Here is a 56,720-nt window from a genome sequence, read left to right on the forward strand (position 1 = left end):
GTCACCTGCCACCCCTCCTCGGCAGGCGTTGCAACGATCACGAGATCTGACCGTGAAAGTCCCCTACCTTGCCCGGCAGATCTGCCGTGGTGAGTACCGGACTTTCACGTAAACGTGAAAGTCCTGAGGCGCAGGTGCCTGCGGACGGGCGGGCTCAGCCCTCGGAACCGCTGCGGCGCAGGACGTCGCTGAGGCGCTCGGCGGCGGCGATGACGGCGGGGGCGTGCAGGCGGCCGGGCTGGCGGGACAGGCGCTCGATCGGGCCGGAGACGCTGACCGCGGCGATGACCTTGCCGGAGGGGGAGCGGACGGGGGCGGAGACCGAGGCCACGCCGGCCTCGCGCTCGCCGACCGAGTGGGCCCAGCCGCGACGGCGTACGGCGGCGAGGGCGACCGCCGAGTAGCGGCTGCCGCGCAGGCCGCGCTGCATGCGGTCCGGCTCCTCCCAGGCGAGCAGCACCTGGGCGGCGGAACCGGCCTGCATGGTCAGCTGGGTGCCGACCGGGACGCTGTCGCGCAGGCCGGACATGCGCTCGGCCGTGGCGACGCAGACGCGGAAGTCGCCCTGGCGACGGAACATCTGCGCCGACTCGCCCGTGATGTCGCGGAGCCGGGCCAGCACGGGGCCGGCGGTGGCGAGCAGGCGGTCCTCGCCGGCGGCTGAGGCGAGCTCGCCGAGGCGCGGGCCGAGCACGAAGCGTCCCTGGAGGTCGCGGCTGACGAGCCGGTGGTGCTCGAGGGCCACGGCGAGGCGGTGCGCGGTCGGGCGGGCGAGACCGGTCGCCGAGACCAGGCCCGCCAGGGTCGTCGGGCCGGTCTCCAGCGCGCCGAGCACCATGGCGGCTTTGTCCAGCACGCCGACACCGCTAGAGTTGTCCATGCCTTGATACTGCCGTCTCGGATGCTGGAACGCAAACGCGGCGCGCAGCAGCAGGACGAGAGTCCGGAGACAACCGGGGACCACCCGGAACCGCAGCCAAGAGGAGCCTGGTCCATGGGTAGGACGTTGAGCGAGAAGGTCTGGGACGACCACGTCGTCCGCTCGGTCGAGGGTGAGCCGGACCTCCTGTACATCGACCTGCACCTCGTGCACGAGGTCACCAGCCCGCAGGCCTTCGACGGCCTCCGCCAGGCCGGTCGCCCGGTCCGCCGCCCCGAGCTCACGCTCGCCACGGAGGACCACAACACCCCGACGCTGAACATCGACCAGCCGATCGCCGACCCGGTGTCGCGCACGCAGGTCGACACGCTGCGGAACAACGCCGCCGAGTTCGGCGTCCGGATCCACAGCCTCGGCGACCTCGACCAGGGCATCGTGCACATCATCGGCCCGCAGCTGGGGCTCACCCAGCCCGGCCTCACGATCGTGTGCGGCGACTCCCACACCTCCACGCACGGCGCCTTCGGCTCGATCGCCTTCGGCATCGGCACCTCCGAGGTCGAGCACGTGCTCGCCACCCAGACGCTGATGCAGGCCAAGCCCAAGACGATGGCGGTGAACGTCGAGGGCGAGCTGCCCCCCGGCGTCACGGCCAAGGACATCGTGCTGGCGCTGATCGCCAAGGTCGGCACCGGCGGCGGCCAGGGCTACATCGTCGAGTACCGCGGGTCGGCCATCGAGGCGCTCTCCATGGAGGGCCGGATGACGATCTGCAACATGAGCATCGAGTGGGGGGCGAAGGCGGGCCTGATGGCCCCCGACGAGAAGACCTTCGCCTACCTGCAGGGCCGCCCGCACGCGCCGACCGGCGAGGACTGGGACGCGGCCGTCGCGTACTGGTCGACGCTGAAGAGCGACCCGGACGCGGTCTTCGACGTCGAGGTCGACCTCGACGCCTCCCAGCTGACGCCGTTCGTTACGTGGGGCACCAACCCCGGCCAGGGCGTGCCGCTCGGCGCGGACGTGCCGGACCCCGAGACGTTCGTCGAGGCGAGCGACCGGGTCGCCGCGACCAAGGCGCTCGAGTACATGGCGCTGCTGCCCGGCACGCCGATGCGCGAGGTCGCGGTGGACACCGTGTTCCTCGGCTCGTGCACCAACGGCCGGATCGAGGACCTGCGCGCCGCGGCCGCGGTCATCGACGGCTACCACGTCGCCGACTCCGTCCGGATGCTCGTCGTCCCGGGCTCGGCGCGAGTCCGCCTGCAGGCCGAGTCCGAGGGTCTCGACGTCGTGTTCAAGGAGGCCGGCGCCGAGTGGCGGGCCGCCGGGTGCTCGATGTGCCTCGGCATGAACCCCGACCAGCTGGCCCCCGGCGAGCGTTCCGCCTCGACCTCGAACCGCAACTTCGAGGGCCGGCAGGGCAAGGGCGGGCGTACGCACCTGGTCAGCCCGCTGGTCGCCGCCGCCACCGCCGTCCGCGGCACCCTGAGCTCGCCGGCCGACCTCGGCCCCCGCGGGCAGGACCACGTCGACCAGCTGGTCGGCGCACCCGAGAGCCGTTGAGGCAGGAGCAGAGCATGGACGCCTTCACCACGCACACCGGGACCGCGCTGCCGCTGCGGCGCAGCAACGTCGACACCGACCAGATCATCCCGGCCGTCTACCTCAAGCGGGTGACGAAGACCGGCTTCGAGGACGGGCTCTTCGCCGCCTGGCGCAAGGACCCGGACTTCGTCCTCAACCAGCCGCAGCACGCCGGCGCGACGATCATCGTCCCGGGCCCGGACTTCGGCACGGGCTCGTCGCGCGAGCACGCCGTGTGGGCCCTGCAGAACTACGGCTTCCGCGTCGTCGTGGGCTCGCGCTTCGGCGACATCTTCCGCAGCAACGCGGGCAAGGCGGGCCTGCTCGTCGCGCGCATCGACCAGAAGGTCGTCGAGGAGCTGTGGGACTACGTCGAGGAGCACCCGCAGGCGCCGCTGACCGTCGACCTGCAGTCCCGCACGATCACGGCGCCGGGCTTCGAGACCGACTTCGAGATCGACGACTACACGCGCTGGCGCCTGCTCGAGGGCCTCGACGACATCGGCCTGACCCTGCGCCAGGGCGACGCCATCGACGCGTACGAGGCGGGTCGGCCGTCCTACAAGCCAGCGACCCTGCCGGCCCGGATCGCCTCCGCCTCCTGACCGGGATCCCCGCCTGGCGGGAGATCCGAGCCTTACAGCATTTGTCTTGAGGGCATTGGATTGTCTAGCGTTCCTCTCGCGCGCGCCGCAGTGGGGCTGCGGGAACGAGGAGGGCTCGTCCTCGCGCGCAGGTGAGAGGACCAGGACCAGTGAACAAGGCTGAGCTGATCAAGGAGCTGTCGTCGCACTTCGACGGCAGCAAGGCCGACGCGGCCCGAGCGCTGAACGCGGTGGTGCAGACCATCACCTCGACGGTGTCGACGGGGGAGAAGGTGTCGGTCACCGGCTTCGGGGTGTTCGAGAAGATCGACCGTCCCGCGCGCACCGTGCGCAACCCGCGTACGGGGGAGCGCAAGGAGGCGGCGGCGACGTCCGTCGTGCGGTTCCGTCCGGGCACGGACCTCAAGTCGTCGGTGGCCGGCGAGCAGCAGGCGGGCTAGGCCGGTTCCGGGAGCCTCGGGGGAGGCTCAGAGCCAGGCCGACAGCACCGTCGTGCCCACGAGCACGGCGTGCAGCCGCTGACCCGGTCGCAGCGGGCGGAGCCCGTCTGCCAGCGCGTCCTCGGGCAGCGTCACGCGGACGCCGTCCGCCGTCACGGCCTGCCCGTCCGGGCCGGTCGACCCGGTCGTCGTGACCACCGCGTACGCGCCGAGCCGGCCCGACCCGGGGTCGAGCAGCGTCTGCGTGGCGCTGCCGAGGCCGAGACCGGCCGCGTCGCCGAGGTCCACCTCGGTGTCGACGTCGCGGCGGGCGTCGGGCACCGCGGTGCCGAGCCGCTCGTCGGTCAGGGGCGTGGCCCCCGAGCTGTGGTGCGCCGCCGCGGAACGTCCCTGGAAGTGCGGGGCCAGCGGCTCGCTCCCGCCCGAGACGAGCATCGTCGTGCCGATCCCCGTCGCGTCCGGCAGGTAGGCCCGCCCCGGACCGGCGGCGGCCAGGACCACGGCGACGGACGCGGGACGCAGCGCCGGCAGGTCGCCCACGCACGCGAGCACCCGGGTCAGCCCGTCGGCGCGGAGCCGGGCCTCGCCCTGGCGCAGCGCCTCGTTGAGGCCCGCCGGCCGCGTCTCCGGCACGACCACGACGTCGCCGAGCCCGGCGCGCGCGAGACGGGCGGCGAGCCCGGGCTGGTCGCTGACCACCCGGACCGCCTCCACCGCCGGCACGAGGGCGTGCAGCGTGTCGACCGCCATCGTCCACGCGAGCCGCCGGCGCAGCGCCTGGGGCAGCGGGGCCAGCCGGGACTTCACGTGCTCGCCCGCCTTGAGCGCGACCACGGCGCCCGTCCCGGCACCGGTCCGTGCCCGTTCCTCGGCGACGGGGGCGCTGCCGTCGGGGGCGGTCGGGTCGGCGGGGGGCATGACGGCGACCGATGCTGCCACAGCCGCCAAGCGCGGCCCGGGCGTCGCCCCGGGGAGCGGCGCGGCACGAGGGCGTGCCGCCTCGCGCGGGGAGGCACGCCCTAGGGTGGGCGCGACCTCGGGGCGGAGCGCCGCGGGCGGACCCGGAGGGTGGCGGACAGCATGGCCAGGGGTCACGAGGGTTCACCCGCCCGGGTGCCGGCCCTGGCCGCGGTCAACCACGAGCCCGGAGCCCAGACGGTCCGCACGGTCGTCCGTCTGCTCAACGTCGTCCTCGCGCCGCTCAGCCGGCGGGACTGGCGGGGCCAGGAGCACCTGCCCGCCACCGGCGGCGTGATCGTCGTCGCGAACCACATCTCCAACGCCGACCCGCTCGCGCTCGGGCAGTTCCTGGCCTACTCGGGCCGCTGGCCCCGCTTCCTGGCCAAGAGCTCGCTGTTCCGGGTGCCGGTCGTCGGTCCCGTCCTGCGCGGCGCCGGGCAGATCCCGGTCGAGCGGGGCGGCAGCCACGCCGGGGACGCGCTCGTGGAGGCGCGGCGGGCGGTCGAGGCGGGCCGCGCCGTCGTCGTCTACCCGGAGGGCACCATCACCTACGACCCGGACCTGTGGCCGATGCGGGGGCGAACGGGGGCGGCCCGCCTGGCCCTGTCCACCGGCTGCCCGGTCGTGCCCGTGGGGCAGTGGGGTGCCGAGGAGTTCCTGCGGGGCCGGAAGGTCGGGCTGCCGCGCCTCTGGGCGCGGCCGACGCTGCGGATGCTCGTCGGCCCGCCCGTCCCGCTCGACGACCTGCGCGGGCGCGAGGTCGACGCGGACGTCCTGCACGAGGCGACGGCGCGGATCGTCGCCGCGATCACCGCCCTGGTCGCGCAGCTGCGGGACGGGTCGGCACCGGAGCAGCCCTTCGACCCCCGGGCGGGTGCGGCGTGAAGGTCGCCGTGATGGGCGCGGGGACGTGGGGCACGACGTTCGGCCTCGTCGTCTGCGACTCCGGTCACGAGGTCACCCTGTGGTCGCGGCGCCCCGAGCTGGCCGCCGCGATCAACGCGACCGGCCGCAACCCCGACTACCTGCCCGACGTCGAGCTGCCCGCGACCCTCCGGGCCGTCAGCGACCCCGCGGAGGCGATGGCCGGCGCGTACGCGGTCGTGCTCGCGGTGCCCTCGCAGCTGCTCCGGACGACGCTCGGCGGCTGGGACGTCCCGCGCGACGCCCGGGTCGTCAGCCTGGCCAAGGGCATCGAGCTCGGCACCGGCCGCCGGATGAGCGAGGTGGTCGCCGAGGCCGCCGGGGTCGGGGCGGACCGCCTGGCCGTGGTGACCGGACCCAACCTCGCCCGCGAGATCGCCGCGCGGCAGCCGTCGGCGAGCGTCGCCGCGAGCGCGTCGCACGAGACGGCGCTCGACGTGCAGCGCCTCTGCCACACGCCGTCCTTCCGGGTCTACACGAACGCCGACGTCGTCGGCTGCGAGCTGGCCGGGGCGACCAAGAACGTCATCGCCCTCGCGGTGGGCATGGCCGTCGGGCTGGGGTTCGGCGCGAACGCGACCGCCTCGCTGATCACCCGTGGACTGGCCGAGACGAGCCGGCTGGGCGTCGCGCTCGGGGCCGACCCCTACACGTTCGCGGGGCTGGCCGGCCTGGGCGACCTGGTCGCCACCTGCGCGTCGCCCCTCTCACGGAACCGGACGTTCGGCGAGGAGCTGGGTCGCGGGCGATCCGTGGCCGACATCAGCCGCTCCACCCGGCAGGTCGCCGAGGGCGTCCTGTCCTGCGCGTCCGTGCAGGCCCTGGCGGCCGAGCACGGCGTCGAGATGCCGATCGTCGAGCACGTCGCCGCGGTCATCGCCGGCGACCTCACCCCGATTCAGGGCGTCAAGGACCTGATGGGCCGCGCCCCCGGGCGTGAACGGGACTGACGCGAGGCTGCGACAGGACCGGGGACGATCCGGCACCCCTGCGGTGCCGGATCGTCCCCGATCCCGGGTGCGTCGCCCTCAGAGGGCGTCGAGCGACTGCTCGAGGTCGCGCCAGAGGTCCTCGACGTGCTCGACGCCGACCGAGAGGCGGACGAGGCCCTCGGGGACCACGTCCAGCTCGGCGGACCAGCGGCGGCGGCGCTCGAAGGTCGACTCGACGCTGCCCAGGCTCGTCGCGTGCGTCCACAGCGTGCAGCCGTCGATGAAGCGCTCGGCGGCGCTCGCGTCGGCAAGGTCGACCGAGAGCAGCGAGCCGGCGCCGTCCATCGTCGCGGCGGCGCGTGTGTGGCCCGGGTCGTCGGGCAGCCCGGGGTAGCGGACCCGGGCGACGGCCGGGTGGGCGGCCAGGCGCTCGGCGAGGACCCCGGCGTTCGCCTGGGCGGCGCGGACGCGCAGCGGCATGGTCCGCACGCCGCGCAGGGCGAGCCAGGCCTCCATCGGACCGGGGATAGCGCCGTGGTCGTGGCGCACGTCGGCGATCGAGCGGAACAGGTCGTCGGCGTCCGGCCGGACGGTCACGGCGCCGAGCAGGAGGTCGGAGTGCCCACCCACGAACTTGGTGCCCGACTCGACCACGGCGTCGAAGCCGTGCTCGAGCGGCCGCTGGAGCAGCGCGGTGGCGAAGGTGTTGTCGACGACGGTCAGCGTCCGCCCGCGCAGCGCCGCGCCGATCGCCGGCAGGTCGGCGACCTCCATCAGCGGGTTCGTCGGCGACTCGAGCCAGACGAGGTCGGCCCCGTCCGCGGCGGCCAGGACCGCCTCGGTGTCGGCGACGTCGACCGTGCGCAGCGTCCACCCGAACCGTTCCGCCCGCGACCGGACCAGGGCCGCGACCCCGAGGTAGCAGCTCGTGGGCAGGACGACCGTGCTGCCCGGGTCCAGCAGGTCGAGGACCGCGCTCGCCGCCGCCATGCCGCTGGCGAAGGTGAGCGCGCGCCCGCCCTCCAGGGCGCCGAGGACGTCCTCGAGCGCGGTCCAGGTGGCGTTGCCGTCGCGGCCGTAGCCGAGCCCGGGCCCGGAGGTGTCGTGGGCGCCGACGTACGTCGAGGCCATGACGGGGGAGACGTTGAGCGCGGCGCCCGGCGTGTGCGGGGGCCGGCCGAGGCTGACGGCCAGCGTCTCGGGGCGGAGGTCGGAGTGGCTGCTCACGGGTCCATCCTCCCGCCCCGCGCGCGCCGGACCGGCCACGAGGGGTCGCGCCGGTAAGGTCTGCGCGGCAGACGGGCGAGCTTCAGCGGAGGTGCAGTGACGACGGAGCCGGAGCTGGCGGCACGCCCCGAGGCGGCCGGCCGGGTGCGGGTGGCCCTCGTGTTCGGCGGCGTGAGCAGCGAGCACGGGGTGTCCTGCCTGACCGCGGGCGGCGTCTTCGCCGCGCTCGACCCCGACCGCTACGAGGTCCTCGGCGTCGGCATCACGCAGACGGGGCGCTGGGTGCTGGTCGACGAGGACACGCTGCGGGGCCTCGAGGTCGTCGACGGCCGCCTCCCTGAGCTCAGCGAGGACGCCCCCGACGCGGTGCTCATGACCCACGGTCCCGGCAGCCGCCTCGCGGTCCGCGACGACGTCTCGTACGGCAACGTCGACCGCCACTCCGCGCTGTCCTGGCTCGGGCCCGTCGACGTCGCGCTGAGCCTGCTGCACGGCCCGTTCGGCGAGGACGGGACGATCCAGGGCCTGTTCGAGATGATGGGCACCCGCTACGTCGGCGCCGGCGTGCTCGCCAGCGCGGTCGGCATGGACAAGCACTACATGAAGCTCGTGCTCAGCGCCTCCGGCCTCCCCGTCGGCCCGTTCGTCACGGTCACCGCCGCCGAGTGGGCCCGCGACCGCGCCGCCTGCCTGGACGCGGTCGCGACGCTGCGCAGCCCGTTGTTCGTGAAGCCCGCCCGTGGCGGCTCGAGCCTCGGCATCACCAAGGTCGAGGCGGGCGACGGCGACGACGCGCTCGTGGCCGCCGTCGAGCACGCCCAGCGCTACGACCCCAAGGTCGTGGTGGAGGAGGGCTTCGTCGACGCCCGCGAGCTCGAGTGCGGCGTGCTGTCCGACGTCGACGGCGGCCGCCCGCTGGCCAGCCAGATCGCCGAGATCCGCGTGCACAGCCCCTCGGGCTTCTACGACTTCGAGGCCAAGTACCTCCCCGAGGAGCAGGTCGACCTCGACGTCCCCGCGCTCGTCGACCCGGCCGTCGCCGACGAGGTGCGCGAGCTCGCGGTCCGCACCTTCGAGGCCATCGGCTGCGAGGGCCTCGCCCGCGTCGACGTGTTCCTGACCCACGACCACCGCGTCGTCGTCAACGAGATCAACACGATGCCCGGCTTCACCGCGCACTCGATGTTCCCGCGGATGTGGGAGGCCAGCGGCCTCGCCTACCCCGACCTGATCGACAGCCTGATCACCCTCGCCCTGCAGCGCCCGGTCGGCCTCCGCTAGCCGAGGACCCCGTCAGCCGGCGCAGGGCTTGACGACCGGGTCGTGCGCCGACACGGCGGCACCGACGTCGACCAGGGCACCGGAACCGAGCTGGTAGGCCGTGGGCACTGCGACCTCGACGTACGCGGCCCGCCCGATCGTCGTGAAGATCATCCCGCCGGTGGCCTCCTCGGAGAACCAGCCGACCCCGTTGACGTCGAAGCACTCGCTGAACGGGGTGAGCGTCGGCGGCGCCGGCCCGCCGCACCGCAGCACGATCGCGGGCTTGCCCCACGCCGCGGAGAACGTCCCCGGCTCCACCGTCCGCCGGTCCTGGTCGAGCACCTGCTCCGGCAGGTCCGCCATGAGCGCGGTGCAGACCGCCGCCTCGGCCGGCCCCGGCGTCGGATCCACCACCGCCACCCGCGAACAGCCCGCGAGGAGCGTGGACAAGGTCACCAGCACGGCGACCAGCCCACCCGCGCCCGCCCGACCCGAGCGACGAGAGCCGGAGAGAGGGTGGGACGGGTTCGACGCCGCGGAGCGTGGATGGGCCTGGCGGGAGCCCGGGCGTCGGAGATCGACAGCCGGACGACGAACCGCACGGCGCCCGGGCGGATGGTTGCGAGGCGGCGTCGAACCCGTCCCGCCCTCTCTCCGGACCACAGGAGCTCGGGTCAGACGTGCACGACCGGGCAGGTCACCGTCCTGGTGATGCCGGGAACGCTCTGGACGCGCTTGATCACCAGCGTCCCGAGCTCGTCCATGTCGGGTGCTTCGGCGCGGACGACGACGTCGTACGGGCCGGTGACGTCCTCGGCGAGGGTGACGCCCGTGATCCGCCGGATCTGCGTCGTCACCTCGGTCGCCTTGCCGACGGCGGTCTGCACCAGGATGTAGGCCTGCACGACCATGGTGTGTCCTCCGGTGCTGCGGCCAGAACCTTCCGGGGGAGGAGAGCCACGCTGCCCGGCCCGGCGGCCGACCACGTACGCTCACCGGTGTGCAGCAACCTACAGGTTGCCCCGTTCCGTCGACGCACGTCCGTCGTCCATGAGCCCGGGCGGGACCGGCCCCACCACGCTCGCGCAGCTCGGGGAGTTCGCCCTCATCGCGGAGATGGTCCGCGACCTCCCGGCGTCCGACGAGGTCCTCCTCGGGCCCGGCGACGACGGTGCGGTCCTGGCGGTCGGCGGCTCGGTCGTCGTGTCCACCGACGTCCTCGTCGAGGGCGTCCACTTCCGTCGCGACTGGAGCGGCCCGACCGACATCGGCCGCAAGGCGATCGCGGTCAACGTCGCCGACGTCGAGGCCATGGGCGCGCGTCCGCAGGGCGTCGTCGTCGGCTTCTCCGCGCCGGGGGAGACCGAGGTCCGCTGGACGCTCGACCTCGCGACGGGCCTCCGCGCCGAGTGCGCCACCGCCGGCGTGAGCCTGCTGGGCGGCGACACCACCCGCGGTCGCGACGTGACGCTCTCCGTCACCGCGCTCGGAACGCTGGACGGCCGCGCCCCGGTCCGCCGCGACGGCGCGCAGCCGGGCGACGTGCTCGCGTTCGCCGGCCGGCTCGGCTGGGCCGCGGCCGGGCTGCTGGTGCTGACCCGCGGCTTCCGCTCCCCGCGGGCGGTCGTCGAGGTCCAGCGCGTGCCGCACGTGCCGTACGGGCAGGGTGCCGTCGCCGCGCTGGCCGGCGCGACCGCGATGGTCGACGTCTCCGACGGCCTGCTGGCCGACCTCGGGCACGTCGCGCGAGCCTCCGGCGTGACGATCGACGTGGACACGACGACGCTCGAGATCCCCGAACCGCTGGAGACCGTCGGTTCCGCCACCCGCGTCGACCCGCTGCTGCTGGTCCTCACCGGGGGCGAGGACCACGCGCTCGTGGCGACCTTCCCGCCCGGCCGGGTGCCGGCCGGCTGGACGACCATCGGCGCCGTCGGGCCGGCCGAGGGCGACGGCGGCGTCGTGCTCGTGGACGGGGCGCCCTTCGCCGGGGTGCCCGGCTTCGACCACTTCCGCCCGGGCGCGCGCCGGTGAGCGCAGGGCGAGGGTCGGCCCGCGCGCTGCCGACCGCCCGCGTGCTGACGATCGCCGGCTCGGACTCCGGCGGCGGGGCCGGCATCCAGGCCGACCTCAAGACGATGCTCGCCCACGGCGTGCACGGGATGAGCGTGGTCACGGCGGTCACCGCGCAGAACTCGGTCGGCGTCCAGGGCGTGTGGGGCCTGCCCGCAGCGGCCGTGGCGGCGCAGTTCCGCAGCGTCGTCGACGACATCGGGGTGGACGCGGTGAAGATCGGCATGCTCGGGACGGCGGAGACGTGCGTGCTCGTCGCCGACCTGCTGACCACGCTGCCGGCCGGGGTCCCGGTGGTGCTCGACCCCGTCGCGGTGAGCAAGCACGGCGACCCGCTCATCGACGCCGACGCGGTGGGGGCGATGCGCGAGCGGCTGTTCCCGCTCGCGACGATCGCCACGCCCAACCTCGACGAGGCCCGCACGCTCGTCGGTCCCGAGGCGGCGGACGAGGCCGACCAGGCCCGGCTGGGGCACGTCCTCCTCGGCCTCGGGGCGCGCTGGGTGCTGGTCAAGGGCGGCCACGCCGAGGGCGACCCGACCGACGTCCTCGTCGGCGGCGGCGTGCCCGACCAGGCGTTCACCGCGGCGCGGGACGACAACACCCACACCCACGGCACCGGCTGCACGCTCGCCTCGGCGATCGCGTCGCGGCTCGCGCTCGGCGACGACGTCCCCGCCGCCGTGCGCGCGGCGAAGGCGTACGTGACCGGGGCGATCGCCGGCGGGTTCGCCCTGGGGGCCGGGATCGGCCCGACCGACCACCTCTGGGAGCTCCGACCCGCGCTGCCTATGTGACCCCTGTGACGGCTGTGACCGCCTAGAGTGCGGGCATGGCGACCCGCGCGTCTTCCCCCGCGCGGACCGGCAGTCGTACTGGCTCGTCCAGCACCACTCCCCGTCCGCGTGCGTCCGGAAGCAAGAGCACGTCCTCGCGTCCCCGTACGACTCCAGGACGCTCGACCTCGACCGCAACCCGGCCGGCCAACCGGCGGCCGGCCCCGCGGGGACGCGCGCCGCAGCGGCGCTCGGTGCTCGGGTCGCTCGTCCGCGGCCTCGCCGTCCTGTGGAGCGGTCTCGCCCACGGCGCCGGCACGGCCGCGCGGGCGATCGGGCACGGCGCCCGTGACCTCGACCCGGGGCTGCGCCGCGACGGGGCCGGGCTGTTCGTCCTCGCCCTCGCGGTCGTCATCGCGGCCGAGTTCTGGTTCGGGCTGCCCGGCCGGTTCGGTCAGATCGTCCACGTCGGCGTCTCGACGATCATCGGCTGGCTGGCCACGTCGGCCCCGATCCTGCTCGGCGTGATGGCGTGGCGAACGCTGCGCCACCCCGACCACAACGGACCGGCCGGGCGCCAGGTCGTCGGCTGGGGCGCGATCCTCTTCGGCCTGCTCGGCCTCGTGAACATCGCCAAGGGCCTGCCGCTCACCGACCAGCCCGAGCGGCTGCGCGAGGCCGGCGGCATCCTCGGCTACCTGTCGAGCTCGATCCTGGCCGACCTCGTCACCGTCTACGCCGCGGTCCCGCTGCTCGTCCTGCTCCTGCTCTTCGGGGTCCTGGTCGTCGTGGGGATCCCGCTGCACGAGCTGGTCGACCGCGCCCGCGTCGCGACGGCGCGGCTCACCGCCGAGCCCGAGGCGCTCGAGGGCACCGTGCTGGACGACGACCTCGAGTACGGCGTCGACGAGGCGTACGAGACCCCGGTGATCGAGGAGCGCGCGCCCCGCCGCAAGGGCCGCGCGGCCAAGGTCATCGGGCCGCCGGAGCCGCTCGCCCCGCTGGTCGACCTCGGCACCGACGAGCGCGACGCCGACCTGACCGGGGCGGACGCGGAGCCGACCGAGGTCCTCAAGAAGCCCGTCACGGCCGGACGCCCGGCGGGCAGCCCGGCCCCGGTCGCGACCCCCGCGCCGCTGCCCGAGGCGTTCGTGGTGCACGAGACCCCCGAGCTCGAGGCCCCGGCGCACACCCCGATGCCGCAGCGCGCCGAGCAGCTGCAGCTGTCCGGGGACGTCAGCTACCTGCTGCCCGACTCCGAGACGCTCAAGCCCGGCAGCGTGCACAAGTCCCGCACCGAGGCCTCCGACGCGGTCGTCGGCCGGCTGACCGAGGTGCTGCGCCAGTTCGAGATCGACGCGCACGTCACCGGCTACAGCCGTGGCCCGACGGTGACGCGCTACGAGGTCGAGCTCGGCCCGGCGGTCAAGGTCGAGAAGGTCACGGCCCTGTCCAAGAACATCGCCTACGCCGTGGCGAGCGCCGACGTCCGGATCCTGTCCCCGATCCCGGGGAAGTCGGCCATCGGCATCGAGATCCCGAACACCGACAAGGAGGTCGTCTCCCTCGGTGACGTCATCCGGTCGGGCAAGGCCCGCAACGACCACCACCCGATGACGGTCGGGCTGGGCAAGGACGTCGAGGGCGGCTTCGTCGTGGCCAACCTCGCGAAGATGCCCCACCTGCTGGTCGCCGGCGCCACCGGCTCGGGCAAGTCCAGCTTCGTGAACTCGATGATCACCTCGATCCTCATGCGGTCGACCCCGGACGAGGTCCGGATGCTCATGGTCGACCCGAAGCGCGTCGAGCTGACGATCTACGAGGGCGTCCCGCACCTGGTCACGCCGATCATCACGAACGCCAAGAAGGCCGCCGAGGCGCTGCAGTGGGTCGTGCGCGAGATGGACCTGCGCTACGACGACCTCGCCGCGTTCGGGTTCCGGCACATCGACGACTTCAACAAGGCGGTGCGGGGCGGCGGCGTGAAGCCGCTGCCGGGCTCCGAGCGCGTGCTCGAGCCCTACCCGTACCTGCTGGTGATCGTCGACGAGCTGGCCGACCTGATGATGGTCGCCCCGCGCGACGTCGAGGACTCGATCGTCCGGATCACGCAGCTCGCCCGCGCGGCCGGCATCCACCTCGTGCTGGCCACCCAGCGGCCGTCCACCGACGTCGTGACCGGTCTGATCAAGGCCAACGTCCCGAGCCGGCTCGCCTTCGCGACCTCGTCGATGACCGACTCGCGCGTCATCCTCGACCAGCCCGGGGCCGAGAAGCTCGTGGGCCAGGGCGACGGGCTGTTCCTGCCGATGGGCCAGTCCAAGGCGATCCGCATCCAGGGCGCCTGGGTCACCGAGCAGGAGGTGCGCGCCGTCGTCGCGCACGTCACCGAGCAGCTCAAGCCGACCTACCGCGAGGACGTCACCGCCGCGCCGGAGGCGTCGACGAAGGTGGCCGAGGACATCGGCGACGACATGGACCTGGTCCTGCAGGCCGTCGAGCTCGTCGTCACGCTCCAGCTCGGGTCGACCTCGATGCTGCAGCGCAAGCTGCGCGTCGGCTTCGCCAAGGCCGGGCGCCTGATGGACATCCTCGAGACCCGCGGCGTGGTCGGTCCCTCCGAGGGCTCCAAGCCGCGCGAGGTGCTGGTCAAGCCCGACGAGCTCGACGAGGTCGTGGAGAACCTCCGCCTGGGCTGAGCCCTGACGACGCCCCCGGTCGCCTGGACGGCCCGGGGGTCGTGGAGGGGCTCTCGACGGGGCCTGGCGACGAACCGGTGACCGGCCCCGCCGATCAGCCGACGGGGCCGACCTGGAGCAGCGGGACGTCGGCGCTCCTGCAGCCGGTGGTCGGGAACGCCACGAAGGCCGACTCGGTCGACCCGGGCGGGAAGACCCGGAAGCCGTCGACCTTGGTCTGCCCGCAGTCGTCCCCGTAGTTCCCGGGCTGCGTGCGCCGCAGGGCAGCCTTGACGGCCTTGCCGGGCTCGAGCGTCCGCTCCTTCACCGCGCCGTCCGTCCGCGTGGCCGCCTGGCCGACCTGGGTCCCGTTGCCGCCGCCGACGAAGGAGACGCCCGGGAAGCCGCTCAGCGTGCAGGCGGTCGAGCCCGTGTTCCGGAACGTCAGGGCGCCCGCGACGCTGCCGGCCCCACCCCCGCCGGTGTCGTTGGCGTACGTGATCTTCAGGCTGCCGACGCCGCAGCCGGAGCCGCTGCCCGACCCGCCTGGCGAACCGCTCGGCGTGCTGCTCGAACCGCTCGTCGGGCTCGCGGCCGCCGAGGTCGCGGGCGCCGTCGAGGTCGTCGGTGCCACGACGCTGCTGGTGGCGACGGCCGGGCTCGTCGCGGTGGGGGCCTGGGCGGTGCTTCCGCCGCACGCGGCGACCGTGACGACCATCGTGCCGGCGACGAGCGCCAGCGGGAGCGCGGCGGGGGAGGACGGGACGGGCACGGGGGCTCCTGGGGCTGCTGGGACGAACGCAGTTCAGTGAACGCCACCGCCGGCGGCGTGCCCGCCACCTGACCCGCGTGTCGTGCCCCGCGTCCGGGCGGGTCGCCCCTGCCGCAGGACCGGTCATACTGGAGCGTCATGCCTGCGCCCCTCACCAGCCCGTCCCGACCGCTCACGGCGGTCCACCTCGTCACCCTCGGGTGCGCCCGGAACGAGGTCGACTCCGAGGAGCTGGCCGCCCGTCTGGAGGACGGCGGCTTCCAGCTCGTCGACGACCCGGAGGACGCCGACGCGGTCATGGTGAACACCTGCGGCTTCGTCGAGGCCGCCAAGAAGGACTCGGTCGACACCCTCCTGCAGGCCGCCGACCTCAAGGCGTCCGGTCGTCCGCAGGCCGTGGTGGCCGTCGGCTGCCTCGCCGAGCGGTACGGCTCCGAGCTCGCCGAGTCGCTGCCCGAGGCCGACGCCGTGCTCGGGTTCGACGACTACGCCGACGTCGCGGGCCGGCTCCAGCACATCCTGGCCGGCGGTCGGCACGAGACCCACGTGCCGCGCGACCGGCGCACGCTGCTGCCTCTCGCGCCCGCCCAGCGGCGCGCGGCGGCCCGCGGCACCGCGATCCCCGGCGTGCCGACCCAGACGAGCCCGGTCACCCCGCTGCCCGACGGTCTGGCGCCCGCCAGCGGGCCTCGCGCCTACCGTCGCCGCCTGAACGGCAGCCCGTACGCCCCGCTCAAGATCGCCTCGGGCTGCGACCGGCGCTGCGCCTTCTGCGCCATCCCCGCCTTCCGCGGCGCGTACGTCTCGCGGACGCCGGCCGAGGTCGTCGACGAGGCGCGCTGGCTGGTCGAGCAGGGCGTGCGCGAGGTGATGCTCGTCAGCGAGAACACCTCCTCGTACGGCAAGGACCTCGGCGACATCCGCCTGCTCGAGTCGCTGCTCGCCGACCTCGGTGCGGTCGACGGCCTGGAGCGCGTCCGCGTGTCCTACCTGCAGCCCGCCGAGATGCGGCCCGGGCTGGTCGAGGTCATGACGTCGCTGCCGCACGTCGCCCCGTACTTCGACCTGTCCTTCCAGCACGCCTCGCCCGGCGTGCTGCGTCGGATGCGGCGGTTCGGTGACCCGGACTCCTTCCTCGGCCTGATCGAGAGCATCCGCAAGGCGGCCCCGCACGCCGGCATCCGCAGCAACGTCATCGCCGGCTTCCCCGGCGAGACCGAGGCGGACGTCGACATCCTCAGCCAGTTCCTCGTGGACGCCCGTCTCGACGCCGTCGGCGTCTTCGGCTACTCCGACGAGGACGGCACCGAGGCCGCCGGGCTCGACCGGCAGACCGACGAGGACGAGATCGAGGCGCGGCGGGCCGCGCTGGCCGACCTCGCCGACGAGCTGGTCAGCCAGCGCGCCGAGGACCGCATCGGCGAGCGCGTCCGCGTGCTGGTCGAGGAGGTCGCCGGGCAGGGCGAGGCGACCGAGACCGTGGGCCGCGCCGCGCACCAGGGACCGGAGGTCGACGGTTCGGTCACGCTCGACCTCGGTCATGCTGGGGTGGTGGGCACCTTCGTGGACGCCGTGGTGACGGAGACGGACGGCGCGGACCTCAGGGCGGTGGCGTGAGCGGGGAGACCAGCACGGGCACCCCGCCGCGCGAGGTCAGCGCCTGGAACGTCCCCAACGCGCTGACGGTCCTCCGGCTCGTCATGGTGCCCGTCTTCGCCTGGGCCCTGCTCGCGCACCCCGACTCGATCGGCTGGCGCGTCGGGTCGACCGCCATCTTCGTCGTCGCCATCTTCACCGACTTCGTCGACGGCAAGGTCGCGCGCAAGTACGACCTCGTCACGAGCTTCGGCAAGCTCGCCGACCCGATCGCCGACAAGGCGCTCACCGGCATGGCCTTCATCGGGCTGTCGGTCCTCGGCGAGCTGCCCTGGTGGATCACCATCGTGATCCTCGTGCGGGAGTGGGGCATCACGGTGCTCCGCTTCGTGGTCATCCGCTACGGCGTCATCGCCGCGGACCGCGGGGGCAAGGCCAAGACCGTGCTGCAGGCCGTCGCGCTGACGCTGTTCCTGCTGCCGTTCCGGATGCTCGACGGCCTGCACTGGGTGCACACCGTCGGCTGGGTGGTGATGGTGGCGGCGCTCGTCCTGACCGTCCTCACCGGGGCCAACTACGTGCGTTCCGCGCTGCGGCTGCGCCGCGGCTCCACCACGGCGTGAGCGCTGCCGGGTCGGCCGCGGCCGACGTGCTCGCCGCGCTCCGCGGGCGGGGCCTCACGCTGGCGACCGCGGAGTCGCTGACCGGCGGCCTCGTCGGTGCCGCGCTGACCGCGGTGGCCGGTTCGTCGGACGTGTACCGCGGCGGTGTCGTCTGCTACGCCACCGACCTCAAGGCGAGGCTCGTCGGGGTGCCGGAGGACGTGCTCGCGGCCCACGGGCCCGTGGCGCCCGAGACCGCCGCCGCGCTGGCGACGGGTGCGGCCCGCGTGTGCGGCGCCGACGTGGGCGCCGCGACCACGGGCGTCGCCGGGCCCAGCCCCCAGGACGGGCACCCGGTCGGGGAGGTCTACGTGGCCGTCAGCCTGCCGGGCGAGGAGCCCCGCGTACGCCCGCTGCGGCTGACCGGCGACCGTCGCGCGATCCGGGAGCAGACCCTCGACGCGGTGCTCGCGCTGCTCGACGAGGCCCTCGCCACGGAGGCGATCCCGCTCTCCTGAGCCGGTCTGCCGTGATCCCGGACAGGGTTGAGCGTGGTGCGCTCCGGGGCACCCACGGGGGTGGGTACAGTTTCTCTATGTCGTCTCTGACTCCGGTCAAGCAGGTGCTGGTCCGTGAGCTCATCGGGGAGTCCCTGCGCGAGGCGCGCACCGACCAGGGCCGGACCCTGCGCGAGGTGTCCAAGGCGGCGCGGGTCAGCCTGGGCTACCTGTCCGAGGTCGAGCGCGGTCAGAAAGAGGCGTCGAGCGAGCTGCTCGCGTCCATCTGCAGCGCCCTGGACCTGCCGCTCTCCGTGGTGCTCAACGTGACGAGCGAGAAGATGGCCGCCGTCGAGCGCCTCGACGCCCGCGTCACCCCGCTGCCGCACGTACGGGCGATGGCCCAGGCCGCCTGACTGCGTCCGCGTCGTCGGCGGCACCCACCGCCTGACCTCGTCACCTACGGAACCTCTCCCCGCGGGAGCCTCCCGGGTCGTCGGGGTTGGCGCCCCTACCCGGACCTGCGGCGTACTCGCGCCCGGCGGGCGGCTCAGACCGACGGTCGGAGGCGCAGGCCCTGGGGGGTCATCCGGAACCCGGCCTCCTGCAGCGCCGTGCTCACCCCCGCCGACCCGAACACGTGACCTCCGTCGGCGCGCTCCACCGTCAGCTTGCCCAGGTGCCCCTGGTGCACCGCCGAGGCGAGCGCTCCCGCGGCCGGCCGCAGCCGCCGCTCGTCCTCGGTGAAGGACAGCAGCGTCTTCCCGCCGCGCTCGACGTAGAAGACGAGCGCCCCGTCGACCAGGACGACGAGCGCTCCGGCCTTGCGCCCCGGCCGGTGGCCCTCACGCTCGGGCCACGGCAGGGCGGCGCCGTACGCGTTGGCGGGGTCGCAGGCGGCCAGCACCGTCGCCACGGGCTCGTCGGGCTCCCGCTGCTGGGCCCGTAGCCGGTCCACCGCGCCGCTGAGCGCGAACTGCGCCGCTCCCAGGCCGTCGATGAAGTACCCGCGCCGGCACTGCCCGGTCTCCTCCATGGTCGACATCGCCCGGTAGGCGGCCCCGAAGCCGCCGTCCGTGTTCTCGGTCATGACCGTGCCGCGCGTCACCACGCCGTAGCGGTCGAGGAGCCCGAAGATGTGCCCGGCCAGCTGCTCGGCGGGCGTGGAGGGCGTCCGCTCGACGAGCGACCACCGTCCCGCGGTGGTGGGCGAGGAGAGGCGGGGCGCGCGGCCCGGTCGCCGCAGCCCCTGGCCGTTCAGCCGGGCGCGGGGCGCTCGGGCCGCGGGGCGGGTGGGCTTGCGGTGCGCACCGCCGCCGGCGACCAACGCGCGCACCGGGTTGAAGGTGTCGGAGCTGACGAGCCCCGCCCACGCCAGGTCCCACAGCGCCGCGACGTACTCGGCCCGGTCCGTCACCCCGACCGGCAGCACGGAGTCGAAGAAGCGGGCCCCGCCGGCCCCCAGCGCGGCCAGCAGCTCCTGCCCGCGGTAGTGGGAGGGCTCGGCCCCGGCCGCGGGCGGCTCCATCCCGGAGATGACGAAGCGGACCCAGCCGTCGGAGTCGCCGACCGCGCCGTCGCCGACCCACCCGACCTCGCCCGCCGTCATCAGCTCGTCGAGCATCGCGGGCCGGTAGTCGGCGACGCGGGCCGGGAGCACCAGGCTCTCGACCGCGCTCGCGGGGAGGGCGCAGCCGTCGAGCTGCTCGAGCACGGCCAGCACGGCGTCGGCGCCGCGGGTGCCCGAGCCGATGCCCTGCCACTCGGCGAGGAACCGGCTGAACGCCACCTGCTCGACCGGCTCGACCTCGCGCCGCAGCGCGGCGAGCGTCCGGCGCTTGACCAGCGCGAGGACCTGGCCGTGGCAGTACTGCCGGCGGTCGGCCTCGGCCTCGCCCATCTCGATGAACGACCCGGCCACGACGGTCCCGGCCGCGATGAGCGCGTCGCACGCCCCCTCGACCACGGCCCGGCCCAGGCCGTAGCGGGTGGCCACCGTGGACGCGAGGAACGGCCCGTGCGTGCGCGCCCAGCGCAGCACGAGGTCCTCGATCGGCCGGAGCGACGGCTCGGTGAAGCTGGCCGCTACGCCGGGCGGCACGGGTACGCCGAGCCCGTCGCGCAGCCGGGGGACGTCCTCGGCCACGGCCACCATCGGCCGGCCGGCGATCCGGACCTCGACGAGCCGGCGATCGAGGACGAGCTTCTCGACGGCCGCGGCGGTGTCGAGGCCCTCGGCGGAGCGCAGCCGCAGCTCGTCGAGGGTGAAGGGACCGGCGGTGCGCACGGTGTCGTAGAGACGCTCAGCGTCGGTCGCCTGGCGCTCCGCGCTGAGGCCCTGCAGGTCCGCCTCGGTGCGGGCGATGACGTCGGCGTCGAGCAGCTGCTTGAGCCCGTCCTTGCCCAGGAGCTCGGCGAGCAGCGTGGCGTCGAGCGAGAGGGCCGCCGCCTTCTTCTCGGCGAGCGGGACGTCGCCCTCGTAGACGAAGGCGCCGACGTAGCCGAACAGCAGCGACCGCGCGAAGGGCGACGCCTCGCTCGTCTCGACCTCGACGATGCGGATGGAGCGGGACGCGACCTGCCGCTGCACCTCGAGCAGCCCGTCGAGGTCGAAGACGTCGGTCAGGCACTCCCGCATCGTCTCCAGGACGATGGGGAACTCCGGGTACTGTGCGGCCACGGTCAGCAGCTGCGCCGAGCGCATCCGCTGCTGCCACAGGGGCGAGCGCGACTTCGGGTCGCGGCGGGGGAGCAGCAGCGCCCGGGCCGCGCACTCGCGGAAGCGCGAGGCGAAGAGCGCCGACCCGCCGACCTCGTCGGTAACGACGCCCTCGATCGAGTCGGGGTCGAGGATGATCAGGTCGGCCCCGGGCGGCGCCGACTCGGTGTCGGGCACGCGGAGGACCATGCCGTCGTTGGTGGCGGTAGCCTGCACCTCGAGCCCGTAGCGCTCGCGGGCCGCGCGCTCGACGGCCAGCGCCCACGGGGTGAGGACGCCCGTGCCGAGGGAGCTGTGCACGCACACGCGCCAGTCGCCGAGCTCGTCACGGAAGCGCTCGAAGACGATCGTCTGGTCCGTGGGCAGCGAGCCCGTCGCCGCCTCCTGCTCGCGCAGGTAGGTCAGCAGGTTGTTCGAGGCGTAGTCGTCCAGCCCGGCCCCGGACAGCCGGTTCTCGGCCTCGACGGGCGGCAGGGACCCGAGCTCGCGCACGAACCTGCCGAACGCCCGCCCCAGCTCGAGCGGCCGGCCGGGAGCGTCGCCCTTCCAGAAGGGCAGCCGACCGGGGACGCCCGGGGCGGGGGAGACCAGCACCTGGTCGTGGGTGATGCCCTCGACCCGCCAGCTGGTCGTGCCCAGGGTGAAGACGTCGCTGACGCGGGTCTCGTAGACCATCTCCTCGTCGAGCTCGCCGACGCGCCGGCCCGCCTCGTGACGGCCGGACGCGTTCCCCTCGCCGACCAGGAAGACGCCGAACATGCCGCGATCCGGGATCGTCCCGCCCGACGTGACCGCGAGCCGCTGGGCCCCGGGCCGGGCCGTGAGCACGCCCGTGTCCCGCTGCCAGACCACGCGCGGCCGCAGCTCGGCGAAGTCCTCCGACGGGTAGCGCCCGCTGAGCATGTCGAGCACCGACTCGTACGCGCTCCAGGGCAGGTCGCGGAAGGTGCCCGCCCGCCGCACCAGCGCGTACAGCTCGTCGACCTTGGTCTCCTCCATGGCGACGACGGCGACGATCTGCTGGGCGAGCACGTCGAGCGGGTTGCGCAGCTCGGCGACCTCCTCGATCGCGCCCTCGCGCATGCGCTCCACGACGACCGCCGACTCGATGAGGTCGCCGCGGTGGTTGGGGAAGAACACGCCCCGCGAGACCGCCCCGACCTGGTGGCCCGCGCGGCCGACCCGCTGCAGCCCGCTGGCCACCGACGGCGGCGACTCGACCTGCACCACGACGTCGACCGCGCCCATGTCGATGCCGAGCTCGAGGGAGGAGGTCGCGACGACGCACGGCAGCTGCCCGGACTTCAGCGCGGCCTCGATGTCCGCCCGCTGCTCCTTGCTCACCGACCCGTGGTGGGCCCGCGCCACGACCGGCGTGAACGTCCCGTCGTGCCCGGCGGACGACCCGGACTGGGCCATGACCTGGGCCGGCGGCCTGCTCGGCGGCGGCGGCCCCTCGAGGTCACCGTCCTCGCCCTCGTCCGGGGCGCTCTCGACGCGCGCGGCCTCGAGCCGCTCCGCGTTCAGCTCGTTGAGGTGGGCGGTCAGCCGCTCGGCCAGCCGGCGGGAGTTGGCGAAGACGATGGTCGACCGGTGGGAGGAGATGACGTCGAGGATGCGGTTCTCGACGTGCGGCCAGATCGAGGGCGCCCGGGCCGGCTTGTCGTCCTCGAGCGACACCTGACCGGGGGCGGAGGACGCGCCGAGGTCGGTCATGTCCTCGACCGGGACGACGATGTCGAGGTCCCAGCGCTTGACCGACGGCGGCGCCACGACGTCGACGTCGTACGGCCCGCCGAGGTAGGCCGCCACGCGGGAGGCCGGGCGCACCGTCGCGGACAGGCCGATCCGCTGCAGCGGCCGCTCGGCCCCCGACTCCTGCGTCAGCGCCTCGAGGCGCTCGATCGAGACGGCCAGGTGGGCGCCGCGCTTGCTCCCCGCGAGCACGTGGACCTCGTCGAGGATCACGGTGCGGACGGAGCGCAGCACGTCGCGCGCCGACGAGGTGAGCATGAGGAAGAGGGACTCGGGCGTGGTGATGAGGATGTCCGGGGGCCGGCTCACGATGCTGCGTCGCTCGGCGGGTGTCGTGTCACCGGACCGCACGCCCACCGTGACGCTGGGCGGGGTCTGGCCGACGCGGAGCGCCGTCTGGGTGATCCCGGTCAGCGGGGCCCGCAGGTTGCGCTCGACGTCGACGGCCAGCGCCTTGAGGGGCGAGATGTAGAGGACCCGGCAGCGCTCCTTGGGCGCCGGGACGGGCTCCCGGGCCAGCTCGTCCAGCGCCCAGAGGAAGGCGGCGAGCGTCTTGCCGGAACCCGTGGGCGCGACCACCAGCGCGTTCCGCCCGGCCGCGATGCTGCTCCAGGCACCGCGCTGCGCCTCGGTGGGCTCGGCGAACACCTCGCGGAACCACGTCGACGTGGCCGTGGTGAAGCCGTCGAGCGGGTCGGCGGGCGCCAGGGTCGCGGTCACGTCCTCCATCTTGCCCGCGGCCTCCGACAGTTTCCCTCGTGGACGCGGGGCGGGGTCGCCGCGGGGTCGGTGGGGGCCGGACGCCGGGCGGCCCCGCGGCTACGGTGGGCGTCCGCCGGCGACCGCGCCGCCGGCGCCGGAGGGGGACGATGAAGGAGACCGAGCTGTGGGCGCGCCTGCAGCGCCATCTCGGCGCGGGCTACTACCGCGTCTGGGCGATGGAGCAGAACCTCGGCGACCTCGGCGGGCGCACGGTCGTGCAGGCGCTCGAGGCCGGCGTGCCGAGCAAGGAGATCTGGCGGGCCGCGTGGGCCGCGCTCGAGCTGCCCCCGAGCGAGCGCTGAGGACGGTTCCTCAGGCCGACCACCGGGGGTCGCGACCGGCCTTGCCGAGGGCCCGCGCCAAACCGTCCGCGTCGTGGGGCACCGCGACCTCCGGGCCGTAGGCCCCCATCTGCCGGCCGAGCTCGGCGGTGCGCGACACCGCCTCGTCGACCGCCTCGGCGACCTCCGGGTCGAGCTCCAGCGTGCGTCCGAGGGCCCGGGCCACGTCCCACCCGTGCACCGCCACCTCGACCAGCGCCATCTCGCCGAGCATCGGACGCGGCAGCGCCGCGCCCCCGACCCGGGCCTCTCCCGTCCAGGCCTCCGGCCGGTCCCAGCCGTGCGCGACGGCGCCGAGGTTGTCGCGGAGGCGGCCGGCCCAGTCACTGTCCGCCGAGCCCTGGCCGCCGCCCCACGGGTCGTCGGCGTCGAGCGGCTCGTCCCGCCCGAGCCGGGCCATGGCGCCGCTGGTCCCGACGAAGTGCTCCACGAGACCCCGGAGGTCGAGCTCCGTGCACGGCGTCGGGGCGGACAGGTCGACGGTGCCGGCGGGGAGGTCGGCCAGGTCGGGCAGGACGGCCGCGACGGCCGCGCAGGTGGGGGCCACGGCGGCCCGCAGGCTGATGCTCATGCCGCCATGGTGGACGACCCGGGGGCCCAGACGGAAGGGGCCGGAGGAAGGTCGGGCGACCTCGCCGCGCTCGTGGCGTGTCGCCTAGCCCCTCGAACACCTGTTCGGTAAGTTGTCCACCGCAACGGTTCGCCGAGCCGGGTTCTCCACAGGTCCGGCGCCGAGAGCGGCTGATTGTCAGGACCCGTCCTTACAGTCTCGCCAAGGACCACAGCAGTCACGCCGACGAGGCGAACGACACGAAGCCCGCAGGGCGAGGAAAGAGGATCACGATGGCCGCAGGCGACCGCGACAAGGCGCTCGAGTCAGCCCTCGCGCAGATCGACAAGCAGTACGGCAAGGGCTCGGTGATGCGCCTCGGGGACGAGGTCCGGGTCCCGATCGAGACGATCCCCACCGGGTCGATCGCGCTCGACGTCGCCCTGGGCATCGGGGGTCTGCCCCGCGGGCGGGTCATCGAGATCTACGGCCCCGAGTCGAGCGGAAAGACGACGGTGGCGCTGCACGCGGTCGCCAACGCCCAGGCGGCCGGCGGGATCTGCGCGTTCATCGACGCGGAGCACGCGCTCGACCCGGACTACGCCGCCCGGCTGGGGGTCGACACCGACTCGCTGCTGGTCAGCCAGCCCGACAACGGCGAGCAGGCGCTCGAGATCGCCGACATGCTGGTGCGCTCCGGTGCCCTGGCCCTGATCGTCATCGACTCCGTCGCCGCGCTGACCCCGCGCGCCGAGATCGAGGGCGAGATGGGCGACAGCCACGTCGGCCTGCAGGCCCGGCTGATGAGCCAGGCGCTGCGCAAGATGACCGGCGCCCTGAGCGGCGCGGGCACGACCGCGATCTTCATCAACCAGCTCCGCGAGAAGATCGGCGTCATGTTCGGCTCGCCCGAGACGACGACCGGTGGCAAGGCGCTCAAGTTCTACTCGTCGATCCGCCTCGACATCCGTCGGATCGAGACCCTCAAGGACGGCTCGGACGCGGTGGGCAACCGCACCCGGGTCAAGGTCGTGAAGAACAAGATGGCGCCGCCCTTCAAGCAGGCCGAGTTCGACATCCTGTACGGGGTCGGCATCAGCCGCCAGGGCAGCCTGATCGACCTCGGCGTCGAGTGCGGGATCATCCGCAAGGCCGGTGCGTGGTTCACCTACGACGCCGACCAGCTCGGTCAGGGCAAGGAGAACGCCCGCAACTACCTGAAGACCAACCCCGACATCGCCGACGAGATCGAGAAGAAGATCAAGGAGAAGATGGGCCTCGGGCCGCGTCTCGACGCCCCGGCCGGGGTCGACCCGGTCACCGGCGAGGTGGAGTTCTAACCGGTGCCCGGCGACGCGGACGTCTCGACGGAGGAGGTGGCGGGATCCACCGAGGTGGACCAGGTCGCCGCCGCTCTGAGGCGGGTGGCGAACCGGCCGCTCGGGGTGGCCGGGGAGCTACTGGCAGGGGTGGTTCGTCGTCCGACCCCGAGGGACGTGAAGGCGACCGGCGTCGGGGCGGACGTGGGCGGCGCCAGAAGTCTGAAGTTGAGGTCGAGGGTCAGGGCGCAAGGTCCCGGCCGGGCCCGCGGCTCTGGTCGGACGACCCGGACGCCGACCCGGTGGAGGCCGCCCGCGGGATCGTGCTGCGCAAGCTCGCGGTGCAGGCCCGGACCCGGGGCGAGCTGGAACGCGCGCTGAAGGCCAAGGACGTCCCCGAGGACGCCGCGGCCAGCGTGCTCGACCGGATGGACGAGGTCGGGCTGGTGGACGATGCGACGTTCGCGCGGGACTGGGTCGCCTCGCGCCAGCAGCGCCGGCACCTCAGCAAGATGGCGCTGCGGCGGGAGCTGCAGACCAAGGGGGTTGACCGGGACCTCATCGACGACGCGCTGGCCGACGTCGAGGGTGACGACGAGCACCGGGCCGCGCTCGACCTGGCTCGGCGGCGGGCGGGCGCGATGAGCGCCCTCCCGCGTGAGGTGGCCTACCGCCGGCTGGGCGGCATGCTCGCCCGGCGTGGGTTCTCCTCCTCGATCACGTCCCGCGTGCTGTCCGAGGTGCTCGACGGCACGGACGAGGACTGAGCCGCGACCTCCTCAGGTCGGGACGGTGTCCGGGCTCTGTCGTCACCCGACGTGCGTCTGCTCACGGCAAGCGGTCGGGAGCGGGCGGTCGAGGGTGCGGGACGGCCTCGGACTGCGGCGCCGGCTCGGTCGGACCGTCGGTGCTTGACCCTGCCGGGGGCCGGTCCTAACCTGCGAGAACGAGGTTTTCTGAACGCTGGCTCGACCTATTCGTTGTGTGACCGCCGATTCTGGGAAGGAACCGGCGGAGTGACTTTTCCCGCTCAGGCGGACTGACATATCTGACGGCACCGCGGTGCCTGCTCGGGAGAGACGCTCTCGGCCAGGGGTCGCGGTGGGCGCTGACGAATCCCTCGGTGGTGCGCGCACGCGCACGTGAGGAGGGAGTCACCATGACGGGTGGAGCATTCCAAGCCCTCGTCCTCGTCCTGCTGCTGATCGTGGTGGTGGTCGTCGCGATCGTCGCCGTCGTCCTGCTGCGGCGGCCGAAGACGGCCACGGCCCCCGAGAGGGGTGCCCGGCTTGAGGACGGACGCGTCGAGCGTGATCTCGACCCCGCGGCGTCGACGGAGGCGGGACCGGCGACCTTCGTGGCTCCAGCGGGCGCACCCTCCGAAGCGGATGCCGAAGCGGCCGCGGAGCGCCGGGCCACCGAGAGGCAGGCCGCCGAACGGCAGGCCGCGGAGCGTGAGGCCGAGCTCCAGGCCGCCGAGCGGCAGGCCGCTGAACGTCAGGTCGAGCGTGAGGCCGCGGACCGCCAGGCGGCGGAACGTGCCGCCGAGCTGATGGCGTCGGTGGCCCAGGCACGGGCCGCGTTCGAGGAGCAGATGCAGGCCCGGCGCGACGAGCTGCGGTCGCAGCGCTCCGACGTCGAGCGTCGCGAGCAGCGGCTCACCGAGCGCGAGGAGCGGCTCGACGGCGAGCTGCGGGCCCTCGACGACCAGCACGGTGCAGTCGAGCTGACCCGGGCGGAGCTCGAGGACCGCCGCCGCCAGCTCGAGGACGCCGAGGCCGAACGGCTGCTGGCGCTCGAGCGCGTCGCGGGGCTGACGGCGGAGCAGGCCAAGGCCGAGCTGGTGGCGGGCGTGGAGCACGACGCCAAGCGGCAGTCCGTGCTCGTCGCGCGGGAGATCGAGCGGAAGGCGCTGCGCGAGGCCGACGAGCGCGCCCGGAACATCGTCGTCGGCGCCATCCAGCGCGTGGCCTCCGACCAGACGTCCGAGTCCGTCGTATCGGCTGTACACCTGCCGGGCGACGAGATGAAGGGCCGCATCATCGGCCGCGAGGGGCGCAACATCCGCGCCTTCGAGCAGGTGACGGGGGTCAACGTGATGATCGACGACACCCCCGAGTCGGTCCTGCTGTCCTGCTTCGACCCCGTGCGTCGGGAGACGGCCCGCCTCACGCTCACCGAGCTGGTCAAGGACGGGCGCATCCACCCCGCCCGGATCGAGGAGGTGCACGAGCGCAGCCGCAACCAGATCGAGGCCCTGTGTCTGCAGGCCGCCGAGGACGCCATGGCCGAGGTCGGCATCACCGACCTGCACCCGGCGCTGGTGCCCATCCTCGGAACCCTGCGCTACCGGACCTCGTACGGGCAGAACGTGCTCAAGCACATGGTCGAGAGCGCGCACATCGCGGGCCTGATGGCCGGCGAGCTCGGCCTCGACATCGCGCAGTGCAAGCGTTCGGCGTTCCTCCACGACATCGGCAAGGCGCTGACGCACGAGGTCGAGGGTTCGCACGCGCTCGTGGGGGCGGACCTCGCCCGCCGCTACGGTGAGAACCCGGACGTCGTCCACGCCATCGAGGCGCACCACAACGAGGTCGAGGTGCGCACGGTCGAGGCGGTCCTCACCCAGGCGGCCGACGCCATCAGCGGCGGTCGTCCAGGCGCACGTCGCGAGACCCTCGAGGCGTACGTGCAGCGGCTGGAGAAGCTGGAGCAGATCGCGGGGGAGCGCGACGGCGTGGAGAAGGTGTTCGCCATGCAGGCGGGCCGGGAGATCCGCGTGATGGTGGCGCCCGAGGAGATCGACGACATCGCGGCCCAGGTGCTGGCCCGCGACATCGCCAAGCAGATCGAGGAGGACCTGACCTACCCCGGTCAGATCAAGGTCGTCGTCGTGCGCGAGTCGAGGGCCACCGAGACCGCTCGCTGAACCCCCGCCCTCCGGCAAGGACGAACCCCGCGGGCGACGGCGTCCGCGGACGACGCGTACGCGGACGACGACCTCAGCGCGTCGGTGTGCCGTCCACGCCCACCGGTTCCGCGGCCGCGAGGCCGACGGCGCCCGCCTCCCCGGTCCCTGCTGCCCCGGCCACCGGCCCGGACGTGCGGCCGCCCCGCTGCAGCCGGCGCTCGACGACCCGGGCGACGAGGCTCAGCGTGTAGTTGATGGCGATGAACATCGCCGCCACGACGATGAGGGTCGGGATGAGGTTGCCGTACGCCGTGGAGAGCGTCGTCCCGGACCGCAGCAGCTCGGTGAAGCTGATGATGTAGCCGAGCGCGGTGTCCTTGAGGATCACGACGAGCTGGCTGATCAGGGACGGCAGCATCGCCGTGACCGCTTGCGGGAGCAGCACGGTGAGCAGGGTCTGGCGCGGCGTCAGGCCGATGGCGAGCCCGGCCTCGCGCTGGCCGCGGGGCAGGGCGAAGACGCCCGAGCGGATGAGCTCGGCGATGACGGCCGAGTTGTAGAGCGTGAGCCCGCCGACGACGCCGACGAAGGTCGAGGTGTCGCCCAGCACACCCAGCACGAAGATGCAGAAGTAGTAGACGAACAGCATCATCACGAGCACCGGCACCGAGCGCAGGAACTCCACGAGCGCGCCGCAGACGATCCGCACGGCCTTCGCCTCGGACAGCCGGCCCAGCCCGAGCAGGACCCCGAGGACGCCGGAGAGGACCACGGCCGCCCCCGCCGCCTTCAGCGTGGCGAGCAGGCCGGGCAGGAGGTAGGAGGTCCAGGTCTCCGGGTCGACGAAGGGGGCCCACTTCTGGGCCGTGAACTGGTTGTTGTCGGGCGATGCCAGGCCCCGGACGAGCAGGGCCAGCAGCCCGACCAGCACGAGACCGCCGACGACGCCGAGGACCCGGTGCCGCGCCCGGGCCCTGGGGCCGGGCGCGTCGAAGAGGACGGCCTGGGCGCTCACCGCTGCACCACCAGCCGCCGGGAGAGGCTCGTGAACAGCAGCCCGGTCGGCAGGGTGAGCAGCACGAAGCAGGCGGCCACCAGCAGGAAGATCGCGTAGAGCAGCGACGGGTTGAACTCGACCATCCCGCGCATCAGGTAGGACAGCTCCGCGACGCCGATCGTCGCCACGACGGTCGTGTTCTTGGTGAGCGCGATGAGCGTGTTGCCCAGCGGGGCGATCGCGCCCCGGAAGGCCTGCGGCAGGATCACCTCGCGCAGCGACGCACCGAACCCGAGCCCGATCGCCCGCGCGGCCTCCGCCTGACCCTGCGGCACGGTGTTGATGCCGCTCCGCAGGGCCTCGGCGACGAACGAGGCGTGGTAGACCGACAGCGCGATGACGCCGAAGCGGAAGTTGTTGTCCACGATCTCGGTCGGCGAACCGGCCGAGGCGAGGCTCAGCCCGAGGGTGTTCAGCAGGCCGAAGGCGCAGAAGAACACGATGAGGGTGAGCGGGGTGTTGCGGACGAGCGTCACGTACGCCGTCCCGAAGGCCTGCAGCACGCCCACCGGGGAGACCCGGCAGACGGCCACGACCGTCCCGATGACGAGCGCCCCCACGGCCGAGACGAGCGTGAGCTTGACCGTCATCCAGAAGGCCGCGAACACGTCGTAGTTCTCGAGCAGGGTCGTGAGGGCGCCCATCAGACCGCGCCCGCCGTCCGGAGGGACAGGGTCACGAGCAGGGCTCCGGCTTCGGCGGGTTGGCGCTCGCGTCGGGCTTGAAGTCGGCACCCACGGTGTCCGCGAGGGCCTTCTCCCAGGAGCCGTCGCCCACCATCTTGGTGATGGCGGCGTTGACCTTCTCGCAGGTCGCCGTGTCGCCCTTGGTGAGCCCCACGCCGTACTTCTCGGTCGAGAAGGTCTGGCCGACCACCTTGAGCTTGCCCTCGTACTGCGGCTGGGCCGCGAAGCCCGCGAGGATGACGTTGTCGGTGGTGACCGCGTCGATGCGGCCGCTGTTCAGGGCCTCGACGCACTTGGAGTAGGTGTCGTACTCCTGCAGCTGGACCTGGTCCGCGAACTGGTCCTGCACCTTCTTGGCCGAGGTCGACCCCGTGACGGAGCAGAGCTTCTTGCCGTTCAGGGCGTCGGGCCCGGTGATGTCGGAGTCGGCCTTGACGAGCAGGTCCTGGCCGGCGACGAAGTACGGGCCGCCGAAGGAGACCTTCTGCTTGCGGTCGTCGGTGATCGAGTAGGTCGCGAAGATCATCTTGACCTGGCCGCTCTGCAGCAGCGTCTCGCGCTGCGCGGAGGGGGCCTCCTTGAAGGTCACGTCGGTGTAGCCGAGCTCCTTGGCGACGTACTTCGCGACCTCGACGTCGAAGCCCTTGAAGTCGCTGCCGACCTGCTGGCCCAGCCCGGGCTGGTCGAACTTGATGCCGACCGTGACGGGCCCGCCGGCGCCGGCGGAACCGCCGCTGCCGCTCTCCGGCACCGCGTTCTCCGCGCTGGCGCAGGACGCCATCGTGAGCGCGAAGCCCGCTGCGGCGGCCGCGCCGAGGATCTGCTGGGTGGTTCTCATCGTTCGCCTCCGAGTTCCGCGTGGCCGGCGTGGGGCGCCGGTCGCGCGCTGTCGTACGGGGTCCGTGCGCCGGGCGGCGCACGGCGGGGAGTCAGTGGGTGAGGATCTTGCTCAGGAAGTCCTGGGCCCGGGTGCTCTGCGGGGCGGTGAAGAAGGACTCGGGCACGCCCTCCTCCACGATCCGGCCGTCCGCCATGAACACGACGCGGTCGGCCGCCTTGCGGGCGAAGCCCATCTCGTGGGTGACGACGATCATGGTCATGCCGCCGCCGGCCAGCCCGACCATGACGTCGAGGACCTCGTTGACCATCTCGGGGTCGAGGGCGGAGGTCGGCTCGTCGAAGAGGATGACCTTGGGGTCCATGGCCAGGGCCCGCGCGATGGCGACCCGCTGCTGCTGACCGCCGGAGAGCTGTGCCGGGTACTTGTCGGCCTGCGACTCGACGCCGACGCGGGTGAGCAGCTCGCGGCCGCGCTCCCGGGCCTGCGCCGCCGGGACCTTGCGGACCTTGATCGGACCGAGGGTCACGTTCTCCAGCACGGTCTTGTGCGCGAAGAGGTTGAAGGACTGGAAGACCATCCCCACGTCGGCGCGCAGGTGGGCGAGGGCGCTGCCCTCCTCGGGGAGCCGCTCGCCGTCGATCGTGATCGATCCGGAGCCGATCGTCTCCAGCCGGTTGATCACCCGGCACAGCGTCGACTTGCCCGAGCCCGACGGGCCGAGCACCACGACGACCTCGCCCTTGGCGACGCTGAGGTTGATGTCCTGCAGGACGTGCAGGTCGCCGAAGTGCTTGTCGACGTCCTTCAGCACGACCAGCGGCTGGCCGGCGCCTGGGGCTTCCATCGTCCGAAAGTAGCGGGGGACCGGCCGCGGAGCCCATCCCCGACGCGGGTGCGAGGGGCTTTGAACCGCAATTGTTACCGTGCGCTTGGCATATAGTCCGTCTAACTACCCCGGATGCCCCACCGGCACGAGAAGGTTTCGCCCGGGGCCAGGACGCGCATCCCGGCGTGCGTCGGACCCTCGTTGAAGGCGTCCGGACCGCAGGTCATGGGCTCGACAGCGAGCCCGACGTCGCGGCGCTTCTCGCCGGTGAAGACCTGGGCCCAGCCGAAGGAGGCGTCGGCCCAGAGGGCGGCGTAGCGGTCCCCGCGCTCGAGCACCGCCGTCCAGCCGCCGTCGGCGTCGCGGGCCAGGTCCGTGTACGCGGTGTCGAGCACGCGGTCGCCGACCGGGGCCCCGTCGCGGAGGTCCAGCCCGCTGCCCTCGACCGGCGACAGCGCGACGGGCAGCATCCGGTCGTCCACCTCGAGCCGGGTCGCGGCCGGCAGGGTCAGGCGGACCTCGTCCACGCTCGTCTCCCCGACGGTCAGGTAGGGGTGGGCGCCGTAGCCGAACGGGACCTCCGTCGCCCCGGCGTTCGTGGCCTCGAGGGTGACGTGCAGCCCGTCCTCGGTCAGCCGATAGGTCAGCCGGGCCTCCAGGACGCCGGGCCAGCCGGGCTGGGTGAGGACCGTGAACGTGCAGACGACGTGCGAGTCGCCGTGCTCGACCACGGTCCAGGGGGCGTAGCGGGCCAGGCCGTGGCTCGCGTTGTGCCGCGGCGGCTCGCTCAGCACCAGCTGCTGGGTCTTGCCGGCCCACGGGTAGCGCCCGTCGCGGATCCGGTTCGGCCACGGGACGAGCTGCTGGCCCTTGCCGCCGGAGACCGGTTCGTCGGCCGCGTAGCCCTTGACCACGTCCCGCCCGCCGACGGCGTAGCGGCGCAGGCCGGCGCCGAGCTCCGTGACCGTCGCCTCCTGCCCGCCGAGCGCGATGTCGAGCTGCTTCCCGGTGGGGTTCGTCACGGATCGCAGCCTAGGGCTGGCGCGATTACGCTGGCTGGGCCATGACCCTCACCGCGACCCCGACGACCTCCGCCGCACCCGACCTCGCGTCGGAGGGTGCCCGGCGCACGTACGCGATCCGCACCCACGGCTGCCAGATGAACGTGCACGACTCCGAGCGCCTGGCCGGGCTGCTCGAGGAGGCGGGCTACGCGAAGGCCGAGGGTGAGACCGGCACGGCCGACGTCGTCGTGTTCAACACCTGCGCGGTGCGCGAGAACGCGGACAACAAGCTCTACGGCACGCTCGGGCTGCTGCGCCGCGACAAGGTGGCCAACCCCGACATGCAGATCGCGGTCGGCGGCTGCCTCGCGCAGAAGGACCGCGGCGAGATCACCCGGCGCGCGCCCTGGGTGGACGTCGTCTTCGGCACCCACAACATCGGCTCCCTGCCGACGCTGCTCGAGCGGGCCCGGGTCGAGGAGGCCGCCCAGGTCGAGATCGCCGAGTCCCTCGAACGGTTCCCCTCGACGCTGCCGACCCGGCGCGACAGCCCGTACGCCGCGTGGGTCTCGGTCAGCGTCGGGTGCAACAACACGTGCACGTTCTGCATCGTGCCGTCGCTGCGCGGCCGCGAAGAGGACCGCCGGCCCGGCGACATCCTCGCCGAGATCGAGATGCTCGTCGCCGAGGGCGTGCAGGAGGTGACGCTGCTCGGGCAGAACGTGAACGCGTACGGCGTCGAGTTCGGGGACCGGGGCGCGTTCGCCAAGCTGCTGCGCGCCTGCGGCGAGGTCGAGGGCCTCGAGCGGGTGCGCTTCACGTCGCCGCACCCGCGCGACTTCACGCCCGACGTCATCGCGGCGATGGCCGAGACGCCCAACGTCATGCCCCAGCTGCACATGCCGCTGCAGTCGGGCTCCGACCGCGTGCTCCGCGCGATGCGCCGCTCCTACCGCAGCGACCGGTACCTGCGCATCATCGACGACGTGCGGGCCGCGCTGCCGCACGCGGCGATCACCACCGACATCATCGTGGGCTTCCCGGGCGAGACCGAGGAGGACTTCCAGGCGACGCTGGACGTCGCCGCGGCCTCCCGCTTCTCCGCGGCCTTCACCTTCCAGTACTCGATCCGTCCGGGCACGCCGGCCGCGACGATGCCGGACCAGGTGCCGCGCGCGGTCGTGCAGGAGCGCTACGAGCGGCTCGTCGCGGTCGTCGAGGACGTCGCCTGGCAGGAGAACCGCGCGCAGGTCGGACGCACGGTCGAGGTCATGTTCGCCGACGGCGAGGGGCGCAAGGACGCCGCGACCTCGCGGATGTCCGGGCGGGCGCAGGACAACCGGCTTGTCCACGTCCGCGTGCCCGAGGACCCGGCGGACCAGCCGCGGCCCGGCGACGTCGCCGACGTGGTCGTCACCTACGCCGCGCCGCACCACCTCACCGCCGACGAGGGGCTGCTGGACCTGCGGCGCACCCGCGGCGGCGACGCCTGGGCCGCACGGCAGGCCGGTGCCACCCCGGCACGGCCCGTGGTGAGCCTCGGGCTGCCAAGCCTGGGCGTCCCGGCTCCGCTGGCTCCCGCTCCCGCCTGCGGCTGAGCCTCCGGGCTGGCACCCTGCTGCCATGCCTGACGACTGGAGCTGGTTCTGGGCCGGCGAGAACGGCCGCGACAACCTCCTGCGCGACGAGCTCGAGGGGCTGCAGCGCTCCGCCTCGGCCTCCGCGTCGCAGTCCGCCCGGCTGAGCAGCCAGCTCCGGACCCTGCAGGGCTCGATCGAGTCGCGCCTGCAGGCCCTCTCGACCGCCTTCGACGCCTACGTCGAGCTGGGCGACGTGCGCGAGCAGCTGGCCGCGTACGCGGGTACGGCCGCCGTCCGGCGCGAGGTGGTGGCCGCGCTTGAGGCGCTCCAGCAGGGCCGGACGCCGGACGTGGTCGACGCGGGGGACACCGGCTACTGGCTGGCCGACGCGGCGAACGAGGTGGTGGGCCTCGCTGGCGGCGGTGCCTCCACGTCCGGTCCGCCCACGGCCGGGCCCGAGCACGAGACGTTCGTGGTCGCGGCGCTCGGGTGGCTGGGCCGGGGTGAGCGTGTCGCGGCCCGCGTCCCGCCGCTGCTCGTGTCCGACGGCGCGCTCGCGGCGCCCCAGGTGGTGCTGTGGGACGCGGTGGTGCACGGCGTCTACGGCGACGTGCTCGGGGACGCCCGGCCGCCGGACCTGGACGGGTCCGCCGAGGGCTGGGAGGCGTTCGCCGCCGGTTCGGTCGACGTCGCCGGCCCGGTGGCGACCCTGCGGCGGGTCCAGCAGCTCCTCGACCCGGGGTGGGTACCGCCCTCGGCGTCCGACGCGTCCGCCCCGGACGACCGTCCGGCGCTGCGCACCCTGGTCGACGCGCTCGTCGGCGCGGGCCTGGGCGACGAGCGGGCCCTGCTCGAGCGCGCCCGGGTGCTGCGCGCCCGGATCGAGGACCCGGGGGCGGCCGAGCCCGACCCGCGGGCCGAGCCGCCCCGCACGGGGACGTCGGACCTGGTCCGGCGGGCCCTGCTCGACCCGGGCACGAGCCCCGCGGCGCGTCGCGTCCTCACGGACTGGGCGCGTCCCGGTCTCGAGGCCGCGGCGGCCGGTGTCGCGGCGCGGGTGGCGGCCGAGCGCCCGGGCCCGACGGTCGCGCGCACGCCCCTCGGCGACGTGGAGGTCGGGACGGACGGCGCCGACCGCGCCCGGCTCGCGCAGCTCGACGCCCTCGCCGTGCAGCAGCGCACCACCCCGCGGGCCCGGCTCCTGGTCCCCGGCGTCGGGGCGGGGCTGGCGCTGGTGCTCGGCCTGGTCCTGCTGGCCACCGACGTCGCGGCGTTGGGCGTGCTCCTGCTCGTGCTGGCGGTCGTGGCGGCCGGTCTGCTGGTGCGCGAACTGCTGCGGGCCCGGAACCGGCGGACCGAGCTGGCCGAGGTGCGCCGCCTGACCCGTGAGCGGGTCGAGCAGGCCCGGGCCGCGGCGGTCACCGCGGAGGCGGAGAGGACCAGCACCGCGGCGCAGGTGGCGGAGCTGGCGCGTGCCGTCCAGGGGACGGGATCGTTACACGGGACGGCATCGGCGGGCGGGACGGCCGTGGTCGACCGGGCGGGGAGCAGCCTGCGCTGACCCTCGCGGACGTCAGCGGGGCTGGCCGGGCTCCGACGCGTCGCCACCGCGGGCGAGGTCGCCCAGCTTGTCCTTGGCGAGGTCCGCGCCGCGCTCGATGTGCGAGCCGTGCTTGCCGCCGGTGCGCTTGTCGGCCTCGCCGGCGAGGCGGTCGACCACGGGGTCGATCTTGTCCGCGTGCTGCTGCAGCGCCTCACGTGCCTTGTCGAAGATGCCCATGCGTGAAGGGTAGGTGGTGCGGCGCACGGGCAGACTGGCCGCGTGACGATCGTGCTCGTGGGCCCCACGGCGTCCGGCAAGTCCGGGCTCGCCGTCGCGCTGGCGCAGGCGTACGGCGCGCGGGGGCAGCGGGCCGAGGTGGTCAACGCCGACTCGATGCTCGTCTACCGGGGGATGGACGTCGGGACGGCCAAGCCCACGGAACGCGAGCGCGCGGGCGTCGTGCACCACCTCGTCGACGTGCTCGACGTGACGCAGACGGCGACCGTCGCCCAGTTCCAGGGCATGGCCCGCGCGGCGGTCGCCGACTGCCTGGCCCGCGGCGTCGTGCCGATCCTCGTCGGCGGCTCGGCCCTCTACGTCCGCGCGGTGTTGGACGCCTTCGAGTTCCCCGGGACCGACCCGGAGCTGCGGGCCCGGCTCGAGGCCGAGCTCGAGGCTCTGGGGCCGGAGGCCCTGCACGCCCGGCTGGCGGCCCGCGACCCCGCGGCCGCCGCCCGGATCGAGCCCGGGAACGGCCGCCGGGTCGTCCGCGCGCTGGAGGTCGGCGAGCTGACCGGTCAGCCGTACGCGGCCGAGCTCCCGGAACGGCGCTACGCCCTGCCGGACGTCGTGCAGGTGGGGCTGGACGTCCCCCGCGACGTCCTGGACGTGCGGATCCGGCGGCGCGTCGACGCGATGTGGGAGGCCGGCCTCGTCGCGGAGGTCCGGCTGCTCGAGCAGGCCGGGCTGCGTGACGGCCTGACCGCCTCGCGGGCGCTCGGCTACCGGCAGGTGCTGCAGCACCTCGACGGCGAGCTCGACGAGGCGGCGGCCCGGGAGGCGACGGTGGTCGGGACGCGCAAGTTCGCGCGGCGGCAGGACTCGTGGTTCCGCAAGGACGAGCGGATCACCTGGCTGGACCACGACCGGCCGGACCTCGTCGAGGCGACGCTCGTCGTCACCGGCCCGGAGGGTCGCGGCCGCGTGGGGTCGAGCCCGGCGGACTGAGGTCGGGCACCCCGTACGCGGGGTGGGATCATCGACGCGTGCGGCGGTGGCGGTTCAGCAAGGGGCACGGGACGCAGAACGACTTCGTCGTGCTGCTCGACCGGGAGAACGTCCTCGCGCCGTCCGACGACGACGTGCGCTGGCTGTGCGACCGCCGGGCCGGCATCGGGGGCGACGGGCTGCTGCGGGTGGTGCTGGCGCGTCACGTCCCCGAGTGGGACGGCGACCCCGGGCTGTGGTTCATGGACTACCGCAACGCCGACGGGTCGATCGCGCAGATGTGCGGCAACGGCGTCCGGGTCTTCGTGCGCTACCTGCTCGACGAGGGCCTGGCCACCGGGCCGGACGTGGACGTGGCCACCCGGGCCGGGCTCAAGCCGGCGTCGGTGCTGCCGGACGGACGGATCCGCGTGGGCATGGGTGCGGTCACGGTCGGCACGGGCACCGTGCGCGTCACGACGGCCGACGGTTCCGCGTACGACGCGACGCCCGTCGACGTGGGCAACCCGCACGCCGTGGCCTTCGGGACCGGCGTCGGTGCACTGGACCTGACCCGCGCCCCCGTGTGGGAGCCGGCCGAGGCGTTCCCGGAGGGCGTGAACCTCGAGTTCGTCGAGCAGGTCGGCGAGCGCCACGTGGCGATGCGCGTGTTCGAGCGCGGCGTGGGGGAGACCCGTTCCTGCGGGACGGGCACGGTGGCCGTGGCCGCCGCCAGCCAGGCCCGCGCGGGGAACGGGGACGGGACCTGGACGGTCGACGTCCCGGGCGGCCGCGTCGAGGTCGAGCTCGCCGACGGGAACGCCCACCTGACCGGCCCCGCCGTGCTGGTCGCGCACGGCGAGGTCAGCCTCCCGAACGCCTGAGGCTCGCGCCCCGAGGCGCCCTCCGGCGGGCTCGGGTCAGCGGGCGTCGCGGTAGCGCAGCGACGGGTGGTGCGGGTCGAAGGCGAGCGCGCGGCGGACCCGGTCGACCAGACCCGGGAGCTCGTCGCGGTAGACGACGACGACGGCGGTGACGGGGATGCCGAGGCAGACGAGGCCGAGGGCGCTCATGACGATGAGGACGAAGGTGTTCACGACAGGTGTCTCTTCCGGTGGAGGTCGGATTCCGACAACGTTGTCAGCCACCAGCGTAGCGAGAGCGGCCCGCCGTGCCGAATCGACACGACGGCGTACGAGGGCGGGCCGGTGCTCCCCAGGCGCGTTCCGGACGGCGGCCACGGGGAAGGAGCCCTGTGGACGACGGTCAATCGGGGTGCCTCCGCTTGGCCCCGCATGAGACTCTGGGGAGCACGATGAGTTTGCCTCGAACCGAATCCCACGGGCTCGACGACGACGCCCGGACCGACGACGAGCTGGTGGTCGAGACCGTCCGGCGCACGCGTACGCCCGCACCCCCCGAGACCGACGGCGCCGACGGCGACCAGCTCGACCTCGCCGACCGTCAGTCGCTCCGCCGCATCAGCGGCATGTCGACCGAGCTCGCCGACATCTCCGAGGTCGAGTACCGCCAGCTGCTGCTCGAGCGCGTCGTCCTCGTCAGCGTCTGGACGACCGGCAGCCAGGTCGACATCGACAACTCGCTGGCCGAGCTCAAGCTGCTGGCGGAGACCGCGGGCTCCCAGGTCCTGGAGGGCCTCGTCCAGCGGCGCCAGGTCCCCGACCCCGCCACGTACATCGGCTCCGGCAAGGTCGCCGAGCTGCGGGACGTCGTCGTCGCCACGGGCGCCGACACCGTCATCTGCGACGGCGAGCTGAGCCCCGCCCAGCTCCGCAACCTGGAGGACCGCGTCAAGGTCAAGGTCATCGACCGGACCGCGCTGATCCTCGACATCTTCGCCCAGCACGCCAAGAGCGCCGAGGGCAAGGCCCAGGTCGAGCTGGCCCAGCTGAACTACCTCAAGCAGCGGCTGCGCGGCTGGGGTGGCAACCTCTCGCGCCAGGCCGGTGGCCGGGCCGCGGGCGGTGCGGGCATCGGTGGTCGCGGACCGGGTGAGACCAAGCTCGAGACCGACCGGCGCCGCATCAACAGCCGCATCGCCAAGCTGCGGAGCGCGCTGCGCGAGATGGACGGGACCCGCGAGACCAAGCGGGCCGAGCGTCGGCGCCACCAGGTGCCGTCCGTCGCCATCGTCGGTTACACGAACGCCGGCAAGTCCAGCCTCCTGAACCGGCTCACCGGCGCGGGCGTCCTGGTCGAGGACGCGGTGTTCGCCACGCTCGACCCGACCACGCGTCGTTCGGCCACGCCGGACGGGCGGGTGTTCACGCTCACGGACACCGTCGGGTTCGTCCGGCACCTGCCGCACGACCTGGTCGAGGCCTTCGCGTCGACGCTCGAGGAGTCGGCGCAGGCCGACCTCCTCGTGCACGTCGTCGACGGCTCCGACCCCGACCCCGAGGGCCAGATCCGGGCGGTGCACGACGTGCTGTCCGAGATCGGCGCCGGCAAGGTCTCCGAGCTGATCGTGATCAACAAGGCCGACCTCGCCACGCCCGACGCGATCGCCAACCTCCGCTCCCGTCATCGCGACGCGGTCGTGGTCTCCGCTCGCACGGGTGAGGGCATCGACGACCTGCGACGCACGGTCGAGGGCCGGCTGCCGCGGCCCGAGGTCGAGGTCCGGGCCCTGATCCCGTACGAGCGCGGCGACCTGCTCGACCGGGTCCACCAGGCGGGCGAGCTGCTGACGACCGAGCACACCGGCGACGGCACGCTGGTCGTGGCGCGTGTCAACGCGGACCTCGCCGGCGAGCTGGCGGCCTTCGACCGGGGGAGCGAGAGCCTCGACCCGACCGTCCGCGGTGGCTGAGCGGACCCTCACGGCACCGTCGGCGACGGCTGCGGGTCCGGACGCGCCCGTTGCCGGTCACCGTCGCGTGCTGGACGACGCGGTCGCCGGCATCGGCGGGGCGGACCGGCCGGGCCAGCACGCGATGGCCGACGCCGTCGCGCAGGCGTTCGAGGACGGGCGCCACCTGCTCGTGCAGGCCGGCACCGGCACGGGCAAGTCGCTCGGCTACCTCGCCCCGTCCCTCGTCTGGCTGACCCAGAACCCCGGGAAGCGGATCGTCGTGGCGACCGCGACGCTCGCCCTGCAGGCCCAGCTCGCGCACGCCGACATCCCGACCGCGCTCGACGCCGTCGAGCACGTGACGGGCAAGCGGCCGGAGTTCTCCGTGCTCAAGGGCCGCAGCAACTACGCGTGCCTGCTCCGGGTCCGCGACGGCGGCACGTCCGACCAGGGCACGCTCATCTCCGCCGGCGACCTGGCCGCGACCGCGCGGACGAGCGCCACGGCCGAGTCGGCCCTGGGCACCGAGGTGCTGGCCCTGCGCGAGTGGGCGGAGGACCAGGCGTCGACGGGCGGGGTCGCGGACCGCGACGACGCGCCCGCGCACAGCGACCGCGCCTGGCAGCAGGTGTCCGTCCCGGTGCGCGAGTGCCTGGGGGCCCAGCGCTGCCCGTACGGCGAGTCCTGCCTCGTCGAGCTGTCCCGCGACCGCGCCCGGTCCGCGAGCCTCGTCGTCACCAACCACGCGCTGCTGGCGATCGACGCGATGCACGGCGGCACGGCGCTCCCCGAGCACCACGCCGTGGTCGTGGACGAGGCGCACGAGCTCGTCGCACGCGTGACCGGCGCCGCGTCCGGCGAGCTGAGCCCGCAGCAGGTGGACCGGGTCGGCAAGCGCGCGGTCACCTTCCTGACCGACGAGACCGCCCTCGACCTGCTCGAGTCCGCCGACGAGCTGCGCACCGCGCTCGACGAGTCGCCGCTGGAGCGGGTCGAGGACCCGTCGTCGGCGTTCGTCGCGGCGGCCCAGCGCGTCCGCGCGGCCGCCCGTGCCGCCGTGTCGGGGCTGACCACCGGCGCCGAGAAGGCGAGCCCGGAGCAGCGGCAGGCCGCCGCGGCCGTCAGCGAGGTGCTCGACGTCGCCGAGCGGATGGCGGCGCTGTCCGTCTACGACGTCGTGTGGGTGACCGAGCGCGAGCGGTCCGGGCGCGAGGCGCGGGTCGCCCCGCTCTCCGTGGCCGGCCTGATGCGCTCGGCCGTGTTCGGCGACCGGACCGTGGTCCTCACCTCGGCCACGCTCAAGCTGGGCGACGACTTCGGGCCGAGCGCCAGCAGCCTCGGCCTCCGGGCGCGCGACCGCGACGACGCCCCCGAGGCGTACGTCGGACCGAGCGCGGACGATCCGTCCGCCGACGACGCGGTGGTGCCGTGGCGCGGCCTCGACGTCGGCTCGCCCTTCGACTACCGCCACCAGGCGATCCGCTACGTGGCTCGGACGCTGCCGACCCCCGGGCGCGACGGCATGTCCAAGGAGGTCCTCGACGAGATCGCCGAGCTCGTGTGGGCTGCCGGCGGCCGGACGCTCGGGCTCTTCTCGTCCCGTCGGGCCGCGGAGGCGGCGGCCGTGCACGTACGCCGCCAGCTGCCCAAGCTGACCGTCCTGTGCCAGGGCGACGCCCAGCTCTCGGAGCTGACCCGCCGCTTCAGCGCGGAGGAGACGACGAGCCTCTTCGGCACGCTCTCGCTGTGGCAGGGCGTCGACGTGCCCGGCGCGACCTGCCAGCTCGTGATCATCGACCGGATCCCGTTCCCGAGGCCGGACGAGCCGCTCACCCTCGCGCGGCAGAAGGCCGTGGCCGACGCCGGGGGGAACGGCTTCATGAGCGTGGCGGCGACGCACGCCGCGCTGCTCCTCGCCCAGGGTTCGGGTCGCCTCGTCCGCAGGAGCAGCGACCGCGGCGTGGTCGCGGTGCTCGACCCGCGGCTGGTGACGGCCCGCTACGGCTCGTTCCTGCGGGCGTCCATGCCGGACATGTGGGAGACCACCGACCGCGAGACCGCGGTGGGCGCGCTGCGTCGGCTGGCGGAGCGCGACTAGCGCGCCGCTCGACGGCGGCGCGCCCGCGCGAGCAGACCGCTCAGAGGCGGCGGAGGACCGCGACGACCTTGCCCAGGATCGTGGCGTGGTTGCCGTCGATCGGGCTGTAGGCCGGGTTGTGGGGGAGCAGCCACACGTGGCCGGGCTCCCGCTTGAACGTCTTGACCGTGGCCTCGTTGTCCAGCAGGGCGGCCACGATGTCGCCGTTGTCCGCGTTCGGCTGCTGGCGCACGACCACCCAGTCCCCGTCGCAGATGGCGGCGTCGATCATCGAGTCGCCGCGGACCTCGAGGGTGAACATCGTGCCCTCGCCGACGAGCTGGCGGGGCAGGGCGAAGACGTCCTCCACGCGCTCCTCGGCGAGGATCGGCCCGCCGGCCGCGATACGGCCGAGGACGGGCACGTGCACGGGCTCGGGGTAGGCGTTGACGCCGGAGTCGTCCATCTCGACGAGCCGCGGGCGGCTGCTCGGGAGCGACGGCGCGGCCGGGGCTGATGCGGCGGCACGCCGGTCCTCGCCGGGCAGCAGCACCTCGAGCGCGCGCGGCCGGTTGGGGTCGCGGCGCAGGAAGCCCTTCTGCTCCAGCGCGCGCAGCTGGTGGGAGACGCTCGACGAGCTGGCCAGGCCGACCGCCTCACCCATCTCGCGGATGCTGGGCGGGTAGCCCCGGGACTCGACCGTGTCGCGGATGACCTCGAGGATCCGACGCTGGCGCGGGGTGAGGCCCGTGCTGTCGGCGGGCCCGTCCGGCAGCGAGCTGACCGACGCGGACTCGCCGAGCTGCGCCGCGACCTCGGCCTTGGTGGGCCGCCCTCGGCGTCGGCCGGGACGCTCAGGTGCGGAGAGCGGGGTGTCAGGCGTGTCGTCGTGAGCCATGAACGGCACTTTAGGGATGACGTCGAACACATTCAAACACCTGTTCGAGCGTGTCGCGGCCGGATGTGCAACGGCCGCCCAATCGGGCCGGCCTGGAGCCCCGCAGTCTGTGCACTGGCGGGAGGCCGATCGACCGGCGTTCCACTTCTGACGTGCGCGCCCGACGACACCTGGTGCGCGCCCGCCGGACCCGCGCCCGACGGATTTTGTCAGACCCCTCTGGTGTGCTCTGGGACATGACGTCGTCGAACACCGATTCGAATGTGCTTGCGCTCGAGCCTGCGGTGCGATACACATCGAACACGCGTTCGATCGAACCTACGTTCGACCGGACGCCCGACCCGCTGAGGAGCATCACGATGAGTGTCGCATTCGCCGAGCCCGTCCTGGACCGACCGAGCACCGAGGTGCGGGTGGGTCGCCCGGGCCCTGCGCCCACGCGGACGACCCCCCGGCGCCCCGGTCCGGGAGTCGGCCCCACCGCACGCCCGCGCCGGGTGCGCTTCACGGCGCCGGCCGTCGCCGGACGTCGACCGGGCCCCCGGGCGTGCGAGGGCGTCGCGGCGGCACCGGTCGCCCGCACGTGGCACCTCACCGAGCGCGGCCTGGCCGTCGTGCTGGTCGTCGCGGCCGCGCTGGTGGCCGCGAGCATCGCGGTCGTGGGGCTGACCGCGCTCCGCGTGACGAGCGAGGGCTACAGCCCGAGCCACAGCTCGGCGTCGGCTCCCGTCCTCGTCCAGCCCTGACGCCCGCCGGCTGCCGGCCGGCGGTTCAGGTCCGGCGCTCGTGCGGAGCAAGCGGCGGCACCGGCGTCCGCACCACGACGGTCTGCGCGATCTTGTCCGCGAGCGTCTGGTGCTCGTCGTCCCAGAGGGGCCAGAGGTAGCCGACGTACGCGGCGCCGTCCAGCACGTGGAGCAGGTCGCGGACGAAGGCGTCGAGCGGCCCGATCGGCCGCCCCGACGCCCGGCCCACGAGCCACGTCTTCATGATGCGCTTGCCGATGGTCTGGCCGGTGCGGCCGGCGAGGAAGTAGCGGTTCCAGACCGCGAGCCCGAAGGCGCCGAGGTAGAGCACCGTGCCGACGACGAGCAGGCCGTAGCGGGGCGGCACGGTCAGGTCACCGCGGAAGAAGCCGAGGTAGGTCGGCAGGTAGGCGACGGCGAGCACCGTCGCGGCCACCCAGCCCGGGACGGCGTCGATCGCGGCGCCCGCCACTCGGCGTCCCCAGGAGGCGTAGTCGCGGCGCAGGGGGACCGGCCAGCCACCGGCGAAGGTCCCCGGGGGCACGTGACCCCACGGCTGGACCATCGGTGGCGTCTGGGACCACGACCCGTACGCCGGCGGCTGCGGACCCGCGGGGGACCAGCCCGAGCCGGGTGGGGGCCAGGGAGCGGGAGCTCCGGCGGGAGCGAGCCCCTGGTGCGGTGCGGAGGCCGCCGGGGACAGCGGGGCGGCGGCACCCGGCGTGCCGGCCGGCCGCGGTGGGACGGGGCGCCCGTCCGGCCGGCCCTCCGTGGGGGCGGGGTGCCGACGCACCGGGCCGTAGAAGGGTCCGGCGGACGTGGGGGAGCCCGATGACGACGACGGCCCGGCCGACGTGGGGCGACGGTCCGCGGCGTCCCCACCCGAGAGCGGTCGGTCGGGCGGCTGGTCGCTCACGCTGCTCCTCGGTGCCGTTGCGGCCGGTCCGGTCGGCCGGCCCGTCGCCCACGTTAGGGCGAGCCGGGTCCGCGCGGCCCCAGGTCGCGGCAGAATGGCGGCGTGGCGCACCTCGAGGTCGACCGCGGTGCCCGGGTCGGGTTCCGCGCCACGAGCGCGCTCCGGCCGCTCACCGGCTTCTTCGCGCTCGGCCTCGGGCTGAGCGCCCTCTACGCGACCACGGGGGTCGGGGTCAGCTGCCCGTTCCGGGTCGTCACCGGCTGGGACTGCCCGCTGTGCGGCGGTACCCGGATGGGCAGCGCGCTGCTGCACGGCGACGTCGCTGCGGCCTTCGCCTTCAACCCGGTCGCGCTGGTCGGGATCGCCGTGCTGGGCGTCCTCGGGGTGCTGTGGGTCGTCGAGGCCCTGGGCGGGCCCGTCGTCCGCCCGCCGGCCGGTCTGCGCACCCGTCTCGTCAGGACGACCCAGCGCCAGCGGCTCGCGGCCTTCTTCGTCGTCGCCATCGTCTACACGGTGCTGCGCAACCTGCTCTGAGCCTTGGCGCGCCGCGGTCCCCGTGGCGTCGCCCCGTCACCACCGCTCCCTCCCGCGCGCGCCCTCCGGCCCGGCGGTCGCTCGGTCGCGCCCACCGCGTGCGGGTCGGACCCCTCGCGTCGCGCCTTCCCCTCGCCCAGATCGCCGCCCGGCGAGCCGTCGCCGGCGTGTCCCGGGCGTGTCCCCGGCGTGTCACCGGCGCGTCGCGGCGTGTCCCCACGACACGCCGCGCCCGAAGTGTCAGTCCTCTTGCGCAGAATGGACCTCGGTCGTAGGGTCACTACATCTAGTGGTTACACCGCTGTAGTTCATCCACAACTTGTGGTCGGTTACCCACAGAAGTCCACAGCCTGATCCACACGTCCTCCCCAGGGTTGTCCCCAGGGAGGGCGCTGAGCAGGTCGCCAGCCGGTCGAGAGGAGCCCGTCGTGCACTGCCCGTACTGCCGCCACGGCGACTCCAAGGTCCTCGACTCGCGGACCGCCGAGGACGGCGGCAGCATCCGCCGTCGCCGTCAGTGCCCGGTGTGCGCGCGGCGCTTCACCACGGTCGAGCAGATGCAGCTCGTCGTGGTCAAGCGCAGCGGCGTCGTCGAGCCGTTCAGCCGCGACAAGGCGGTCTCCGGGGTCCGCAAGGCCTGCAAGGGCCGGCCGGTGACGGAGGAGCAGCTCGCCCGCCTCGGCCAGCTCGTCGAGGACTGCCTGCGGGCCTCCGGCCAGCCCGAGGTCCCCGCCGACGAGGTCGGCGTCGCGATCCTCGGCCCGTTGCGCGACCTCGACCAGGTGGCCTACCTCCGCTTCGCCAGCGTCTACCGCCAGTTCCGCTCGGTCGACGACTTCGAGGCCGAGATCGCGCTGCTGCGGGCCGAGGGCGAGCCAGCCGGCATCGAGCCGCTGATCCCGGTCCCGGTCGCCGACGCCAAGGTCGGCAGCTTCACCCCGCACCGCCTCACCCCGAGGCGCCGGCCCGCCGGCGACGGCGGCCGCCCACCGCCCTGAGGGGCGCCCCGACTCCGGGGCCGGGAGCGCGTCGCAGGGGAAGGCAGCGCGCACCCGGCTCCGGTACCACTCCCGCCGCGCACCGTCGTCACCCCCGGGGCGACCGTCGCAGCGGCGACGCAGCAGGACAAGAACGACCCGCAGGACGAGCACCACGGGGACTACCAACCCAGCGCAGACCGTTCTATACGAGCAGGGATGCACGTCAGGAGAGAAGGACACATGTCCGAGACCACGCGTTCGGCCAACGGCCGCGGCGACACCGTGAAGAACGCCGTGAAGAACGGCCGGAAGGGCGCCGGGCTCACGCTCAAGCGCGTCTTCAGCAGCGGGGTCCACCCGTACGACGAGGTCACCTGGGAGCGTCGCGACGTCGTCCAGACCAACTGGAAGACCGGCGAGACCGTCTTCGAGCAGCACGGCGTCGAGTTCCCCGACTTCTGGAGCGTCAACGCCTCCACGATCGTCACCACCAAGTACTTCCGAGGCGCGCTCGGCTCGCCGGTCCGCGAGCAGGGGCTCAAGCAGCTCATCGACCGCGTCGTGCACACCTACCGCCGCGCGGGCGAGGACTACGGCTACTTCGCGGACGTGGAGTCGGCCGAGGTCTTCGAGCACGAGCTGACCTGGCTGCTGCTGCACCAGCACTTCTCGTTCAACTCGCCGGTGTGGTTCAACGTGGGCACCAAGTCCCCGCAGCAGGTCAGCGCCTGCTTCATCCTGTCGGTCGACGACTCGATGGACTCGATCCTGAACTGGTACCGCGAAGAGGGCTTCATCTTCAAGGGCGGCTCGGGCGCGGGCCTCAACCTCTCGCGCATCCGCTCGAGCAAGGAGCTGCTGAGCTCGGGCGGCACCGCCTCGGGCCCGGTCTCCTTCATGCGCGGCGCGGACGCCAGCGCGGGCACGATCAAGTCGGGCGGGGCCACCCGCCGCGCGGCCAAGATGGTCGTCCTCGACGTCGACCACCCCGACATCGAGGAGTTCGTCGAGACGAAGGCGCGCGAGGAGGACAAGATCCGCGCGCTGCGCGACGCCGGCTTCGACATGGACCTGGGCGGCCGCGACATCACCTCGGTGCAGTACCAGAACGCGAACAACTCGGTCCGGGTCAACGACGAGTACATGCGTGCCGTCGAGCAGGGCACCGACTTCGGCCTCCGCGCCCGCTCGACCGGCGAGGTCATCGAGACGATCGACGCCCGCTCGCTCTGGGGCAAGATCGCCAAGGCCGCGTGGGAGTGCGCCGACCCGGGCATCCAGTACGACGACACGATCAACGACTGGCACACCACGCCGGAGTCGGGGCGCATCACCGCGTCGAACCCGTGCTCGGAGTACATGAGCCTGGACAACAGCTCCTGCAACCTGGCGAGCCTCAACCTGCTCAAGTTCCTGCGCGACGACGACACGTTCGACGCCGAGCGGTTCGAGCAGGCCGTCGAGATCATCATCACGGCGATGGACATCTCCATCTGCTTCGCCGACTTCCCGACCGAGTCGATCGGGCAGACGACCCGCGACTACCGCCAGCTCGGCATCGGCTACGCCAACCTCGGCGCGCTGCTCATGGCGACCGGCCACGGCTACGACTCCGACGGCGGCCGCGCCCTCGCCGGGGCGATCACCTCGCTGATGACCGGTGTCTCCTACCGCCGCTCGGCCGAGCTGGCCGGGATCGTCGGCCCGTACGCCGGCTTCGCCCGCAACGCCGACGCCCACCGTCGCGTGATGCGCAAGCACCAGGCCGCCAACGACGCGCTGCGCGACGTCGACGCCATGGGTGCCTCGATCCACGCCCGGGCCACCAAGGCCTGGGACGGCGTCATCAAGACCGGCGAGGCCAACGGGTTCCGCAACGCGCAGGCCTCCGTGCTCGCGCCGACCGGCACCATCGGCTTCATGATGGACTGCGACACGACCGGCATCGAGCCGGACTTCTCGCTGGTCAAGTTCAAGAAGCTCGTCGGCGGCGGGTCCATGCAGATCGTCAACCAGACGATCCCGCGTGCGCTGCGCAAGCTCGGCTACGCCGACGAGACCGTCGAGGCCATCGTCGAGCACATCGCCGAGAACGGGCACGTCGTCGGCGCTCCCGGGCTCAAGACGGAGCACTACGAGATCTTCGACACCGCCATGGGTCAGCGTTCGATCAAGCCCATGGGCCACGTCAAGATGATGGCCGCGGCCCAGCCGTTCCTGTCCGGCGCCATCTCCAAGACGGTCAACCTGCCGGAGAACGCGACGGTCGAGGAGATCGCCGACGTCTACCTGCAGGGCTGGAAGTACGGCCTCAAGGCGCTCGCGGTCTACCGCGACAACTGCAAGGTCGGGCAGCCCCTGAGCAGCGGCTCGTCCGCCAAGACGACCGAGGAGACGCCCGCCGCGGCGCCCGAGCCGGTCGTGGTGGAGAAGGTCGTCTACAAGCCCCAGCGCAAGCGGATGCCCAAGGCGCGCTCGAGCATCACCCGCTCGTTCTCCGTCGGTGGCGCCGAGGGCTACATGACCTCCGGCTCCTACCCCGACGACGGCCTGGGCGAGGTCTTCCTCAAGCTCGGCAAGCAGGGCTCGACCCTGTCCGGCGTGATGGACGCCTTCTCCATCGCGGTCTCGATCGGCCTGCAGTACGGGGTCCCGCTGGAGACGTTCGTGCAGAAGTTCACGAACCTGAAGTTCGAGCCGGCCGGCCTGACCGACGACACCGACATCCGGATGTCGCAGTCGATCATGGACTACATCTTCCGCCGCCTGGCGCTGGACTACCTGTCCTTCGACGACCGCGCGGAGCTCGGCATCTACACCGCGACCGAGCGCGCCCGCCAGGTGGAGACCGGGTCCTACCTGGCCGAGGAGGACGACGAGGAGATCGAGTCCGAGTCGCTGAAGAGCGACGCGGCCGACCACCTCGACACCGACGTGTCGCACGAGCTCCACGAGCCCGTCGCGGCGGCGAGGCCGGCCCCGGCGACGGCGCACACCACGTCGGAGCTGTTCGAGCGCCTCACCGGCACCAGCGTCGACGCCCCGCTCTGCCTCACCTGCGGGACCAAGATGCGCCCGAGCGGCAGCTGCTACGTCTGCGAGGGCTGCGGCTCCACCAGCGGCTGCAGCTGATCGTCCGCACGCGTCGCTGACGCACCGACCGTGACCGGCCCGACCTCCCCACCGGAGGCCGGGCCGGTCCCGTCTGTGCGGTCCTTCCACGCGGGCGCTGCCGCCCGAGCCGTTCGGGAAGGGCGTGCAACCGCCTCCGCTGCTCGCGCGTGTGAGTCGTAGCAGCAGCAGGAGCAGCGACGGACGGAGAGCGAGGGTGGCCGTGGCACCGGACCGCAGAGCCGAGTTCTCGGCCTTCTACGAGACCACCTGGTCACGGACGGTCGCGTGCGCGTACGCCGTCACCGGTGAGCTGGGCGCGGCCGAGGACATCGCCCAGGAGGCCTACACGCGGGCGTGGCCGCGGTGGACGGCGCTCACCGCCTACGACGACCCCGCCGCCTGGGTGCGGCAGGCGGCCACCCGCCTCGCGATCAGTCGCTGGCGCCGCAGCCGCGTGGCGCGGGCCTTCCTCAGCCGGAGCCGCGAACCCGAGCCCGACCGCGGGCCGGACCCGGACGCGGTGGCCCTGACGCGGGCGCTGGCCCGCCTGCCCGTGGAGCAGCGCCGCGCCATCGTCCTCCACCACCTGGGCGACCTGCCCGTACGCGAGGTGGCCCGGATCGAGGGCTGCCCGGAGGGAACGATCAAGGCCCGCCTCTCGCGCGGGCGCAGCGCGCTCGCCGGCCTCCTGGACGAAGGCAGCACCCGAACCACGGACGGACTGGAGGGCAGTCGTGCCTGATCACGACGACGGGACGGACACCGACGACCTGGACGCCAGGTTCGACGGGCTGGTCCGCGAGGTGGAGTCCGGGACGCGTCGGCCCGGCGCTCAGCACGCGATCGGTGCCGCCCGGGGACGGCGCGCCGGCCTCGCTGCCGCCGCTCTCGTCGTGGTGCTCGCGCTGGCTGGCGGCATCGGGGGCTGGACGCGGCAGGAGCAGCGGCTCGCGGTCCCCGTCGGCCCACCGAGCACGACCGCCTCCGCCCTGCCCCCGAGTCCGGATGCCGACAGCCAGGCGCCGACGCCGCAGCCGATGACCGTGGACGGCCTCAACCAGGCCGGCGCGGGCTGGGTCTCCTGGACGAGCGAGGACGACGCGAGCGCGACCGCGGCCCCGCGGTGCCTGACGCAGGCCACCCGACCCGTCATCGCGACCAGCAGCCGGTTCCTCGCGCGGACGTCGGCCGAGGGCTCCCTCGAGCGGCTGCGGTTCGCGTCGAGGGACGACGCGAACGCCGCCATGCTGGCCACGGTCCAGGCGTTCGACGCCTGCCCCGAGAGCATCGGGATCTCCAACCACGACATCACCGCGGACCTCGAGGTGGTGGCCTTCCCCTTCGGGAGGGGCGACCAGCGGGGAGCCGTGTGGCTGGTGGCCTTCGGCGACCGGATGGACGTGTTCCACGTCGTGGGGGTGCCGCCCGTCCCGGACGACGTCTCGGCCGAGGTGAGCCGCGTCCTCGCGGCCGACGTCCAGGTGCCCTGAGCCGGCCGGCTCGAGCGGCCGGCAGGGATGCCGCGACCACCGGAACCTGGACCTCCGGAGGACCACCTGGGAGGGTCGGGGACGTGACGAGCGCGTTGGCGGACCTGCTCGCCCGGCACGTCGGGGCCGGCACGGTGCCCGGCGCCGTGGGACTGCTCGGCGGCGTCGAGCCGGAGGTCGTCGCCGTGGGCGAGGCGGCCCTCGGGGGCCCGCCGCTGCGGGACGACGCGATCGTCCGGATCCAGTCGATGACCAAGGCCGTGACGGCGGTGGCGGCGCTGAGGCTGGTGGAGGCGGGCCTTCTCGGGCTCGACGTGAGCGTCGAGGAGTGGCTCCCCGAGCTCGCCGGCCGTCCGGTGCTCACCAGCCCGGGCGCGCCGCTGGACGACACGGTCCCGGTCGTCCGCCCGATCACCCTGCGGCACCTGCTCACCAACGCCTCGGGCTACGGGATGGTCGTCGAACCCTCCCCGCTCGCCGACGCGATGGCCGCGAACGGCACCGAGGCCGGTGCGCAGCCGTGGTCGCTCGGCGCCGACGCGTGGCTGGCCCGGCTGACCGAGCTGCCGCTGGCGTTCCAGCCGGGGGAGGGCTGGCGCTACCACCACTCCTTCGCCGTCCTCGGCGTCCTGCTCTCGCGGGTGACGGGCATCCCGCTGGCCGACCACCTCGCCCGGGACCTGTTCGACCCGCTGGGGATGGCCGACACGGGGCTCTGGGTCCCGCCGGAGAAGCTCGACCGGCTGCCCGCCGCCTACCGGCACGACGGCCACCGGTTCGTCGAGACCGAACCGGCGGGCGGTGGCCCGTACGCGGGTCCGCCCACGATCGACGTCAGCCACGGCGAGCTCGTGTCCACGGCCCGCGACTACCACCGCTTCCTCCGGGCCCTGGTCGCCGACGACGCCGCGGGCCCGCCGCTGCTGGAACCCGAGCACCGGCGACTGATGCTCAGCGACCAGGTGCCGGCCGCGCACAAGACGCCCGAGAGCTTCTTCCCCGGCTTCTGGGACGCGACAGGGTGGGGCTTCGGCGTTGCGGTGCAGCTCGAGGGCGAGCACGCGGGCCGGTTCGGCTGGTCCGGCGGGCAGGGCACCGACTTCTTCGTCGACCCGGACGGCACGGCGGGCGTCCTGCTCACCCAGGTGGAGCTGGGGGCGCACGTGTGGCCGTTGGTCGAGGAGTTCCAGGCGCTCCCGGCGCCACGCGCCTGAAACCGGTCGACGGAAGGGCCGTGGATCAGGGACCGCTGCGGTAGGCCTGCGACGCGGCGATGATCCGGCTCACTCCCTCGAGCGTCCGGCGGAGCTCGTCCTCGCCGACCGTGGCGCCGACGGCGTCCGCCCAGGCGTGCTGCGCGTCGGTCAGCCGGTCCACGCAGGCCCGACCCTCGTCCGTGGGCTCCAGGAGCTTGGCGCGCCGGTGGGCCGGGTTGTCCCGGAACCTCGCCCAGCCACGCTCGACCAGCAGGTCGGCCACCCGCTGCACGCTCTGCCGGGCCAGGCCGAGCCCGACCCGGCGGGCGATCTCCGCCACCGGCAGCGGTTCGTCCAGCGTGGCCCCGAGCACCTGCCACCAGGCGGGCGTCAGGCCGACCGGCCGGGTCATGGTCTCAGCCGCCGCCAGGAACTCGCCGTTGAGCTCGAAGGCTGGCAGCACCAGCTCGGTCAACGCGTCCCCGGCGGGCGTCCTACGCGGCACCGGTGGCCATCAGGTCGTCGAAGTAGCGACGCTTGCCGGTGGTGTAGAGACCGTGCCAGGCGTCCACGACGGCCGGTGGGAAGACGTCGAGCCGGCGGAACACGGCCGCCGCGAAGTCCACCGGCTTCGTGGCCCCGGCCGTGATCAGGTCGCGGTCCTCGACGACGGGGGCGTCGCGGTAGCGGTCGGCGCCGGCGTAACCGGTCGGCAGCAGGAAGTCGGGCGCGTTGCTCGTGTGGTCGCGCTCGTCCAGCAGCCCGACGCGGGCCAGACCGTAGGTGGCGCCGCAGATCGCCGCGACCGGGACCCCGCGGGCGAGCAGGCGCCGGGCGAGCGCGAGCGCCACGTCGTGGCCGGCGGCCCAGGTGTCGGCGCCGGGCAGCACCAGCAGGGCCGTCGCGTCCTCGTCCACCTCGTCGAGGCCGCCGTCGGTCATCAGCCGCAGCCGTCCCTTGGTGGTCACCGGGCCCGGCCCCTCGCCCAGCACCCGGAGCCGGTACGGGCCGCCCTCGACCCAGGCCAGCCCGGCCGTCAGGTAGCCGTACTCCCAGTCGGCCATCGTGTCCGTCGCGTACAGCACCACGTCCGCCACGACCTCACCCCCTTCACCTCATTGACAGGATGCTGTCAGTCTACGCCGATGACAGCACGCTGTCGAGAGGTCACTGCAGGGGGAAGGGGGACTGCGCCGCGGCCGGCACCGTGCTCAGCTCGACGGACGCGACCCACTTGACCCACCAGAAGCCGCGGTGGCCCGGCGCGACGAGGCGGACGGGGGCGCCCGTGCCGGTGGCGAGCAGCGTGCCCTCGACGCGGGTCGCGAGGAACAGCCGCGGCAGCGCGTCGAGGGGGAAGCGGCGGCGGTAGCCGGTCACGCTCGTCACGAGGACGCTGCGGGCCACGTCCAGGGCCTGGGCGGGGAGCAGGTCGGACAGCGCGACGCCGGTCCAGACGGCGTCGGCGTACCAGCCGGTCGTGCAGTCCAGTCGCGCCGACACCGGCCCCCCGCGGCGGTCGAGGTCGTCGACGGACAGGGGCGTGCCACCGACGTTCACGCGGTGGGTCGCCCCGTCCAGCACGGGCACCCGGTCGAGCAGCCAGGTGGTGGCCGGGATGTCCGCCGGGGCGATGGGGTGGGAGCCGGTCGAGGCCCGGGCGGCGTTCGTGCCGGAGAGCCGCCCGACGACGTCGACGGCGAGGAAGGTGACGCCGGCACCCGCACCGAAGGCCGCGGTCCGCAGCAACCGGCGCCGGCCGAGGTCGCTGACGCGCAGGAGCCGCGGGCGCCAGTGGCGCGACACGTGCTCGACCAGGAACGCGACGATCACGAACGCCGCCCCCACGTGGACCTGGATGGGGGTCAGCCCGCCGCCGCGCACGTCGGGCCCGGCCAGCACCTCGACGACGCCGGCGACCAGGCACACGACCACCACGGCCGCGAGACCGAGGGAGGCTGGGGTGAGGCGGGGGGCGCGCCGGGCGACCACGACCTTCCAGGGGGTCAGGACGACGAGGCCGAGCCCGAGCACCCCGTGGGCGACCGACGCGACCCGGGCGGACACGACGCCGGCGGTCGCGAACGCGACCCATCCGGTCGCGAAGCTCCCGACGAGGAGCAGCAGCAGGCCCAGGTTGGTCCGCCTCCCGGCGCGCCGGAGCACACGGGCAGCAGGACCTGGCCGGGCCGACGGACGAACCGCCGGTCCCGGCTCAGGACCAGCCGGCACCGGACGGACGCGTGCCGGCGCCCGGTCCGTACCACTCGGGCAGGCCCGGGGGCACCCAGCCCGGCGGGGCGGGCGGGGTCGGACCGCCGAGCGTCGGACGGGCGAGCTCGGGCGGGAGGATCACGTACGGGCGCAGGGCCGCGGCCCGGTCGAGGAGGGCGAGCATGCGGGCGTTCACGTCGCGGGGCGCCGTGCCGTCGACGAACCGGTTGTGGAGGAAGGCGATCTCGATCATCGTCTGCTGGAACGCGCGCATCGCGCGCGTCGCGTGCGGTCCGCCGTGCAGCCCGGCGTAGCGCCGGGCGGAGACGCGGTCGGACAGCCGGGCGACCCAGCGGACCTCTTCCGGCCGGGTCCACCCCATCTGCACCGTCTGCTGCAGCGCCGCCACGAGCATCCGCCCCTCGCGCGAGCGGGCCCAGATGGTGATCGAGATGATCACGATGAGCAGCGGCAGCATGACGACCGCGTACGCCAGGAGGAAGTTCCGGGTGCCGTAGACCGCGCTGCCGTTCCAGATGCCGTGCAGGACGACCGCCGTGAGGAAGCCGAGCACCGGCGCGGCGACGCGCTTGGCGGGGGAGCGGGAGGTCAGCCCGATGCCGAACCCGAGCCCGGTGGCCGAGGTGAACAGCGGGTGCGCGAACGGGCTCATCACGCCGCGCAGCACCACCGTCGCCGTCAGGCCGGCCGCGCCACCCTCCCGCAGCGCCGACAGGTAGTAGAGGATGTCCTCGACGAAGGCGAAGCCGACGCCGACGAGCGCGCCGTAGACGACGCCGTCGAGCAGCCCGTGGATCTGCTGGCGCCGCAGCAGCACGACGGCCACGAGGAACAGGCCCTTGCCGGTCTCCTCGACGACCGGCGCCACGATCGCGAACGAGGCGAACGACTCGTTCCCGGTCACGAGGGCGGCGGCGGACTCCACGACGAAGCTCAGGATGACGGCGACCACGCCGCCCCAGCCGAGCGCGGCCAGGCGGTAGCGCGTGGGCTCGGGCTCGTAGCGGTCGAGCCAGAAGATCACCAGCAGGATCAGCGGGAACGCCAGCGCCGCCAGGAACGTCACCAGCGCGAAGGGACCCGGCCCGGCCACGGCGACGAAGATGCCGGCGATGACGAGGGCGCCGAGCCCGAGGACGACGACCGTCACCCAGGTCAGCGCGGAGCGGCGGTGGTGCAGCAGGGCCGGCGGCACGACCATGCCGCCTCCCGGCTGGCGCCCCGCAGGCACGGGGACCCGACCGCTCATGTCTGCTCCTTCTCCCCGCGCACCGTCGGCGGGTGCGTCAGGAGCCACCCTAGGAAACTCCCGGCCCCGGCGCGGGCGCCGAGCCCATCGGGTGGACCACACGGGCGGACGACACGAGGGCGGTCCTCGCGGACGAGCCGGTCCGGGGTCCTTGCCGGGCGCCGGGTGTGCGCTAGGTTCGGGCGAGAGGGAGGTGGTGGCCATGAGCGGCGTCGAGGGGATCGACGACTTCGACATCGATCGTGCCATCGCCCATGCCTGGACGGAGTTCGGTGCGCGGCTGGCCGAGGTGCTGTCGATGGTCGACGAGTCGGGCGACCTGACGATCGGCACGCCGACCGGCGACGGTGCGCCCGACAGCTGGGTGCGGTTCTCCAGCCCGGCGCGCGACCGGCTCCGCTGCGAGGCCGGCGTCGCCGACGGGCGCAACCAGGCCGAGCAGGTGGCCGCGCTGGTCGCCGACGGCTGGGAGCGGAGCGCCGGCGACGGCCGCGAGCCCGCCGGGGTCGCCGTCGTGGCCACCGAGTGCCCGCAGGAGGACTCGGAGTCGATGGCCGAGCTCGCGGTGCGGGCGCTGCGCGACGTCTTCGGGGTCCAGCACCCCGTGTTCCTGGCCCCGGACCAGCTCGCCGAGGTGCTGCAGCCCGACGCGGCCGACCTGCGGACGTCCTCCAAGGCCGAGGACAGCTTCGCCGGACGCGTCCTCGAACCGACCCGGGTCCCGCGCCGCGGGAGCTCGGTGGAGATCGACCCCGAGGACCTGACCTCGACGCTGCCCGACGGCCCCGCCCACCTGAACCGCATGGTCGACGACGAGCTCACGAGCATGTACGGGCACCCGCCCTTCCGCGACAACGAGGGCGACGTCGCCATCCGCGTGGGCTCCACGATGCTGTTCCTGCGCACCAGCAGCGACGGCAAGGAGGTCACCGTCTTCGCCGCGGTGGTCCACGACGTCTCCGGCCGCTCCCGGGCGACCGAGGTCATCAACGACCTGAACGTCGAGTCGCGCTGGGTCAAGTTCCAGCTCGTACGGGACCGTGTGTTCGCGAGCATGTCCGTCCTCGCCCAGCCCTTCGTCCCCGCGCACCTGCACCAGGCCGTCCGCGTCGTCTCCGACGTCGCCGACGGGATCGACGAGGACCTCGCCGCCAAGCTCGACGGCCGTACGACCTTCGCGGACTAGTGGGAAACGCCCCCTGAGCCTGTCGAAGGGCCTCGAAGAGGTCGGCTCCGTCGGACGCTGACCACTGCGTGGCCCTTCGACAGGCTCAGGGAGCGTCCGGGGTCTGAGCGGCGCCGACTAACCTGGGCCCAGTGAGCGAGGCAGCGGTGGTCGAGGCGCCGCTGCACCTCACGTACGACGAGGCGCTGCCGATCACGGCGTGCCACGACGAGATCGCCGCGCTGATCCGGGACCACCCGGTCGTCGTGGTCGCGGGGGAGACCGGGTCGGGCAAGACGACCCAGCTGCCGAAGATCTGCCTCGAGCTCGGGCGCCGGTCCGTGGCGCACACCCAGCCCCGCCGGCTCGCCGCGCGGACGGTCGCGCAGCGCG

The 56,720-nt window shown here is 73.9% G+C and carries 53 protein-coding genes (1 of these 53 running past the window's edge); 32 read left to right on the plus strand and 21 right to left on the minus strand.

Going from position 1 to position 56,720, the window contains the following annotated elements:
- Positions 1–154 precede the first annotated feature (154 nt).
- Positions 155–880: an IclR family transcriptional regulator gene (locus tag ABD665_RS00005; protein ID WP_091073534.1), complete on the minus strand. Its 726-nt coding sequence runs from the start codon at positions 878–880 to the stop codon at positions 155–157.
- 114 nt (positions 881–994) lie between these two features.
- On the opposite strand from ABD665_RS00005, the gene leuC reads away from it, so the two are divergent.
- From leuC to ABD665_RS00020, 3 genes are all read left to right on the plus strand, one after another.
- The gene (gene leuC, locus ABD665_RS00010) at positions 995–2,446 is read left to right on the plus strand and encodes a 3-isopropylmalate dehydratase large subunit (protein ID WP_204912807.1); all 1,452 of its coding nucleotides are present in this window, start codon (positions 995–997) and stop codon (positions 2,444–2,446) included.
- A 14-nt stretch (positions 2,447–2,460) separates the two neighbouring features.
- Positions 2,461–3,072 carry a 3-isopropylmalate dehydratase small subunit gene (leuD, locus tag ABD665_RS00015; RefSeq protein WP_204912806.1) on the plus strand — a complete coding sequence of 204 codons (612 nt, stop codon included), beginning with the start codon at positions 2,461–2,463 and terminating at the stop codon, positions 3,070–3,072.
- 149 nt (positions 3,073–3,221) lie between these two features.
- Complete coding sequence (locus ABD665_RS00020) at positions 3,222–3,512, plus strand: HU family DNA-binding protein (RefSeq protein ID WP_204912805.1); 291 nt, start codon at positions 3,222–3,224, stop codon at positions 3,510–3,512.
- A gap of 27 nt (positions 3,513–3,539) precedes the next feature.
- On the opposite strand, the gene cofC is transcribed toward ABD665_RS00020, so the two are convergent.
- Positions 3,540–4,430, minus strand: a complete 891-nt coding sequence (gene cofC / locus ABD665_RS00025; RefSeq protein ID WP_204912804.1) for a 2-phospho-L-lactate guanylyltransferase — start codon at positions 4,428–4,430, stop codon at positions 3,540–3,542.
- A 162-nt stretch (positions 4,431–4,592) separates the two neighbouring features.
- On the opposite strand from cofC, the gene ABD665_RS00030 reads away from it, so the two are divergent.
- Together ABD665_RS00030 and ABD665_RS00035 are read left to right on the plus strand one after the other, a co-directional pair.
- Positions 4,593–5,357 carry a 1-acyl-sn-glycerol-3-phosphate acyltransferase gene (locus ABD665_RS00030; protein WP_204912803.1) on the plus strand — a complete coding sequence of 255 codons (765 nt, stop codon included), beginning with the start codon at positions 4,593–4,595 and terminating at the stop codon, positions 5,355–5,357.
- Complete coding sequence (locus ABD665_RS00035) at positions 5,354–6,346, plus strand: NAD(P)H-dependent glycerol-3-phosphate dehydrogenase (protein ID WP_344740575.1); 993 nt, start codon at positions 5,354–5,356, stop codon at positions 6,344–6,346. Before ABD665_RS00030 ends, ABD665_RS00035 begins: the two co-directional genes overlap by 4 nt.
- A 78-nt stretch (positions 6,347–6,424) precedes the next feature.
- On the opposite strand, the gene ABD665_RS00040 is transcribed toward ABD665_RS00035, so the two are convergent.
- On the minus strand, positions 6,425–7,555 hold the full coding sequence (locus tag ABD665_RS00040; protein WP_204912802.1) for a PLP-dependent transferase: 1,131 nt from the start codon (positions 7,553–7,555) through the stop codon (positions 6,425–6,427).
- A 96-nt stretch (positions 7,556–7,651) separates the two neighbouring features.
- On the opposite strand from ABD665_RS00040, the gene ABD665_RS00045 reads away from it, so the two are divergent.
- Entirely contained in the window at positions 7,652–8,836 is a 1,185-nt protein-coding gene (locus ABD665_RS00045; protein ID WP_344740577.1) for a D-alanine--D-alanine ligase family protein, read from the plus strand.
- A 12-nt stretch (positions 8,837–8,848) separates the two neighbouring features.
- Here the strand turns inward: ABD665_RS00045 and ABD665_RS00050 are convergent, their stop codons facing one another.
- Both ABD665_RS00050 and ABD665_RS00055 read right to left on the minus strand, forming a co-directional pair.
- Positions 8,849–9,481, minus strand: coding sequence for a DUF3515 domain-containing protein (locus ABD665_RS00050; protein ID WP_344740579.1), 633 nt, complete (start codon positions 9,479–9,481; stop codon positions 8,849–8,851).
- Between the two features lie 11 nt (positions 9,482–9,492).
- A complete protein-coding gene (locus ABD665_RS00055) occupies positions 9,493–9,729 on the minus strand; it encodes an Lrp/AsnC ligand binding domain-containing protein (protein ID WP_204912801.1) in 237 nt (78 codons plus the stop codon).
- 139 nt (positions 9,730–9,868) lie between these two features.
- Between ABD665_RS00055 and ABD665_RS00060 the strand changes: the two genes are divergently transcribed.
- Genes ABD665_RS00060 through ABD665_RS00070 form a run of 3 tightly spaced genes read left to right on the plus strand, consistent with a single transcriptional unit; the run spans position 9,869 to position 14,366 of the window.
- Positions 9,869–10,852 (plus strand): thiamine-phosphate kinase, encoded by a 984-nt coding sequence (locus ABD665_RS00060; protein WP_204912800.1) that lies wholly within the window; start codon positions 9,869–9,871, stop codon positions 10,850–10,852.
- Positions 10,849–11,688, plus strand: coding sequence for a bifunctional hydroxymethylpyrimidine kinase/phosphomethylpyrimidine kinase (gene thiD, locus ABD665_RS00065; RefSeq protein ID WP_344740584.1), 840 nt, complete (start codon positions 10,849–10,851; stop codon positions 11,686–11,688). Before ABD665_RS00060 ends, thiD begins: the two co-directional genes overlap by 4 nt.
- Positions 11,689–11,723: 35 nt before the next feature.
- Positions 11,724–14,366, plus strand: a complete 2,643-nt coding sequence (locus ABD665_RS00070) for a DNA translocase FtsK 4TM domain-containing protein (protein ID WP_204912799.1) — start codon at positions 11,724–11,726, stop codon at positions 14,364–14,366.
- A gap of 94 nt (positions 14,367–14,460) precedes the next feature.
- Here the strand turns inward: ABD665_RS00070 and ABD665_RS00075 are convergent, their stop codons facing one another.
- Positions 14,461–15,117: a DUF4232 domain-containing protein gene (locus ABD665_RS00075; protein WP_204912798.1), complete on the minus strand. Its 657-nt coding sequence runs from the start codon at positions 15,115–15,117 to the stop codon at positions 14,461–14,463.
- 138 nt (positions 15,118–15,255) lie between these two features.
- On the opposite strand from ABD665_RS00075, the gene rimO reads away from it, so the two are divergent.
- The 4 genes from rimO to ABD665_RS00095 all read left to right on the plus strand — a co-directional run bounded on the left by rimO (position 15,256) and on the right by ABD665_RS00095 (position 18,228).
- Positions 15,256–16,734 (plus strand): 30S ribosomal protein S12 methylthiotransferase RimO, encoded by a 1,479-nt coding sequence (gene rimO, locus ABD665_RS00080; RefSeq protein WP_204912797.1) that lies wholly within the window; start codon positions 15,256–15,258, stop codon positions 16,732–16,734.
- Positions 16,731–17,336: a CDP-diacylglycerol--glycerol-3-phosphate 3-phosphatidyltransferase gene (gene pgsA / locus ABD665_RS00085; protein WP_344740589.1), complete on the plus strand. Its 606-nt coding sequence runs from the start codon at positions 16,731–16,733 to the stop codon at positions 17,334–17,336. Before rimO ends, pgsA begins: the two co-directional genes overlap by 4 nt.
- Positions 17,333–17,833 carry a nicotinamide-nucleotide amidohydrolase family protein gene (locus ABD665_RS00090; RefSeq protein WP_204912796.1) on the plus strand — a complete coding sequence of 167 codons (501 nt, stop codon included), beginning with the start codon at positions 17,333–17,335 and terminating at the stop codon, positions 17,831–17,833. The genes pgsA and ABD665_RS00090 overlap by 4 nt, the downstream gene beginning before the upstream one ends.
- Positions 17,834–17,910: 77 nt before the next feature.
- A complete protein-coding gene (locus tag ABD665_RS00095; RefSeq protein WP_204912795.1) occupies positions 17,911–18,228 on the plus strand; it encodes a helix-turn-helix domain-containing protein in 318 nt (105 codons plus the stop codon).
- Positions 18,229–18,362: 134 nt separating this feature from the next.
- Here the strand turns inward: ABD665_RS00095 and ABD665_RS00100 are convergent, their stop codons facing one another.
- Positions 18,363–23,015, minus strand: coding sequence for an ATP-dependent helicase (locus ABD665_RS00100; RefSeq protein WP_204912794.1), 4,653 nt, complete (start codon positions 23,013–23,015; stop codon positions 18,363–18,365).
- A gap of 140 nt (positions 23,016–23,155) precedes the next feature.
- Here ABD665_RS00100 and ABD665_RS00105 point away from each other — a divergent pair, with 140 nt between their 5' ends.
- Complete coding sequence (locus ABD665_RS00105; RefSeq protein WP_204912793.1) at positions 23,156–23,350, plus strand: DUF3046 domain-containing protein; 195 nt, start codon at positions 23,156–23,158, stop codon at positions 23,348–23,350.
- Between the two features lie 10 nt (positions 23,351–23,360).
- Here ABD665_RS00105 and ABD665_RS00110 read toward each other — a convergent pair whose 3' ends face one another.
- A complete protein-coding gene (locus tag ABD665_RS00110) occupies positions 23,361–23,960 on the minus strand; it encodes a TIGR03086 family metal-binding protein (protein WP_204912792.1) in 600 nt (199 codons plus the stop codon).
- 272 nt (positions 23,961–24,232) lie between these two features.
- On the opposite strand from ABD665_RS00110, the gene recA reads away from it, so the two are divergent.
- From recA to rny, 3 genes are all read left to right on the plus strand, one after another.
- Positions 24,233–25,279: a recombinase RecA gene (gene recA, locus ABD665_RS00115; RefSeq protein ID WP_204912791.1), complete on the plus strand. Its 1,047-nt coding sequence runs from the start codon at positions 24,233–24,235 to the stop codon at positions 25,277–25,279.
- Positions 25,280–25,560: 281 nt separating this feature from the next.
- Positions 25,561–26,025, plus strand: a complete 465-nt coding sequence (locus tag ABD665_RS00120) for a RecX family transcriptional regulator (RefSeq protein WP_204912790.1) — start codon at positions 25,561–25,563, stop codon at positions 26,023–26,025.
- Positions 26,026–26,417: 392 nt separating this feature from the next.
- The gene (gene rny, locus ABD665_RS00125) at positions 26,418–28,187 is read left to right on the plus strand and encodes a ribonuclease Y (RefSeq protein WP_344740598.1); all 1,770 of its coding nucleotides are present in this window, start codon (positions 26,418–26,420) and stop codon (positions 28,185–28,187) included.
- A 73-nt stretch (positions 28,188–28,260) separates the two neighbouring features.
- On the opposite strand, the gene ABD665_RS00130 is transcribed toward rny, so the two are convergent.
- The 5 genes from ABD665_RS00130 to ABD665_RS00150 all read right to left on the minus strand — a co-directional run bounded on the left by ABD665_RS00130 (position 28,261) and on the right by ABD665_RS00150 (position 32,601).
- A complete protein-coding gene (locus ABD665_RS00130) occupies positions 28,261–29,184 on the minus strand; it encodes an amino acid ABC transporter permease (RefSeq protein ID WP_344740600.1) in 924 nt (307 codons plus the stop codon).
- A complete protein-coding gene (locus ABD665_RS00135) occupies positions 29,181–29,870 on the minus strand; it encodes an ABC transporter permease subunit (RefSeq protein WP_204912789.1) in 690 nt (229 codons plus the stop codon). Before ABD665_RS00135 ends, ABD665_RS00130 begins: the two co-directional genes overlap by 4 nt.
- A gap of 31 nt (positions 29,871–29,901) precedes the next feature.
- A complete protein-coding gene (locus ABD665_RS00140; RefSeq protein WP_204912788.1) occupies positions 29,902–30,750 on the minus strand; it encodes a transporter substrate-binding domain-containing protein in 849 nt (282 codons plus the stop codon).
- 91 nt (positions 30,751–30,841) lie between these two features.
- Positions 30,842–31,597 (minus strand): amino acid ABC transporter ATP-binding protein, encoded by a 756-nt coding sequence (locus ABD665_RS00145; protein WP_344740604.1) that lies wholly within the window; start codon positions 31,595–31,597, stop codon positions 30,842–30,844.
- Positions 31,598–31,698: 101 nt separating this feature from the next.
- Positions 31,699–32,601 carry an aldose epimerase family protein gene (locus tag ABD665_RS00150; RefSeq protein ID WP_204912787.1) on the minus strand — a complete coding sequence of 301 codons (903 nt, stop codon included), beginning with the start codon at positions 32,599–32,601 and terminating at the stop codon, positions 31,699–31,701.
- A gap of 41 nt (positions 32,602–32,642) precedes the next feature.
- On the opposite strand from ABD665_RS00150, the gene miaB reads away from it, so the two are divergent.
- Positions 32,643–34,181, plus strand: a complete 1,539-nt coding sequence (miaB, locus tag ABD665_RS00155; protein WP_204912786.1) for a tRNA (N6-isopentenyl adenosine(37)-C2)-methylthiotransferase MiaB — start codon at positions 32,643–32,645, stop codon at positions 34,179–34,181.
- Between the two features lie 25 nt (positions 34,182–34,206).
- On the plus strand, positions 34,207–35,724 hold the full coding sequence (locus ABD665_RS00160) for a hypothetical protein (protein ID WP_204912785.1): 1,518 nt from the start codon (positions 34,207–34,209) through the stop codon (positions 35,722–35,724).
- A 12-nt stretch (positions 35,725–35,736) separates the two neighbouring features.
- On the opposite strand, the gene ABD665_RS00165 is transcribed toward ABD665_RS00160, so the two are convergent.
- On the minus strand, positions 35,737–35,943 hold the full coding sequence (locus ABD665_RS00165; RefSeq protein ID WP_204912784.1) for an Rv0909 family putative TA system antitoxin: 207 nt from the start codon (positions 35,941–35,943) through the stop codon (positions 35,737–35,739).
- Positions 35,944–35,985: 42 nt separating this feature from the next.
- On the opposite strand from ABD665_RS00165, the gene miaA reads away from it, so the two are divergent.
- Both miaA and dapF read left to right on the plus strand, forming a co-directional pair.
- Positions 35,986–36,933 carry a tRNA (adenosine(37)-N6)-dimethylallyltransferase MiaA gene (gene miaA, locus ABD665_RS00170; RefSeq protein ID WP_344740611.1) on the plus strand — a complete coding sequence of 316 codons (948 nt, stop codon included), beginning with the start codon at positions 35,986–35,988 and terminating at the stop codon, positions 36,931–36,933.
- A gap of 38 nt (positions 36,934–36,971) precedes the next feature.
- Positions 36,972–37,796: a diaminopimelate epimerase gene (gene dapF, locus ABD665_RS00175; RefSeq protein ID WP_204912783.1), complete on the plus strand. Its 825-nt coding sequence runs from the start codon at positions 36,972–36,974 to the stop codon at positions 37,794–37,796.
- A gap of 36 nt (positions 37,797–37,832) precedes the next feature.
- Here dapF and ABD665_RS00180 read toward each other — a convergent pair whose 3' ends face one another.
- Positions 37,833–38,009: a hypothetical protein gene (locus ABD665_RS00180; RefSeq protein ID WP_204912782.1), complete on the minus strand. Its 177-nt coding sequence runs from the start codon at positions 38,007–38,009 to the stop codon at positions 37,833–37,835.
- A 218-nt stretch (positions 38,010–38,227) separates the two neighbouring features.
- Here ABD665_RS00180 and hflX point away from each other — a divergent pair, with 218 nt between their 5' ends.
- Both hflX and ABD665_RS00190 read left to right on the plus strand, forming a co-directional pair.
- A complete protein-coding gene (gene hflX, locus ABD665_RS00185; RefSeq protein ID WP_204912781.1) occupies positions 38,228–39,745 on the plus strand; it encodes a GTPase HflX in 1,518 nt (505 codons plus the stop codon).
- A gap of 67 nt (positions 39,746–39,812) precedes the next feature.
- Positions 39,813–41,825, plus strand: coding sequence for an ATP-dependent DNA helicase (locus ABD665_RS00190; protein ID WP_344740616.1), 2,013 nt, complete (start codon positions 39,813–39,815; stop codon positions 41,823–41,825).
- A 40-nt stretch (positions 41,826–41,865) separates the two neighbouring features.
- On the opposite strand, the gene lexA is transcribed toward ABD665_RS00190, so the two are convergent.
- Positions 41,866–42,702 (minus strand): transcriptional repressor LexA, encoded by an 837-nt coding sequence (gene lexA, locus ABD665_RS00195; protein ID WP_204912780.1) that lies wholly within the window; start codon positions 42,700–42,702, stop codon positions 41,866–41,868.
- Between the two features lie 359 nt (positions 42,703–43,061).
- Between lexA and ABD665_RS00200 the strand changes: the two genes are divergently transcribed.
- Positions 43,062–43,448 (plus strand): hypothetical protein, encoded by a 387-nt coding sequence (locus ABD665_RS00200; protein WP_204912779.1) that lies wholly within the window; start codon positions 43,062–43,064, stop codon positions 43,446–43,448.
- A 25-nt stretch (positions 43,449–43,473) separates the two neighbouring features.
- On the opposite strand, the gene ABD665_RS00205 is transcribed toward ABD665_RS00200, so the two are convergent.
- Positions 43,474–44,013 carry an RDD family protein gene (locus ABD665_RS00205; protein WP_204912778.1) on the minus strand — a complete coding sequence of 180 codons (540 nt, stop codon included), beginning with the start codon at positions 44,011–44,013 and terminating at the stop codon, positions 43,474–43,476.
- A gap of 453 nt (positions 44,014–44,466) precedes the next feature.
- Here ABD665_RS00205 and ABD665_RS00210 point away from each other — a divergent pair, with 453 nt between their 5' ends.
- The 6 genes from ABD665_RS00210 (at position 44,467) to ABD665_RS00235 (ending at position 51,696) form a co-directional block, all read left to right on the plus strand.
- Complete coding sequence (locus ABD665_RS00210) at positions 44,467–44,898, plus strand: DUF2752 domain-containing protein (protein ID WP_204912777.1); 432 nt, start codon at positions 44,467–44,469, stop codon at positions 44,896–44,898.
- Between the two features lie 428 nt (positions 44,899–45,326).
- Positions 45,327–45,896: a transcriptional regulator NrdR gene (gene nrdR / locus ABD665_RS00215; protein ID WP_204912776.1), complete on the plus strand. Its 570-nt coding sequence runs from the start codon at positions 45,327–45,329 to the stop codon at positions 45,894–45,896.
- 222 nt (positions 45,897–46,118) lie between these two features.
- Positions 46,119–49,010: a vitamin B12-dependent ribonucleotide reductase gene (locus ABD665_RS00220; protein ID WP_204912775.1), complete on the plus strand. Its 2,892-nt coding sequence runs from the start codon at positions 46,119–46,121 to the stop codon at positions 49,008–49,010.
- A 202-nt stretch (positions 49,011–49,212) separates the two neighbouring features.
- On the plus strand, positions 49,213–49,734 hold the full coding sequence (locus tag ABD665_RS00225) for a SigE family RNA polymerase sigma factor (RefSeq protein ID WP_204912774.1): 522 nt from the start codon (positions 49,213–49,215) through the stop codon (positions 49,732–49,734).
- Complete coding sequence (locus ABD665_RS00230) at positions 49,727–50,482, plus strand: hypothetical protein (RefSeq protein ID WP_204912773.1); 756 nt, start codon at positions 49,727–49,729, stop codon at positions 50,480–50,482. The genes ABD665_RS00225 and ABD665_RS00230 overlap by 8 nt, the downstream gene beginning before the upstream one ends.
- Before the next feature lie 83 nt (positions 50,483–50,565).
- Entirely contained in the window at positions 50,566–51,696 is a 1,131-nt protein-coding gene (locus ABD665_RS00235) for a serine hydrolase (RefSeq protein ID WP_204912772.1), read from the plus strand.
- Positions 51,697–51,721: 25 nt separating this feature from the next.
- Here ABD665_RS00235 and ABD665_RS00240 read toward each other — a convergent pair whose 3' ends face one another.
- From ABD665_RS00240 to ABD665_RS00255, 4 genes are all read right to left on the minus strand, one after another.
- Positions 51,722–52,153, minus strand: coding sequence for a MarR family winged helix-turn-helix transcriptional regulator (locus ABD665_RS00240; protein ID WP_344740624.1), 432 nt, complete (start codon positions 52,151–52,153; stop codon positions 51,722–51,724).
- A gap of 19 nt (positions 52,154–52,172) precedes the next feature.
- Positions 52,173–52,775: a DJ-1/PfpI family protein gene (locus tag ABD665_RS00245; RefSeq protein WP_344740626.1), complete on the minus strand. Its 603-nt coding sequence runs from the start codon at positions 52,773–52,775 to the stop codon at positions 52,173–52,175.
- A 70-nt stretch (positions 52,776–52,845) separates the two neighbouring features.
- Positions 52,846–53,844: a molybdopterin-dependent oxidoreductase gene (locus ABD665_RS00250; protein WP_204912771.1), complete on the minus strand. Its 999-nt coding sequence runs from the start codon at positions 53,842–53,844 to the stop codon at positions 52,846–52,848.
- 49 nt (positions 53,845–53,893) lie between these two features.
- Positions 53,894–55,162: a PrsW family glutamic-type intramembrane protease gene (locus ABD665_RS00255; protein WP_204912770.1), complete on the minus strand. Its 1,269-nt coding sequence runs from the start codon at positions 55,160–55,162 to the stop codon at positions 53,894–53,896.
- Positions 55,163–55,364: 202 nt separating this feature from the next.
- On the opposite strand from ABD665_RS00255, the gene ABD665_RS00260 reads away from it, so the two are divergent.
- Both ABD665_RS00260 and hrpA read left to right on the plus strand, forming a co-directional pair.
- Positions 55,365–56,348, plus strand: a complete 984-nt coding sequence (locus ABD665_RS00260; protein WP_204912769.1) for a T3SS (YopN, CesT) and YbjN peptide-binding chaperone 1 — start codon at positions 55,365–55,367, stop codon at positions 56,346–56,348.
- Between the two features lie 131 nt (positions 56,349–56,479).
- Positions 56,480–56,720, plus strand: the 5' end (the start) of a protein-coding gene (gene hrpA / locus ABD665_RS00265; protein ID WP_344740629.1) for an ATP-dependent RNA helicase HrpA. It continues 3,668 nt past the right edge of the window; only the first 241 of its 3,909 coding nucleotides appear in the window; its start codon is at positions 56,480–56,482; its stop codon lies beyond the right edge, outside the window.

This window comes from Microlunatus spumicola (assembly GCF_039536445.1).
In the GTDB taxonomy this organism is placed as follows: domain Bacteria; phylum Actinomycetota; class Actinomycetes; order Propionibacteriales; family Propionibacteriaceae; genus Microlunatus; species Microlunatus spumicola.

Bases quoted from the DNA above. Each gene is read 5' to 3' on its own strand.
- hflX (WP_204912781.1), top strand. From the start codon at position 38,228: ATGAGTTTGCCTCGAACCGAATCCCACGGGCTCGACGACGACGCCCGG.
- ABD665_RS00255 (WP_204912770.1), bottom strand. From the start codon at position 55,162: ATGAGCGGTCGGGTCCCCGTGCCTGCGGGGCGCCAGCCGGGAGGCGGC.
- rimO (WP_204912797.1), top strand. From the start codon at position 15,256: ATGCCTGCGCCCCTCACCAGCCCGTCCCGACCGCTCACGGCGGTCCAC.
- ABD665_RS00205 (WP_204912778.1), bottom strand. From the start codon at position 44,013: ATGGTCCAGCCGTGGGGTCACGTGCCCCCGGGGACCTTCGCCGGTGGC.
- leuD (WP_204912806.1), top strand. From the start codon at position 2,461: ATGGACGCCTTCACCACGCACACCGGGACCGCGCTGCCGCTGCGGCGC.
- ABD665_RS00135 (WP_204912789.1), bottom strand. From the start codon at position 29,870: ATGGGCGCCCTCACGACCCTGCTCGAGAACTACGACGTGTTCGCGGCC.
- ABD665_RS00070 (WP_204912799.1), top strand. From the start codon at position 11,724: ATGGCGACCCGCGCGTCTTCCCCCGCGCGGACCGGCAGTCGTACTGGC.
- ABD665_RS00100 (WP_204912794.1), bottom strand. From the start codon at position 23,015: ATGGAGGACGTGACCGCGACCCTGGCGCCCGCCGACCCGCTCGACGGC.
- rny (WP_344740598.1), top strand. From the start codon at position 26,418: ATGACGGGTGGAGCATTCCAAGCCCTCGTCCTCGTCCTGCTGCTGATC.
- ABD665_RS00055 (WP_204912801.1), bottom strand. From the start codon at position 9,729: ATGGTCGTGCAGGCCTACATCCTGGTGCAGACCGCCGTCGGCAAGGCG.
- ABD665_RS00165 (WP_204912784.1), bottom strand. From the start codon at position 35,943: ATGGGCATCTTCGACAAGGCACGTGAGGCGCTGCAGCAGCACGCGGAC.
- ABD665_RS00105 (WP_204912793.1), top strand. From the start codon at position 23,156: ATGAAGGAGACCGAGCTGTGGGCGCGCCTGCAGCGCCATCTCGGCGCG.
- ABD665_RS00145 (WP_344740604.1), bottom strand. From the start codon at position 31,597: ATGGAAGCCCCAGGCGCCGGCCAGCCGCTGGTCGTGCTGAAGGACGTC.
- ABD665_RS00030 (WP_204912803.1), top strand. From the start codon at position 4,593: ATGGCCAGGGGTCACGAGGGTTCACCCGCCCGGGTGCCGGCCCTGGCC.
- ABD665_RS00060 (WP_204912800.1), top strand. From the start codon at position 9,869: ATGAGCCCGGGCGGGACCGGCCCCACCACGCTCGCGCAGCTCGGGGAG.
- miaB (WP_204912786.1), top strand. From the start codon at position 32,643: ATGACCCTCACCGCGACCCCGACGACCTCCGCCGCACCCGACCTCGCG.
- ABD665_RS00140 (WP_204912788.1), bottom strand. From the start codon at position 30,750: ATGAGAACCACCCAGCAGATCCTCGGCGCGGCCGCCGCAGCGGGCTTC.
- lexA (WP_204912780.1), bottom strand. From the start codon at position 42,702: ATGGCTCACGACGACACGCCTGACACCCCGCTCTCCGCACCTGAGCGT.
- cofC (WP_204912804.1), bottom strand. From the start codon at position 4,430: ATGCCCCCCGCCGACCCGACCGCCCCCGACGGCAGCGCCCCCGTCGCC.
- ABD665_RS00200 (WP_204912779.1), top strand. From the start codon at position 43,062: ATGAGTGTCGCATTCGCCGAGCCCGTCCTGGACCGACCGAGCACCGAG.
- ABD665_RS00005 (WP_091073534.1), bottom strand. From the start codon at position 880: ATGGACAACTCTAGCGGTGTCGGCGTGCTGGACAAAGCCGCCATGGTG.
- ABD665_RS00160 (WP_204912785.1), top strand. From the start codon at position 34,207: ATGCCTGACGACTGGAGCTGGTTCTGGGCCGGCGAGAACGGCCGCGAC.
- ABD665_RS00220 (WP_204912775.1), top strand. From the start codon at position 46,119: ATGTCCGAGACCACGCGTTCGGCCAACGGCCGCGGCGACACCGTGAAG.
- leuC (WP_204912807.1), top strand. From the start codon at position 995: ATGGGTAGGACGTTGAGCGAGAAGGTCTGGGACGACCACGTCGTCCGC.
- ABD665_RS00095 (WP_204912795.1), top strand. From the start codon at position 17,911: ATGTCGTCTCTGACTCCGGTCAAGCAGGTGCTGGTCCGTGAGCTCATC.
- ABD665_RS00260 (WP_204912769.1), top strand. From the start codon at position 55,365: ATGAGCGGCGTCGAGGGGATCGACGACTTCGACATCGATCGTGCCATC.
- recA (WP_204912791.1), top strand. From the start codon at position 24,233: ATGGCCGCAGGCGACCGCGACAAGGCGCTCGAGTCAGCCCTCGCGCAG.
- ABD665_RS00110 (WP_204912792.1), bottom strand. From the start codon at position 23,960: ATGAGCATCAGCCTGCGGGCCGCCGTGGCCCCCACCTGCGCGGCCGTC.